Raw genomic sequence first — 48,782 nt, 5'->3', positions numbered from 1 at the left:
TCCTTTTCCGGTCTGGTGGCTTTAGCACGAGCAAAACACCCGATCCCATCCCGAACTCGGCCGTTAAGTGCCGTCGCGCCAATGGTACTGCGTCAAAAGACGTGGGAGAGTAGGTCACCGCCAGACCTGAAAAGAAGCGAGCCAGATCTCTCTAAACGAGAAAAACGACAGAGAAAGCCCTGCCGCGGGGTAGAGCAGCCCGGTAGCTCGTCAGGCTCATAACCTGAAGGCCGCAGGTTCAAATCCTGCCCCCGCAACCATCTTTACTTGCGCCCCCGTAGCAGACGCTGCGGGGTTTTTGCTTTGTGCGGAAATCGCAAGGATTCCAGCAAGATCGCCCTGAACGTCGATCTCCAGCCGGTCCCCCGCAGGCGTCAGGATGATCTGGTCCACGAGCGTCCGCAGGGTGTCCGCGGCCTCGACCCGCCGCGCCTCGTCGTCCCCCTGAAGCGCCTCATAGAGCTGCTGGACTCGCTTGCGATACTGCAGGGCCATGCTTGGGTGCAACATCGGGGGCGGTTCCTGTGCCTCTGCCAAGAACCGCTGCAACTCCCTTTTCCGGCTCTCCAAAGTGAGAAGCTTCGCATTGATCGCGTCAGCGGCATCGCCTTTCAGGATCATGTTCACGAGCGTGTCGATCTCACGATCGATCCTGGCAATCTCGGCTTCAGCTGTTGCTATTCCCGCACGTCCTTCAAACCGCAGCCGGTTCATCTCCTGTGTGAACACCTCGCAGAAGTGCGCGAAGAGTTCGGGATCGACGAGCTTCGTGCGCAGGGCCGTCAGCACACGGGCCTCCAGTTCATCCCGGCGAATGTTGAGGCGGTTGTCGCAGGTGCCCTTGTTGCGCGCGGTCGAGCAGCCAATGAGCGTGGCCGAGATCTGCGAAAAGCCACCGCCACAGCAGGAACACCTTGTCAGCCCCGAGAAGAGGTACTTGGGGCGCCGACGGGTGTGGACTTTGGGCAGGTCCGGGCGTCCCTTGGCGTCGGGCTCGATCTTGTGCCGCTCCTGGCGCGCCTTCACCGCCGCCCAGAGATTGTCGTCGAGGATGCGCAGTTCCGGGACCTCCTGGGTGACCCATTCGGATTCGGGATTAGGCCGGGCCTGGCGCTTTCCCGTGTCCGGATCCTTGATGAACCGCTGACGGTTCCAGACGATCTTGCCGATATACATCTCGTTGTTCAGGATCCCGTTGCCGCGCTTCGGGTTTCCATTGATCGTGCTGAAGCCCCAGTCACCGCCCGTCGGGCCAGGGATGCCCTCCTTGTTCAGGGCGAAGGCGATGGCCTTGGCGGACTGGCCTGCAGCATAGTCGCGGAAAATGCGCCTGATCACCTCGGCTTGTTGGGGATTGATCGTGCGGTCGCCCCGGATCGGCTCTCCCCGGGAGTCCAGCTTCTTGACGACGTCGTAGCCGTAGGCGTTCCCGCCGCCCGATTTGCCGGCCTCGACCCGACCGCGTTGGCCGCGGCGCGTCTTGTCCGCCAGATCCTTCAGAAAGATGGCGTTCATCGTGCCCTTGAGCCCGACATGGAGATGCGTCACCTCGCCTTCTGACAGGGTGACGATCTTCACGTCGGCATAGGACATGCGCTTGAAGATCCCGGCGATGTCTTCCTGATCGCGCGAGATGCGATCCATGGCCTCGGCAAGGATCAGGTCGAACCGCCCTCGCATGGCGTCGGCCATCAGCGCCTGAATGCCGGGACGGATCATCGAGGCACCGGATATCGCGTGGTCGCTGTATTCTTCGATCACGCGCCAGCCTTGCTTCTCGGCATGCAGGCGGCACAGGCGGAACTGGTCGGCGATGGACGCGTCACGCTGGTTGTCGGACGAGTAGCGGGCGTAGATCGCGACCTTCATTCAAGCGCTCCCTTCAGGCGCGGGGCGCGGTCGTCCGCCTTTCCCGGGCCTGCCTGACTTCCTCTTCGTAACACTCCCGGGCGGCCTGCCGTGCCAGGATCGCCACCAGACGCTTGAGCCGCGGGTCCGGCGAGCCGCGCGGCGTGAACGTAAGCTCTGGCCCCTCCAACAGCAGGGCTTCGAGCAGCGCTTCGCGGTCGCTCGGAGAAAAGGTGCCTGTTTTTGATGGGTCTCGCAAGGTCATGCTTGCGAGCATCAGGGCGATCCTCCGGATATGCAAAGAGATTCAGAGGTGTAGCCCCGGCGGCGTTTGGCCGGTGTTCGGCGCGCCGGTCGCAGACCAGCGTAGCGTGGCGCGCCCCAGCATATGGCAAAGACCGGGGGAGCTGTGCCCATAAGCTCCGCAGATATGTGTTCGCGACGGTCTCGCCCCGGCCGAATGCATCCCGAGAACAGAGCGGCTCGCAACCGTGGGTGACTTGGCGCAGTTCTTGATCGACGAACTCGAATGACGCAAAATCTTATGGCATCAGATCAATTTCATTGACGTCGCACTGGCGACGGGTGGTGCCATCCATGTTCATGTCTCAGCGAACCCAGGTCGTTTACAGCCTTCTGGCCGAGTATGTGCGCAGCCCCTCCCTGCGGCACATGCGGGAGGAGCGCTCCCTCGCCAAGCTGGCCCTCGAGATCGTCACGAAGCTAGATCAGGACAGTTCGGTCTGGAAGAAATGGGAAGGACCGCGTGACAAGGTCCTCGGTGCGGCCATCGAGTGCTGGATACCGAAGGCGGACATGCTCGATTTCCTCAACAGCCTTCCAGGTCCAGCCCTGACGATGACGGATCTCGAGCAGCGCATGAAATCGATGATCGAGGAGGAGTATCTCGGCGATCCCGAACCGAAGCTCGAAGCCGAGTGCCTCGCGATCTATCAGGCCGAGAAGGCGGCGGGCACGGAGATGCCCGCGATTATTGGGCGGTTGTTGGATTACACCAGCGCGCAATGGCAGCGGCTGCGCGATGAAAAGCGGGCGGAGGACGAGCGCCGTTCGGAAGAGGCGCGGCTGGAGCGGGAGCGACGGCTCCTCTCCTATGCCGATTGTCCCTGGACCCAGATCAAGGGCTCGAAATTCGTCTATTGCCGGAAGAACGGTCGGGTCTTCCAACTCAAGCCCAACAGCGACAAGAGCCTGACCCTTTACCGGGTGCAGGCGGTCGATGATGCCGCCATCGGTGAACTGATCGGCCGCTACCGGTCGCGTGGGGATGCCAGCAAGGTCGTGGCCAAGGCCGCCTACGAGCCGGAGCCCTGGCGGTAGATATCACCGAAAAGAACAATCCGCTGAATTGTTGACCTCGTTCCGCATCAAGCTGATTGGCGGCTAGGAAACCAACTCACGTTACGGGCGCGCTTGGACCGGCGGCACCACGCGGGCTCGCACTTCGTCGTAGATGCCGATCTCACCCGGCATGCAGATCGTCACGGCCACGCCGAAGGGGATGGCGTCGTCAATCGCCGTGCCTTGATCGGGATCGCGTTGTATGACCAATGGTACTGTCATGTTCGGTGTGACGACCGGTGCATTCGCTCCGCTCCAGCGTCGCGAACTCACCGTCCCGCGATTGCTCTGATTTTCGTCCGGATGCCAACGCTCCGTCGAAACGGCAAGCGCGTCGAGTTCTGCCGGTGTGACGATTTTCAGCCGAGAACTTCGATACGTCTTGCGACCCGGCAGGACCGGGGAAAACCACGCCACGGTCGCCGACAGACTGTGCGGTCTTGCCTTGCCGCCGATTGCCACCGGAACCGGCACGTCGATCGTTGCGAGGCGATTGGACTCGAGGACTCCCGTGGCAAAGAAGGTGGCCCGATCGGCGGCACAGGCCAGTGCGTCCTCCGCATCAACATAGCCGTAGCCGAGGAAGCGCCGAATATTGTCCCGCTGTTTCGACGCCTGGCCGCGACCGGTAGGACCGAGTGTGGTCTTGATGACTTCGGCGATCTCCTGTGGCCATTGAGCAGGATGGACCAGAAGGGCCTTCAGCAGCACGGCACGTTGCACAGCCGGGATCTGCAGAAACGCCGCGCCGTAGGCCGCTTCAAGGGCGTCGTGAATGCGGTGACAGGTCCGCGATGCCAGCGCTGCCGCTGCGCTGGTCCCGTTCGAATAGCCGTCAAGATTTTCACGACCTGCCCGCGGTGGGGCTGCGACCTTGAGACCGGCGCCGCGCGACGCCATGGCCGGGCGAACGTCTATGTGTCGGTGATTGCCGACACAGGCCATGTGTTCCCGGGCGCCAGGCATCAGGATGTCCGGCTTGACCGATCTGGCGAAGCCAGGACCCAGACTGCTCGAGGGGTTCGCTGCGACATGTGCCGGGAAGGGATCGATCAAGGCTCGCGCCATTGCGCGATCCGCAGGCCCGACGGCATCGATGTTCGCTGCGCCAACGGTTATGCCGTTTATGGTCTCCGCCGGCGAAAGCAGGCGGCGATCGGCCATGACGCCATGCAGTGCTTCAACCATCGACCTCGCGCGGCTTGCTGCATCTGCAGCCTCATAGTCCCGGCTGGTGGCATAGCCCGGCATGCCGAAAGGGAATACCTGATTGCCGGCACTCACCACAAAGAGCAGGCCGAAGCGATAGGCGAGGCGATCGAGAAGGCGGGCCCAAGGCGAAAGGTGGTTCTGGAAAGGCCGATAGCGATTCCCGAGCGAGAGATTGACGATCACGATCCCAGGGCGCTGATCGCGCAGTCGGGTCACCGCCAGGTAGATCATGTCGACAATGAGCCGGTTGGGCGGGAAGTCGTCATTGTTCCCGAGGACTGGGATCATGTGGATTTTGCGCGGCAGGGGTGTTTCGCCGCGGTTGAGGTCGCCATGAATGACAAGGGATGCCATGGCCGTTCCATGCGCCCGCGTCACGACGAGCGCATCCGGCTCAAGATTGAAGGGGTCGTCGAGGTCGATATGGCGGGCCAGCCGCCTATGAGCGCTGACCGGGACACCATCGAGAATGGCAAGGATCGGCTCACCGAGTTCAGCGATTTGGTCCGCGGCCTCGGGAGCGTCTTCAGCATCACCGATTTCGACCGCCGTGGCCTCGGATTGCGGACGGATGTGCATGACGGCGTCGAGACCGGCAATGCCTCCGATCTCCCGCGCGATGATTTCGCGCACAGCCCAGGCCGGGATATCAGCAAGCAGGGCATGGTAGGAGATCTCGGGCAATCGGCAGCGTGACAGAACCTGGCCCCCGCGCGCGATCAGCGCACGTGTCGTCTCCTCTTCACTCTGCCGAGCGGAGGCCTCATTGGCCCTGAAGACGAGTTCGATCTCCAGTCGGATCAGGTCGTTGTCGTGATGGCCCTCGAGAATAGAAGACAGAAAGGTCCTGTCTGCCGACTGAACGCGGTCGTCTGGTCCCCAGGCGCGCAGGTCCCTGAGATGATCGAAGACCTTGGCCCAAGGTGTTTCTCCTCGGCCCAGCTGTCCGGCCTGCCAACGCCGCCACAGCGACTCAAGGCTGCGCAGGGCCACCATGTCGGGAACGAGCAGGTAGGCGACAGGTTGCTTGTCCTCCTCGTCGCTCTCGAGCTCTTCTTCATCCACCAGTTCAAGCCCGGCAACCTGGCGGATGGCCTCGGCAAACCTGCTTATTGAGCCGCGAACTTCGAAGACCAAAAGCCGTTCCGGAGCGAGCCCTGCAGGGTCGGCGCGCAGTTCAAGCACCCCATCGCCGCGTGCAAGAATTTCGGCGAGACGCGTGAATTTCGGACCGAAGGTGCCTGTCTGACGGTCGCGCGGAAACGCGGCTGGCGGCGGAGTGTATTTCGGCTTGCCCTTTGGGCGGGGCTGATCAGCGCTCGGCGTCAGTTTCAGGAGGGGTTTTGTCGGATCGCTCGGCATTTATGAACTCTGGCGTGACGCGCGAAGTCCAAAGATCCAGTTCCGCGCGCAATGCCTCATCAACCGAAACCTCCCCTAAACCAAGAATTTGTCGCCGCCTGACATTCTGACAAAAATCCAGCGCCTCTGCATAGCTGACATCGCCAAGTCTACCGGCCAAGCGGCTGAGCGACAATTTGGGGGCGTCCGGCCAGCCCGAAATGATCCGGTCCAGAAACACCGTGACATCAGTCTTCTTCGGCGCCGGAAAGGACAGGCGCATCTGGAAGCGACGCCAGACCGCGCGGTCGAGCAGTTCTCCATGGTTGGTCGCTGCGACCACAATGACATAGCTGGGAAGCTGGTCGAGCTGCATGAGCAGGAAGGAGACAACCCGTTTGATCTCTCCCGTTTCATGTGTATCGCCGCGTTCCTTGCCGATGGCGTCGAACTCGTCGAAAAACAATACGCTCGGGGTCGTTCGAACATAGTCGAAGAGTTTCCGGAGCCGGGCGTTTGTTTCACCAAGATAGCTGCCGATCAGGGCGTCATACCTGACGACGAAAAAGGGCAGTCCTAGTCCCTCTGCAATGGCTTCGGCGAACGAGGTCTTGCCGTTGCCAGGAGGCCCTGAAAGCAAGACGCGGTGCCGAGGTTCATAGCCATTTGCGCGCAAGACGTCCGCCCTGCGATGCTCCTCAAGCAGCTGTCGTCCGCTCTCCCGCGCTGGCAGGGGGAGGAGCAGGTCTTCCAGCTGAAGCTGCGGCGTGATCTCCAGGATTGCCTCACGACCGTTGGGTCCGGCCAGGTGAGGAGAGCTTGCTGTCAGCGAAGGCGGTGTGATCGGAACAGCCGCCAAAGCGCGTTGCATGCGGTCGGCCACGATGAAATGCTTCTTTGCACGTTCTTCGGCGACCATCGCCTCGGTGGTGGAGCGCAGCATCTCTCTGTCGCCGGTCGCACCCGCGCGAATCAAGGATACAAGAAGATCGCTCCGCGCCATGTGTGACCTTACGCACCCGTTGGGTTGTTCTCGCCCCCTGATCCGTCAATTGATCAAGGGAGACAATTGCTTGGCTCCCGAAACGGATCGGTCGTCAGAAGCAGCCCAAGTCAGACTCCACCGGGTCGGAAGCCCGCTGAGCCTAGCATCTCTTGATCAAACAAGGAATCCCCGTTGACATCCGCCGAGCCGCCAATCGGCGCGGTTTGCCTATAGCACGGCGTTGCGAGGTCAGATCATTCAGGTCCGGATGCTGGGGGAAAGCCTTCCCCCTGGTCGGCACTGGCGTTGCCGACACACCCCCTTCGAGCGGGGGGACCCCGCAACGCCCCCTCAGAGGGAGAGTGCAGACGGGGTTTCCGTGACGGGTTGAGGGTCGGGGGAAAGGCCCCCGGCGCCCGTCTTGGAGATCACCCCGATGGCCAGACAGGACCGCGCGCGCCGCGACGGCGGCGCCCGCAGCAGCATCTATGACGACATCACCTCCCGGATCATCGCTGAGCTGGAGGCGGGGCGGCTGCCTTGGGTCCAGCCCTGGGGCACGGCCTCTGCCAAGGTGCCCCTTGCCCTGCCGCGGAACGCGGCCACGGAGCGTCCGTATTCCGGGATCAACATTCTGATCCTCTGGGGCGCCGTGGTCCAGCAGGGCTATCCGACGCAAGCTTGGCTGACCTTCCGCCAGGCGCTGGCGCTCGGCGGCAATGTCCGCAAGGGCGAGCGCGGCACGACCGTCGTCTATGCCGATCGCTTCACCCCCGAGGACGAAAAGCGCCGCGCCCGGGAAACAGGGGAAGCGCCCGGACAGATCCCCTTCCTCAAGCGCTTCACCGTCTTCAACGCCGCCCAATGCGAGGGCCTGCCGGAGGAGATCGCCGTTGTGGCACCCCCGCCGCCGCCCGGCATGATCGAGCCGCAGGTGGAGGCGCTGATCCGCGCCACCGGCATCGACTTCCGGATCGGCGGTGACCGGGCCTTCTACGTCCCGGCGCTGGACTACGTCCAGGTGCCCCCTCCGCAGGCCTATTTCGAGCCGATCAACTGGCACCGGACCGCGCTGCATGAACTCGGCCACGCCACGGGCCATGCCTCGCGACTGGGGCGGGACTTCTCTGGGAGTTTCGGGACCAAGGCCTATGCCTTCGAGGAACTGGTGGCCGAGATGAACGCGGCCTTCTGCTGCGCCGCGCTGGGGATCGTGCCCACCGTGCGCCATGCCGACTACATCGGCTCCTGGCTCGAGGTGCTGCGCGAAGACAACCGCGCCATCGTCCGCGCCGCCTCGCAGGCGAGCAAGGCCGCGGACTGGCTTCTGGCCCATCTGCCGGAGCCTGCCGCGGCCGAGGCGACCGGAAAGGGGAGGGCAGCGGCATGATCCTCCTGACCCCCAGCATGCGCGCGCGGCTTCTTGACAACGGTCGGACACCGGACGCCGATCACATCCCCGTCGTGAAGTTCTTCAACCCCTTCGGCCAGGGCACCTGGCTGGCCACCGAGCTCGATGAAGACGGCGACATCCTCTTCGGCCTCGCCGACCTCGGCTACCCGGAACTGGGCTCCTGGTCGCTGAGCGAGATGGCGGCGATCCGGCTGCCCTTTGGCATGGGCATCGAGCGGGACCTGCACTTCGAGGGGCTGTTCCCGATCTCGGTCTGGGCCGAGGCTGCGCGAACCGAGGGCAGCATCAGCGCGGCGGAGCGGGAGCTGCATGCGCGAGCGCAGAGGGAAGGGCGCGCGGGTTTCGGACGCACGGGGTCGGGCGGGCTGTAGTTGGCCGCGGCAGCCTTGCATCAGAGGATCGCGCCGCTCTCTTGGATAAGGGGGCGGGGCGGTCCAGCGTATACATGCATCCCATAGGCTGGCAGAAAGGACAGCGTGTTTCAGCGTCAGCCGCTGGTCATTCCAGAAAAGTTTTGATCGCGTCGACGTTTGACCGAATGCTTGCCGAATCCAACCCGCCGCGATCATCGTCTTGCGATGTGAAGAGCGTTCGACCCAAGCTGAAGCCGTTAGCTTCGTACCACGCTTTCTTCCACTGCCAACCCTTTCGGTAGTCCTCGCGAGCCATCATGCCGAGGTGCTCCCAAAGGATCAGATCGCCGTCAGCCGTGACGAATGAGAAATCCGGGCGAAGACGGCCAGGCTCGACCTCTCCGTCAAGCACGCGCTCGTATTCGTACTCGACGCCGGATTGAAACAGCATATTGGCGATCACAAGCTCCGACTTGCTCCGAACCAAGTGACCCTTCTCGGTTCGATGTATCAGGTTCTCGGCATATGGAACCTCGGACTCGACACGTCGGAGCACGCCCTGGAACAAGTTTGTGTTTCGTCGTGCGGTCTCCGACCTCTCAGGACGAGTGTAGTCGAAGAGGACCGAAGGATTATCGCCCTCGATGAGCAAGACGAGCTGGCGGCGCGAACGGGTGAGTGCCGTGTAGAGCAACTCGCGCGAAAGCGGCCGGCAGTTCTTGGGCAACACGACGAACACCTTCTGGAACTCGCTGCCCTGCGATTTGTGTACGGTGATCGCGTAGGCGAGTTCCAGCGGCCCGGATCCGCCTGGAAAGTCGCGGCCGCTGTACCCAAACCGAAGGTTGGGACGGCCGGCAAAGATCACGTTCAGCCAAGGAGACTTGCCGTTGCCGACGAGCCCGACCTCCCCATTGGCGACATAATGGTCACCCGACTGCTGCCCGTCAAAGGCGTTACGCCATTGGTTCGAAGCCTGGATAACCTTGTCGCGAATGACGATGTTCTCGTCACCGAGGCTTACCACCCATGGGTCAGTCGCCGCCTTGAGCTCGCGCGCACGATAGCGACGTTGGGTCCAGCGGTTGAGATCGCGCACCCCATGTGGATGCATGCGGACCGGTGAGAGGATCTGCCACTGCTCGGAGCCGCCGGGCAGGTCGAAAGAGACCCAGCCGCGCTCGTCGATGCCGAGCGAGGCATTAAAGCCTGAGATATCGCCAGCTTGCGCAAGCCCAAGATGCTTCTGGAACGCCTCGCTAAGCCGGCTCCGCAACTCGTCGGGCGTTGTCCAGAAGAACAGATCGAGGTCGTTGAACGGTCGCCCCGTTTCCAAATCGCTGAGCACTCGATCAGCATCGACGGGTTGAGTCTCCCTTGTAAACCAAGAGGCGAGCCGGAGCGTGTCCGACGCTTGTTCTGCGCCTGCAACGGCGCGGACCTCGACCGTCAGCCTCGCCAGCGCGTCACCAAGCGGCAGGCCGGCGTCGCTCTGCGCCTCCGTAGTCTGTAGATATGACGTGAGGTCGGCAAATGGACGTCCGACTCCGATGGGCGGCAGCTGGTTGGGGTCGCCGACCAAGATCAGCCGCTGAACATGTGCGAGGTCGAGCGCTTCGAGCACCGCCGCAAGGTCATCCATTGTGAGCATCGAACATTCGTCAATGACGACTGTCTTCTCTTTGCGGTACTTCTCCCTACCTTGGAACCGTGGACGCTGGCGGACGCCGTCGTATCTTCCGAGTTCGTTCAAGAACTGAGCAACCGTCATCGCCTCGGCATTAGCGGCCTTCCCTAGCCGGACCCGCGCCTTACCTGTCGGGGCAAGTAGCAGGATGCCGTCGCGAGCGAGCGCCGAATTCAGCAAGAGCGCTCCCATCACCGACGTCTTGCCGGTGCCGGCGCGCCCAACAAGCGCAGTTAGGCGCCGGGAGGTCACACGCGCGAGTGCGGCAGCCTGTTCGTCGATGGCGAGGACGTGACGGGCGTTGTTTGGATCATACGCGCCCCCTGCCGCCTCGATCGCTTCCACCAGAAGCTTCTTCCAATCGGAAGAGACCTCAGGGGCCGCCTTGCCTGCCCGTTTCGACAGGACGCTCCGAAGCCGTTCCTCACGCAACTTCAGCTCGGTGAGTTGCAGCGCGGAGATCCCGGCGTGCTGGCCCTGGGGCGCGGGCAGGTCGATGAGTTCGACAACACCAGTCAGTGCCGCCGCGTTAGTAGCTGGCCAATCAACCCCGATCAGACAGGGATGGGCTAGCTGGAGCGCGGCCACTTTTTCCACAGCTTCGGTAACGCTGAGTAACGAGTCACCGTTTTCCGATGCGCGGCGCAGCACACTAACAAGCGCAGCACGTAGGCGGCGCGGGTCCGCTGCGGACTGAACAAGTGATGGACTGGGCACCGGGTGTAAGGTGGCGATTGTCGCGTCCGGCAGGAGGCCGCGGTCGATCGTTCCAACCGAGACCGCCGACTCTTTCGCGTCGCCGAGGTCGACCTCGCTGATCCGATAGGGGTTTTCGATGATTTCGGCGTCGGTAGTGAGAGCCGTGCAGGCCGCGGCGCGCTTGGTGGAATCAAACCAGCGGCTCGCTTGAGCCGGGGTGAGCGCGAAACGCGAGAGCAGCTTCAGGAGCGCTCGACGCTCGTCCGCCAAGTTGAGCCAGGTGTCGCGTACCGCCTTGACATCAGCGTCATAGGTGGGCTGCGGCGGCCTCGTCTGGCCACGCAGCAAAGCATCAATGTGAGGCCAGGGGTCCTCATCCCTCCCGACCGCGCCCGACGCGAGCAGTTCGAGTGTGAGCGCCGTGCCCAGTCGCATGCCCAACGCCTCCAGGGCCGAACCGAGCCCTGGGAACGCGCCCCGATCCTTCCAAGCTAGGCCGATCTGCGTGTTGAGCCATTCCTCACGACGCTCCCATGGTCCCGCAGCGATCCCATGGGAGCGGATCTTCCGCACTGACTCTAGGCATCGGATCAGCGTCGAAAGCGCAATATCCGCAGGAGCCAACTCTGCGGCATAAGAAAAAACCCGCATGTGGGCCGGATCGGCTGGGACGGCGATCTCTGCAAGAAGCTCAGCTCGACGGGCGTCCTCGGCCGTGTCGCCTGTTGGCTCGAGATAGTCGTGATATGGCAGCAGGAACCCGTCGAAGCCGTCCGGCCGGATCGAGTGTCGGAGAAGACGATCCCACATCGGATAAGCGCTCTTGCCCGCAGGGGCGTCGTAGTACTTCACCGGGGCGATAGATTGGATGCGACCGACACCGACAACCAGACGTGGCACCGTGTCGCCAAGTGGCTGGCCCTCCTTACAATAAAAGAAGACGAGCGAGCGCTCGGGGGTAAGGTGATTGAATACATGGTCAACTATCGCCGTCTGTCGGGCGCGGCCAAACACCCAGGGGCTCGCGAACGGCGACTCCTCGTCAGATGGCAACGGGCTAGGCAGCTTTGCGTCGATGGCGGCTTGCTCACTCCGCAACATCCAGCCGAACGGGACCGCGAATGTTGCGAAGGGCGGCACCTTCACATCTGTGGGCTCTAAGTGTCCGTGTGTCGCCGCCGCCTTCTTGATCGTCGCATAGGGGTGATTGAAGCGACGAGTCCACTCCGTCTCGTTCATGAAGGCACCGGATTCCGCTTTGCAGGGCGGCAGCTCTCCCTGAGTCAGTTCATGCCACGGCCTGCCAGCGAGGGCATCTTCCGCAACGTCGTCCTTCTCTTCCCGGATACGATCGAGCGCCACACAGAACGCGTTGGACGAAGGAGCCGGGCACACCCGCCCATTCCAGCGCGAACCATGCCAGGCGACCCGCATTGTGAGATGAAACATACTCCCCCTCGGTCAACTTAATCTGCGCAGTCTTTCCTCAAACTACCGAGTTCATGGACGCGAGGATTGTCATCCCAACGATGTGCCATGTCCGTCGCAACAGCGCAAGAACACCGTGATAGCGATCAAGGGTCGAACACATGGGCAAATTCCTGTTTCGCTCCGCTGCGGTGTGGTCAATGTTAAGCGCCGGACTGATCTAGGAGCAACAGATGCGCAGCCGCGGTTACGTTGACATCGGAGCCCCAAGCTGGGGGCGTGCGCGCCCTCCGACAGGATCGTACGGACCTGACGCCAGCCGCTATGTACGGACCGGCGAAGGGAATCTGATTGATATATGTGAGGTCAACTCGGATGACCGCTATGCACAAGGACCTTATACCTGCCTAGCATGTGGCCATCTGATGGTCCCTGCCCTGGGACGCACCCGAAAGCATCATTTCAAACACAAAGCGGGCCGTCCGGCTGACTGCCACAACGAGACTTACCTGCATCAACTTGCCAAGATGACGCTTTTTTCGGTCCTGAGTGAGGCCATCCGGACCGGTCAGCCATACTGGTTAACTCGGGACCGTCCGGTCGTCTGTTCCTACTATGAGGAAGCATTTGGATTTTCATGCACGGCGAAACGCGCGCCCTATGGGACAGACCTTACGACGATGTTTGATCAGGTCGCTGTGGAGGCAGGGGTGGATGGCTTCATAGCCGACATTCTGCTGTCCTCGAGCAAGTCCGACGCTCGCATGCTCCTTGAGATCGCCGTGACCCATCCCTGCGATGAGACCAAAATATCAAGCGGCCTTCCGATCATCGAAATTGAAATTCAAAACGAGGATGCGGCCAACCGCCTGCGGGATGGCATCGATACTAGTTTTAGATGTACTCGGTGCCACAATCTTCCAAACCCAGATACAGCGCCGCATCTGTGCAAGACTCCCTGCTCGGCGAATGGACTTGCGCTTCTGCTCTATAAAAGCGGGAAAGTCTGGTATTCGGAATTGGGGGTGGGAACCCGGGACGAGGAGCAGATCCTCTCTGATCCGCACCTCCTCGCTCATGCTATTGTCGATGTTAAGCTTGGGCATCCGACAAGGTCGTGGAACACGGTTCTGGATCATCTGCGTGCTTTCATAATCCAGCAAGCTTTTGAGAATAGTCGGGCTATCAGGTCCTGCTTGGTTTGCCGGAACAACGGTGGACGAGTGAACAATCACGACGCCTTTTGCGTGGCCAAAGGCCGCAAGGTCTGGATGTCGTCCAGTGCGATCGGGTGTACAGATTATGATCCGGCAGGGGATCGCGACGAAGCAATACACATACTTGGCAGCTTGGGCGGTCCTTGATTGGGCTAGCATCTGGGTGACCAGGACACACGCTGCAAAGCATGTGTCTTGATGCGGGCAATCGTGCTTTTCAGGGCAAAGATTGCGTCCGCCTACGACTTGGAAAAAACCTCCTTTGGTTTCTTGTAACAATAGCCAGTGTTGAACTTGTCTGACGACTGCCCCGACATGCACAAAGCTGCAGCCACCCCGATGAGAGGGAGAGGTGAGGTTCAGGTTTCGTGACGGGTTGGAGGCCGGAGAGAGAGGCTCCCCGGCGCCCGTCATGGAGTTGCGACCATGGCCTCTGCCATTCACAAGATCACGCTGTCGTCCTCGCGCGACATTCCCTTCAACAAGCTGGTGCTGAGCCAGGCGAATGTCCGGCGCGTCAAGGCCGGGGTCTCGGTCGAGGAACTGGCCGAGTCGATCGCCCGGCGCGGGCTAATCCAGTCCCTGCATGTCCGGCCTCTCCTTGACGCCGATGGTCAGGAAACCGGCCTCTTCGAGGTCCCGGCGGGCGGGCGCCGCTTCCGGGCGCTGGAGCTTCTGGTGAAGCAGAAGCGTCTGGCCAAGACCGCGCCCGTGCCCTGCGTCCTGTCCGAGGCGCAGACCGGCATCGTGATCGACGAGCTGTCGCTCGCCGAGAACATCGAGCGTGCACCGCTGCATCCGCTCGATCAGTTCCGCGCCTTCCAGGCCATGCGCGACAAGGGCATGACCGAAGACGCTATCGCCGCGGCCTTCTTCGTGGACGCGAAGGTCGTCAAGCAGCGCCTCCGCCTCGCGTCGGTCGCACCCGCGCTTCTGGAGGTCTATGCCGAGGACGCCATGACGCTCGAGCAGCTGATGGCCTTCACGGTCTCGGAGGATCACGCCCGGCAGGAACAGGTCTGGGAGGCGATCCGGAACGGCTGGCAGAAGGAGCCCTATCACATCCGCCGCCTTCTGACCGAAACCACGGTGCGCGCCTCGGACAAGCGGGCCTTGTTCGTCGGCATCGACGCCTATGAGGCTGCGGGCGGCTCTGTCCTGCGCGATCTGTTCCAGCAGGACGATGGCGGCTGGCTGCAGGATCCGGTCCTGCTCGACCGTCTGGTCGGCGAGAAGCTGAAGGCCGAAGCCGAGACCATCGCCGCCGAGGGCTGGAAGTGGATCGAGGTCGCCGTGAACTTCCCCTATGGCCACCTGCAGGGGCTTCGGCAACTGGCGGGCACGACCGTGGACCTGACCGATGATGAGCGCGCGACGCGCGAAGCGCTGCGGGACGAATACGACCGGCTGGAAGCCGAGCATGCCGAGGCGGAGGAGCTGCCCGATGAGGTCGACCAGCGGCTCGGCGAGATCGAGGCGACGCTCGAGGCCTTCGACAGTCGCCCGATGGTCTATACCCCCGGTCAGATGGCAAAGGCCGGTGCCTTCGTCAGCATCGACTCCGACGGTCGGCTGCGGGTCGAGCGGGGGTATGTCCGGCCCGAGGACGAGGCAGTCGCGGAACCCGAGGGTGAGGGTGCCGATGGGGCAGATGGGTCTATGCCCGCAGGGGCTGAACCGGGCCAGCCGCCCCGGGCTGTCATCACCATCGGCGGCGCGGCCGTGGAGGGCGACGACGAAGAGGATGGGGCGGACGCGATCCGGCCCTTGCCGGACCGCCTTGTCACCGAACTGACCGCCCATCGCACGCTGGCCTTGCGGGATGCCGTGGCGAAATCCCCGCATGTCGCGCTGACCGCGCTTCTGCATCGACTGGTGTCGGACAGCTTCCTGCGGCAGTCGGGAAGGGGATGCCTCGAGGCGCAGGTCCGCGAGGTGCATTTCCCGGCGCAGGCCGAGGATCTGCGCGACAGCGCCTCGGCCATCTCGATCGCCGAGCGGCATGAGCATTGGGGCGATCACGTGCCGACCGATGACACGGCGCTGTGGGACTGGCTCGACGCCCTCGACCACGCGTCGCGCATGGAGCTTCTGGCGCATTGCGTGAGCTTCGGGGTCAACGCGCTCTACGAGAAGCCGAACCCCTATGGCGGCATGGGGGTGAGCCAGCACGGGCTGGCGCAGCGCCTTGCGCAGGCTGATCGTCTGGCGCAGGCGACGGGCCTCGACATGGTCGCGGCGGGCTGGCGGCCGACGGTCGAGAACTACCTCGGCCGGGTGACCAAGCCGCGCATCATCGAGGCGGTGCGGGAGGGTGCCGGCGACCGCGCGGCCGATCTGATCGGACACCTGAAGAAGGGCGAGATGGCCAAGGAGGCCGAGCGCCTGCTGGCGGATACCGGCTGGCTGCCGGAACCGCTGCGCCGGGCCCTTCCGGACGTGGGCGCAGATGTCGACACGGCGTCTGGGTCCGAGAGCGAAGACCTGCCCGACTTTCTCGCGGGTGAGGACGATGCACCGGCCGAAGATGAGGATGAGACGCTGCCCCCCGTTGCTGCCGAGTGATCACCCTGGGGCGGCGAAGGTCGCCCCATCTTGCCCGATCATCATTTCCTGGCCCGGCCACTTGCCGGGCCTTTCCGCTTTTGGAGACACCATGCCCCCTGTCATCGATATCGACGAGATCTTCCGCGAGGACCGCACCAACCCGGTGGCCGAGCGGTCGCTTCCCTGGGAAGAGACATCCAACGGGATCACCGTCGTCGTGGAACCGAAGCCCCACTGGGCCGAAGACCTGCGCGCCTTCCGTCTGGAGGCGCGCGCGTATTGCCGTTACGCCGACTGGATTCAGCTTGGTGCCAGGGCCCGGTTCTTTGGCCATGCCGACCTGTCCGGCGACGAGGTCATGCTAAAGGCGCGTGCCATGGTCGCGCGCGAGATCGCGGAGGGGCTCTGGGACTGAAGCCCCGGCGACGCTGTCCGTCGATGCAGGGCGTGGCTGCATGCCCGTGCGTGGATCAAGTGCCAGTTTCACCCGGCCTCTCGACCCGCATTCTGGCGTCGGGATCGGGTGCGAAATCACCGGCACCCAGTTCCGTTTGGATCGAGACGCGGAGCGTCAAGGCTGGCACGGCAGGGAATCTGTGACGGGAGTCCGGCAGCCGATCTGCGGCAAAGACCATCTCCCGCTTCCATTCGCTGACCTTGGTCTGATCCGTCTCTTTGGCATTCAACCCCACAGGGGTCGGCTTACGCGCGCGTGCCGCCCTCGGCGTTCAGGGGCCTGAACACGCGAGGGTGAGTGCAGTTCCGGTCAGACACTTCGGGCGCCTGTCGCGCGGGGGATGGTCCCTCGCCTCCAAGACAGGAGCCGGAACCCATGTCCTATGCAGATGCCATCGCCTTCGCCGCCAGCCTCGCCGCCACATTGCTCGTGTCGATCGTCGTGTTCGAGGCCGGTGACGGCACCCATGGCGCCATGCCCGCCGATGAATTCGACGGCGAGGAGAGCATGGTGAAACTGGAGCTCGATCCCTGGGCCTGAGGCGCGGCAGCGCCTCAAGCCTGCACGGCCCGGACCCGCGCGCGGGTTCCGGGCTTTTCCGCCGCGGTTGCAGCGCGAAGGCACGCGCCAGGCCCGGGCCGCAGCCCCCAGCGGAGAGGAAGAGGGCGGGCCTTTGGGCCGTGACGGATGCGAGGTGGAGGAGAGGCCTCCGCCGCCCGTCGCGGAGTGTTCCCGATGATCCTTTCCCGACAGGGCGGCTTCCGCCCCATCGGCCAGATCCTGGCCCATGACGTCCTTCCCGCGCTGCAGGGCGCGCGGAGGTTGCCGCTGCGTGTCTCCTGCCTCGGTCGCATCAGCCTGAACGATGCTGCTGCGCCGCAGGAGCACAGTCTTCCCCTCGGCGAGGTCACCTGTGCCGAAGAGGCCATGCGCCTTGCTGCGCGGGTCGTGCTGAACGGCGACTATCCGGGCGCGGTCGCTCGTCCCGGCTTTCTGCCGCGTTTGGCGTTCATCGAGGATCGCGCGCAGGGTCTCGTTCTCGCTGGAGCGATCCGCGCCGGGGTCATCCTATGGCAACCGCCCGTCGCCTCGGACGCCGAGGCGCGCCGGATCGTGACCGAGGCGAGCCGGCTGCGCGGCAAGGCCTTCGCCGCAGACGGGCGCGGTGATGGAAAAACCGCAAGAACCCTGCGGGACCAGGCCAGCCTTCTCGAGGCGCGGCTGGTCGATCCCGTCTGGCGGGAAGAAGCGGCGGCGCTGCTCAGCCTGCCGCAAGCCGCCTGATGTCCTCGTCCTTTCCCCGAAACCGGCCCGGTCGCGCACCGGGCCTTCGCTTGTCCAGAGGCTGTCATGGCTGATTACTACACGCAGTTTTCCTGCCTGCTTGACGTGGGTACGCCCGAGAATGCCGCCCGCGCGCTCGAGCTCTATACCGCCTTGTCGCAACAGAACGCGACGGAGGACCCGCCCTCGGACGGGTTCGCGCTGTCGATCCAGCCCGAGCACGGCGGCACGATGCTCTGGATGCGCGACGAGGGCACGGGCGATCCCGCGCAGGTCATCGCCTTCGTGAAACGCTGCGCCGCCGCCTTTGGCCTGACGGGCCGGTGGGGCCTGCAATATGCCTCGACCTGCTCGAAGCCTCGGGTCGAAGGGTTCGGCGGCGGGGCGCATGTGATCGACCTTGCGACCGGCGAGACGGTCGACTGGATCTCCACCGATGCATGGCTGTCGGACCTGCTGACGGAGGGTGCGAGCCATGCCTGAAGTGATCGAAACCACGGTCTACCGCCTCGATGAACTGTCCGAGGCGGCGAAGGAAAAGGCCCGCGCCTGGTATCGTGAGGGGGGCTTCGATTACGACTGGTACGATGCCGTCTACGAGGATTTCCAGAGCATCGCAGAAATTCTCGGCATCCACTTCCGGACCAGGACCGTCCGTCTGATGGGCGGCGGCACGCGTCAGGACCCCTGCATCTGGTTCCGGGGCTTCTGGTCGCAGGGCGACGGCGCTTGCTACGAAGGGGTCTGGCGACATGCCAGAGGGGCAGCGGCCCGACTGCGTGCCTATGCTCCGCAGGACGCCGTGCTGCACGGGATCGCGGACCGGCTCCAGGCGATCCAGCGGCGCAACTTCTTCCAGCTGCGCGCCGAGATCACCCATTACGGGCATTACTCGCATGAATACAGCATGCGCATCAGTGTCGAACGCGACAGCCCGACCGGGCAGGACATGACACCCGATGCCGAGGACATCGTCACCGAGGCGCTGCGCGACCTCGCCCGTTGGCTCTATCGGCAGCTCGAGCGGGAATACGAGTATCTCACCTCCGACGAGGCGGTCGACGAGAGCCTGCGCGCCAACGATTACACCTTCACCGAAGCCGGTCGCCGCTTCGGGTGACCTGAAGCGCCCCACCGCGAGGTCGGGGCGCTTCCTTTTTGCGGCGCGTGCGAGAGGGAGAGGGGGGCCGCGACAGGGCGGGTCCGGGCGGGGGAGAGAGCGCCGTCCGGAACCTTGCCCGTCCCGCTCTCCCGAGGTCCTCCGACATGAACAGCCTTTCCCCCGCGGCCGCTCCGGCCGCATCGATTTCGCCTGCTACGGCCATCCTGGCCGCGGCCCGGCTTCTGCTTCCGCATCTCGAGCGCGGCGCGCGCATCGACGCTGCGATCCTGCGCGCGGCCATGGAAACCGCCTTCGGCGCCTCGGACGCTGCCGGCGTCTGGGATTGGAAATCCGCCTATGAGGCCTGCGAGGTCGCCACGGTCCTGTTCCTGCGCAAGTATGGCCCTGCGCTGTTCCGCAAGGCCGTCAGCATGGACGCCCGGTTGGCGCAGCTCACGAAAATCGCGGCCCTGATGCCGAGCCAGACCCGCCGCTCGGAGGACAGCCAGAATTTTCAGCAGTTCAGCACACCGATCCCGCTCGGCCTTGCGGCTCTGGCTGCGGCTCGGATCACCCCTGAGGATGTCGTGCTCGAACCCTCGGCCGGAACCGGCCTGATGGCCATTCTCGCCGAAACGCTGGGCGGCGGGCTGATCCTCAACGAATTCGCGGCGACGCGCGCCGATCTCCTTTCCGCCCTCTTTCCGGCCGCGATCCTGTCGCGGGTCGACGCGGCACAGATTGATGACCATCTGGATGCGGGGCTCGTGCCGTCCGTCGTCGTGATGAACCCGCCGTTCTCGGCCCTGGCCCATGTCGCGGGGCGCCACACGGAGGCCGCCTTTCGACACATCGCCTCGGCGCTCGCGCGTCTTGCGCCCGGCGGGCGGCTGGTCGCTATCACGGGGGCGGGTTTCGCGCCCGAGGCACCGGCCTGGCGGGACGCCTTCATCTGGCTTCAGGCGCGCGGTCGGGTGGTCTTCTCCGCTGCGATCGACGGATCGGTCTATGCGCGGCATGGCACGACGATCGAGACGCGGCTGACCGTGATCGACAAGCAGCCCGCCGAGGATCCTGCCGCCTTTCCGGCCTCGCCGGACGTTGCGCCGGATGTGCAGACGCTGCTCGGATGGATCGCGGCGCAAGTGCCCGGGCGCCTTCCGGAGTCCTTGCCGCAGCTGACCGCTCCGGTCGGCCGTTCCTTGTCGCCGCCAGTCCGTAGTACGCGTGGTCGGCCAATCCGCCCGGCACGTCCCGTGCCGACGCAAGGCAGAAATCCCGAAGCTGTCGAACTCGGGTATGACGCCATCGACTGGACGCCGCCCGAAGGCGGACGCCTGTCCGATGCCATCTACGAGCCCTATGCGCTGCAGGCGATCCGCATCCCCGGCGCCCAACCGCATCCGACCCGGTTGGTGCAATCGGCGGCCATGGCCTCGGTCGCGCCGCCGCGTCCGACCTATCGGCCCCTGTTGCCCTCCGACATCCGCGCCCGCCTGTCCGAGGCGCAGCTTGAGACCGTGATCTATGCGGGCGAGGCGCATGCAGGTCACCTGGCCGGGTCCTGGACGGTCGATGCCACCTTCGACACGGTAAGCGCCGCGCACGATGATGCCGAGGGGGCCGTCCGCTTCCGGCGCGGTTTCATGCTGGGTGACGGCACCGGGGCGGGGAAGGGGCGGCAATCGGCGGGCATCCTTCTCGACAACTGGCTCCGCGGGCGGCGCAAGGCCCTCTGGATCAGCAAATCCGACAAGCTGATCGAGGATGCGCAGCGCGACTGGCAAGCGCTCGGGCAGGAGCGGCTTCTGATCACCCCGCTCGCGCGCTTTGCCCAGGGCAAGCCGATCACGCTGGCCGAAGGCATCCTGTTCACAACCTATGCCACGCTGCGCTCCGACGACCGTGGGGAGAAGGTTTCGCGGGTCCGCCAGATCGTCGATTGGTTGGGCCGCGACTTCGACGGGGTCATCATCTTCGACGAGAGCCATGCCATGCAGAATGCCGGGGGCGGGAAGGGCGAACGCGGCGATGTCGCCGCATCACAGCAAGGCCGGGCCGGGCTGCGGCTTCAGCATGCGCTGCCCGAGGCGCGCATCGTCTATGTCTCGGCCACTGGGGCGACCACCGTGCACAACCTGGCCTATGCGCAGCGCCTCGGGCTCTGGGGCGGCGAGGATTTCCCCTTCGCCACCCGTGCCGAATTCGTCGAAGCGATCGAGGCGGGCGGCGTGGCCGCCATGGAGGTGCTGGCCCGTGATCTGCGGGCGCTCGGCCTCTATACCGCCCGGTCCCTGTCGTATGAGGGCGTGGAGTACGACCTTCTGGAACACCGCCTGAGCGCGGAGCAACGTCGCATCTATGATGCCTATGCCGGGGCCTTCGCCGTCATCCACAACAACCTCGACGCGGCGATGGAGGCGGCCAACATCACCGGGCGCGAGGGCACGTTGAACCGGCAGGCGAAATCCGCCGCGCGCTCGGCCTTCGAGAGCACCAAGCAGCGCTTCTTCGGCCATCTCCTGACCTCGATGAAGACCCCGACGCTCCTGCGGGCGATCGAAGGGGACCTTGCGGCGGGCCATGCCAGCGTCGTGCAGATCGTCTCCACCGGCGAGGCCCTGATGGAACGGCGTCTGGCGGAGATCCCGACCGAGGAGTGGAATGATCTGAATACGGACCTGTCGCCGCGTGAATACGTCCTGTCCTACCTGCAGCATTCCTTCCCGGTTCAGCTGCATGAGCCCTTTACCGATGGGGAGGGCAACCTCTCGTCGCGCCCCGTGTTCCGCGATGGCCACCCCGTGGAATGCCGCGAGGCTGTTGCCCGGCGCGACGCCCTGATCGAACAGCTTGCCGGCCTCCCGGCCGTCCCGGGCGCGCTCGACCAGATCGTCCAGCATTTCGGGAAGGATCAGGTCGCCGAAGTGACAGGCCGATCCCGCCGGATCGTCCGCAAGGGCGAGGGGCGCGAGGCGCGCCTTGCCGTAGAAAACCGCGCCGCTTCCGCCAACCTTGCCGAGACCTCGGCCTTCATGGAGGACCTCAAGCGGATCCTCGTTTTCAGCGACGCGGGCGGCACGGGGCGGAGCTACCACGCCGATCTTGGCGCAAGGAACCAGCGGCTGCGGGTCCATTATCTGCTGGAACCGGGCTGGAAGGCGGATGCGGCGATCCAGGGCCTTGGCCGTACGAACCGCACCAATCAGGCCCAGCCGCCGCTCTTCCGGCCCATCGCGACCGATGTGAAGGCCGAGAAGCGCTTCCTTTCGACCATCGCCCGCCGCCTCGACACGCTGGGCGCAATCACCCGCGGCCAGCGCCAGACCGGCGGACAGGGCCTGTTCCGGCCTGAGGACAATCTGGAATCGGCCTATGCCCGCGATGCGCTGCGCCAGCTCTATCAGCTGATCGCGAAAGGCAAGGTGGACGGCTGCTCGCTCGAGGCCTTTGAAGCAGCGACCGGCCTGAAGCTGATGGATGCGACAGGCCTGAAGGACGATCTGCCGCCGATCACCACCTTCCTCAACCGTCTCTTGGCTCTCCCCATCGCGTTGCAGGGCATTCTCTTCGCAGCCTTCGAGCAGCTCCTCGAGGCGCGGATTGCCGGGGCCATGGCCTCGGGCAGCTACGACATGGGGCTTGAGACCCTCCGCGCCGAAAGCTTCCGGGTCATCGACCGCCAGGTGATCCACACCCATCCCGGCACCGGTGCCGAAACCCGGCTTCTGACCATCGCGGAACGCCGTCGAAACCAGCCTGTCACCCGCGAGGCGGCGCTGGCCGAACTCTCCGATCCGCGGGCGCGGCTCCTGATCAACGAACGCTCGGGCCGGGCCGCGGTGCAGATCCCCACGACCAGCATCATGCTCGATGATGGCGAGATCGAGCGGCGGGTGCGGCTGATCCGGCCCATGGAGGGGCAGGCGGTGCCGTTGCGGCTGATGGGCGAGACCCATTGGGTCGAGGCCGATGTCGCCCGCTTCTCTTCGGCATGGGATGCGGAATGCGCGGGCGTGCCGGAGTTCACTGAGAGCACGCTCCATATGGTGACGGGGCTTCTCTTGCCGATCTGGAAGCGCCTGCCACCGGACTCGACCCGCGTCTATCGCCTGCAGGCCGATGACGGCGAACGGATCATCGGTCGCCGTGTCTCGCCCGCCTGGGCCGCGACGGCCTCGGTCACCGGGACGATGACTACCCTGACCCCGGAGGCCGCCCATGCCGCGCTGATAGAGGGGCGCACCATCCTTGATCTCGCCGAAGGGCTGCAACTCCGCCGCGCGCGGGTCATGGGCGTGCAGCGCATCGAGCTTATGGGCTTCACCGAGGCGATGCGCGAGCGGCTGCGGGCCTATGGTCTCTTCACCGAAATCATCGCCTGGAAGCTGCGCTTCTTCGTGCCCGTCGACGCCACCGGCATCGAGGTGCTCGGAAAGCTCTTCGCGCGGTTTCCGATCGAGCGGATCGGCGAGCGGGAGGCGGCGTGATGACCCGGCTCACGGCCACCGATCTGGCGGAGCGTCTCGGCCGACAGGCCGAGGCGGTCTGTCGGCATTACCTGTCGAACGGGCGCAAGCAGGGCAACTACTGGCTGGTCGGCGACGTGCGCAACAGGCCAGGTCGGTCTATGTTCGTCCGGCTGACGGGTCGCGCATCGGGCAAGGGGGCAGCGGGGAAATGGGTCGATGCGGCCAGTTCCGAACATGGCGACCTTCTCGACGTCATCCGCGAAAGTCTCGGGCTGGTGGAGTTCGCCGAGATCGCCGAGGAAGCCCGCCGGTTTCTCAGCCTGCCGCAGGAGGCGCCAGCCGCACCGGACCACCCTTCGCGGCACATCGCGGGACCATCCGGCTCGACCGGCGCGGCGCAACGGCTCTGGCGCATGGCCCGGCCCATCGCGGGCAGCCTTGCCGAAACCTATCTGCGCGGGCGTGGTATCGCGGATCTGCAGGACGCCGATCCGTTGCGCTTTCTGCCGGACTGCTATTGGCGGCCCGAGGGCGGGGGGGCGACCGAGACCTGGCCTGCGCTGATTGCCGCCGTCACCGAACTCGAGGGGACGTTCACCGGCGCGCATCGTACCTGGCTTGCACGGGACGGCAGACAGAAGGCACCTCTCGATCCACCGCGAAAAGCGATGGGCGCGCTTCTCGGGCACGGCGCCCGCTTCGGCCGCGCGCAGGATATACTGGCCGCGGGCGAGGGCATTGAGACGATCCTGTCGCTGCGCCAGGTCTTGCCCGGTCTGCCGATGGTCGCCGCCCTGTCTGCGGGTCACCTCTCAGCCCTCCTGTTCCCTGCGCAGCTGCGCAGGCTCTATATCGTCTGCGACAACGATCCGGCAGGACGGATCGCGCGGGAGGCGCTGGTCGCCCGGGCCAGCGAGGCCGGGGTCGAGGCGCTGGCACTCTCGCCGATGCTGGGGGATTTCAACGACGATCTCGTGGCGCGCGGGCGGGATGCGCTTCGGGCCTGGGTCCGGCCACAACTTGCCCCGGAGGACGTGAGCCGCTTCATGGGTCCGATACTGGCGCCGTGACGGAGCAGGTGATCGGCCTGTGGCGAACGGATCATGGGCGCGGGAGTGCAGCGTCATCGGGCAGAAAGACCGCGCCTCGGCCTTCGGGAGGGCGAGCGGCCCACAAGCGGCCCGGCCCGGCAATGGCGGCGCCCGACTGATTTCCGTCGGCGGGCATCCACCCCACGCGACAGGTCGCGCGGGGACCCCGGAAGGCCCGCCTTTACAGCGCGATCCAAATCAGCCGGGCTTGGCCATCAAGGCCCTCGCAAAGGGCTCGGGCTGCCTGAACGGTCCGCCCGTGGGCTTTCGTCGCCACGAAGGCCGCGACGGTCGCGGTCCAGCCCAAGGACGCCTCCCATGTACGCCCATGACGATTTCGACGCCGATCACAGCACCTCGCCCACCGGCCATGTCATCGAAGCCCTCGAACTCTACGGCTATCATCCCGCCGAGGACGAGGCCGACCCCCGGATCACGCCCGAGGATGACATCATCCGCACTGCGGTCGCCGACATCTTCGACGCCCTGATCACCACTATGGCGGACACCAGCCTCGACTTCGACCTCGACGAGATCCTCTGGTCGACCGTCAACACCTTCCACCGCGCGGTCCTGCGGATCGAGGGCAAGCTCGACGACAACGAGCAGGCCCAGAAGCGGCTTCAGCGCGAACAGGACGGCTCCGAGGTCAAGTCCGTCCAGCTCGAGACGCTGATCGCCATCGGGCAGAGCCTGCTCGATCGCCGCGACAGCCTCGAGCTCTTCTGCGAAACCGCCGCAGACATCTATCTGCGCACGCTCGGCACCCCCTGGTCGCCGCGCAGCGGCTCCCGCGTCAACCATCGCCAGATGACGGCGGCCATGATCGACAGCCGCGATTTCCTCGCCGCCAAACGCCGGGCCGATGCCGAGGTGCTGTTGCCCGCAGGGCCCAAGATCGCCTTCTCGGGCGGCGAGACCACCGACCATCGCCTGATCTGGGACAAGCTCGATCAGGTCCATGCCAAGCACCCCGACATGGTCCTGCTGCACGGCGGATCGCCGAAAGGCGCCGAACGGATCGCCGCCACCTGGGCCAGCAACCGCAAGGTCCCGCAGGTCGCCTTCAAGCCCGACTGGACGAAGCACGCCAAGGCCGCGCCCTTCAAGCGCAACGACCAGATGCTCGCGACGCTGCCGATCGGCGTCATCGTCTTCCCGGGCACCGGCATCCAGGACAACCTGGCCGACAAGGCCCGCAAGATGGGCATCCCGGTCATCCGCCTCGGGGCGGGCAGCGCGTAAGCGCTGCCAACGCCGTGACGTCCGACACTGCGGTTCGATTGACCCGCATCGGTGGGGTGCTCTCTCCGATGCTCGGGCCTGCCGGACTGAAACCCCGGTATTTGGCTTCACGGCACAGGTTGAGGTGATGAGCTCGGATGCCACCGCTGCATGGGTCGGCCGCCGCCGATGAAGTTACCTGAGGCTCGCTGCCGACCTAAATCAATGCTATCTTTCTGCTCGCGCCGTGGTGGCGGTGGAGGCGCAACCGTCCAACATTTTGCACGGAGCCACTGTCATGATCTTTCTTGGAATCCTCGTCTCTCTGACGGCCATCGGCACGATGTGCTGGCTGCTGTTCAATCTCGCCGTCTTCGCGCTGCCGTTCTTTGCAGGCCTCACCATTGGCACCTGGGCCTATGGGACCGGTGCCGGGTGGCTGGGTGCGACCGTCATCGGCCTGGCAGGCGCCGGGCTTGTTCTGGCGCTTGGTCAGGGCCTTCTGATGGTCGTCCGTCCGCTCTGGGCGCGGTTCCTGATTGCGCTGGCCTTTGTCGCACCTGCTGGCGTGGCAGGGTTCCACGCCACGCTGGGGATCACCCGGCTCCTGATGCCGTCGGAGGCCTGGCAGGTCGTCTTTGCCATCATCGGCGCGGTCGCGGTGGGCATCACGGCCTTTCTGCGGGTCTCAGGCATGGCGGCCCCCGGCGATGCGGGCGGGCGCCTGGTCCGCGGCTGAAGGCTGGGCAGGCAGGTGGGGCGACCAGAGCAAGGAGGCCCTGCCTGCCTGTCTCGACGGGTTGCGGGGCTTGATCGGGTGCGTTCCTTTGGATCGGCGTGACGCCCTGTTCTTGTCCTGTCCAGAGCGCGGGGCGGGCAAGGCCGTATCGGCGGGCTGTCATCGATCCCGTCAGGGGGGGCGCTGCCGGTGGCATGGTTCGGGTTGGAGAATGCGCAAGGCCTGGAAGGGGGAGGCGGATCGCCTGTGCGGTCCCGTCCTGCCTGCCTTGGCGGGGCCTGTCGCCAGTGTCTCCGTCTGCTCCCCGTGTCCAAACCGCTCCATACGGCCTCTTCAATGGCCTGATCTGGCCGAAGACCGGCTTCGCCTCGACCGCTTCGGCGCAACAGCGTCGTCACAACTTTCTTCCCCTGTCGGCCTGAAGGCCGCCATTCCTCGCGGGAGCAAGAAAGTTCTTCCTGTGCTGTCAGGCCCCCGCTTGGCGGGGGTGCGCCAGCGGTCGTCTCCGTCCTGTCGATCGCCATCGAGGCCGCAATGGTGCGGGCTCGGGAACCGAAAACGGAGACTTACCATGGCGACCATCGGCACCTTCAAGAAGACCGGCACGAACGAATTCACCGGCGACATCGTCACCCTCAGCGTCCAGGCCAAGGGCGTGCGCATCGTCCCCGACCAGCGCGCCACCGGCGAGAACGCCCCCAGCCACCGGGTTCTGGTCGGCCGCGCCGAGATCGGCGCCGCTTGGTCCAAGCGCTCGAACGAGGGCCGCGACTACCTGGGCCTCAAGCTCGACGATCCGAGCTTCACCGCCCCGATCTACGCCAACCTCTTCGACGACGAGGACGGCGAGGGCTTCTCGCTGATCTGGTCCCGCCCCAACGGCCGCCGCGCCGACTGACGCGGACCACAAGGCCCCGGTCGCAAGGCCGGGGCCCTTTCCATGCCTGCCGCGAAAGGCGATGCCCACCGCGACCGCGCCGGGGCCACTGCGTGACCTGCAGGGACCGGCGCGGCCGGGCGACGCCCATAGTAGGGCCGGCGCTGGCGGCGAATCACGGGATTTCACAACGGCATAGGCCGCGCTGCGAAACCGCAGTTTCCAGTGGCGGATTGGACGAGAGCGACTAAAATAGTCGTAGTTCTGGAATGCGCGCCGGTCGCGATGGGAGGTGATCATGCATGATCACCGCTCGACAGTCGCGGGCCGCACGCGCGTTGCTGGGTTGGACGCAGGAGACGCTCGCTGACAAGGCCCGAATATCCCTGACTGCCCTGAAACGCCTCGAGTCCGAAAACCGGCTTGAGGTGTACGAATCAACACGGGATCAGGTTCGCCGGGCACTCGAGGCCGCAGGGATCGTCATCCTGTCTGACAAGCGCGGGCAGGGGGTGATGCTGGAGCATGGCAGAGACGAGAAGACCCACTGACGCAACAGGGCGGCGTGATAGACAACTGGCTGCGCCGATGCACCCGGGGAGCGCGCCATGAAGCCCACAACCCCGGCCTTCGACGAGCTTGCCCCCACCAGCGCGGACATCACCGACTACGACCGCAGGCACATCAAGCTCTACATGCGTCTTCTCGATGCGACAGCCGATGGTGCGGACTGGACCGAGGCCGTCGAGGTTCTGTTCGGGATCGACCCTGTTCGCGAGCCCGATCGCGCGCGGCGGGTCCATGACAGCCATCTGGCGCGGGCGCGCTGGATGACGCAGAGTGGATATCGGCAGCTTCTGGGTCCGGGTTCCGGCACCCCGTGACCTCCTGCGCGAGGTGATGCTGCAACGGCATCAGCTGCTGCATCCTTCCGTGCCTTTTCCCAGCTTCCCTGCGCTGGAATCTTTTCACCCCATACGTGTGTTGACTCTGTCGAGGGTTGAGAGATGGGGCCGGATACATCGAAGTGGCGAAACCAGGACACCTATGACTTCTACGATGAGCTTTCGGTTGAAGGCATCGCCTGGGAATGCCTGCGCCGTGATCTCGACTATCAGGCGAGCTTCGCGGATATCGTGACGAAAAGGGCCGAGCGCGCCCCGTTCGAGGAGGAAGCCCAGCATCGCTGGGGCCTGCGATTTTCCGGCCGACCCGGGGCTCTCCATTCTCGATCAACCGGTGATCTGGTCACAGCACGCCAATCCGGGCACCGTGCTTGTCGGCGAGGTCCGCGGCTTCCAGCCACCCTTGCCGCGGCCCATTGCGCTTGATCTGCCGTCGCAAGCGGACGCAGAGGAGGGGCGCTATGGCGCCCTCGGCACGGACGGCTCCGTTCCTTTTCTGAACATGGCGGGGCGCACCGACGCCGGGTCCATGGCCATCCTTCTGCCCCTCGATGCCGACCTGCCGGGCCGAATCGAAGCCATCCAGCGGTTCTGGCAGATGCTGAACGCGCGCCCGGTCCCGCGCGACACCCGAATGACCCCATACCAGCGTCAGCGGTTTCGCCTGATGATGCAGGCCGCCGACGGGCGTGCCGCGGGCGCGAGCTACCGCGAGATCGGTATCGCGCTCTACGGTGAACGGCGCGTCCTGGATGAACCATGGAAGACATCCCCGCTGCGGGCAGCCGTCATCGCGCTCGCCCGCAATGCCTCCGCGCTGATCGGCGGTGGGTATCTGGGCCTCCTTCGGCACCGCCGTAAGCCGTAGGGTGCACCTTGCCCAGTCTAGGGGTGCATACGACCGTAGGGAGCCCAAACCGACCGAGACGGAACAGACGGTATTCGCGCGTGCAGCGCGGAGCGCCTCGTCGTGGACGGCCCTTAGCCGACGGTCACTCACCTTGATCGTCAATCACCACTAAAGGGTTGCTAGCAATGCATCCACAAACTCTGACCTGACCGCAAGGAAGGGGATTGTCCGGTCGTCGTCGTTTGGACCTCTGACAATTACACCGACAACTCTTCCAGAAAACAGCACAGGACCACCACTCATTCCCTCGTAAGTTCCCGACAACAAGGCGATCACGTTATCGGATGTGGCGGGCGTGCCGTCAAAGGTTTGCCGCGAGAAACCTGTCACCTCGGTGTTGCGGATAGTCAGAGATGTGCTGTCGAGATTCGAAGGATAGCCCGCAGTCTGCACCGCAGAGCGGATGACGAGCGCGCTAGCTTCGGCTGTCGAGGCCATTTGCAGCGTGGCTGCGGGATTGAACGCGAATAACGGAGCTCGTAACCGAATCAGCGCAAGGTCGTTGTGAGCGTCGCGAGCTACTTCGTCCGCTTCCATCGCGAATGCCGGGCTTTGTCTCGGGAAGATGCGCAGATTTGGTCCGAGGCAATGCGCGCAGGTCACAAACAGGTTATCGGCGATGGCAAAGCAAGTGCCAACTGATCCTCCATCTGTGTCATTCTCGAGATACCAAACGGCTGCGTTCAGAACGTCGCTATCCTCGACCAACGGAATCGACAACTGTTGGCCCGAACACAATGCGTTGAATCTCGCGGCGAGGCTACGAAATATCTGATCAGTGGATCCCTTTACCTGCCGAATGAACTCGATCTTCCCTCGGACTACCCATTCGAAGTTCGTGGCCTCCTGTTCCGGTAACCGGCCTCTATCTGGGCGCTTCTCGCTAAAGTGGCGCTCCGATGCCGCCGCATAGCCATTGAACTCCCAGTCATGAAGCATCGCCCTGACATCGCGAACAAACTTGCGCTTGACGTTGACTTTCTCATTCACAACTAAACCGGTGACTTCCTGTTGGAAGGCGAGGCCTAGCAGCCGAGTCTTTGCGTGGTTGATTCTAAATCCGTTATCCTCAATCATCTGTTGAAAGGTGTCGGAGATAATGAATTCATCGTGGCTATCGGAGGTTGCAAAACGTCCGATTGGCGCGGGAAAGGTCCTGCGATTGGAGGAAATAGTTATGTCATCGGCATATCGCGTGTAGGTGCACCCAAGTTGCCTACAAAATCGAGCCAACTCAGCATCGAGTTTGTCTGAAACAATGTTTGCCAGTATTGGCGACAGCGCGGCGCCTGGCATCAGCACATGTGTTGTTCGAAGACTGCCGCCGACTTCCTTCTCGGTTTGAAAACAAGCGATGTGCGCGATGAACTGGGCAATCTCTTCTGGGTAGCCATAGGGCGGGGCCATCAAACGCCCGCGAACGCGCCCGAAGTGAATGGTCTCGAAGTAGTCTTCAAGATCTATGTTTAGCACCCAGCGCTTACCGACATGTTGTCTGGCATTGCTCACAATACCGCGTTGGTGCCCGCCGACAAAACCGTGGACGTGGGCACGGGGTCGATAGTCACCTTCCAGAAGGCGCAAGATGTCACGCTGCAGCTCGAGAAGCGCAATGCGCGGTGCGCAAATACGTCGTGTTCCACCGCTTTTCTTCGGTATCGTGAACTCTTTGTCCGGCCTTTCTCATTTCCAAGGGGCGACAAATCAGATCAACCCACCCCCGTTGGGGTCGGCCACATATGCCTGCGGTCTTAGAATGAAAACGTCACGTATCAGCCCTCCATTAGCGGCTCCGCCATGCGGCTTGCATGGGAGCCCCCTCTGTCATCGGCCTGAGAGTTTCGCTGCGAATCAAGGGAAGCCTGTCGCAACTTACACCGTCGGCGGGAGCGGCCGCTCCGCTTTCCAGAGTGTTGATCGACAAGCGGTCCGGGTGCCTGAGAGTTTCCGGGGCGGTTGCTCCTTCGGCGGCCGGCCTGAACCGGCGCTCTCCCGCTTGACGCGGACATCAGGACGCCAGGTTGAGGCGAAAGTGGGGCCGAATTCGAAACGCGGCGTGACACTCCGTTCACAAATGAGAAACAGCGGATGTGTCGCCGCCTTCGTAAAACCTGCCTAATCTTAGCGGTAGAGCCGGAGACCTTTGATGAGGTCTCCGGCTTTTCGGTCGCTGATTGTTTCCTTAGCGATACTGCCAAGGTGCGAGACGTTCAACCTTCGCCCATGCCTTCGGCGGGCTTTGCTGCGCCGCCCTTGCGCACCTTCTCCTCGATCCGGGCTCCGACTCCGGCGTCGATGCTCTTCCAGTAGTCGAGGGCGCGGCTCAGCACCGGCTCGCGGACGCCGCCCAGCAGGCTGCCGGCGACCTGGTCGACCAGCGCCGCGCGCTCCTCGTCGTTGAAGACGTCGCGGACGAGGATGCCCGGCTGGCTGAAATCGTCGTCGTCCTTGCGCAGCGTATAGGCGCTGCGCACCATCGTGCCGTCGGCTTCCCAGCCATCCGCGACCGGACCGGTCTCGTCCGCCCATTTGCGGTCGTGGCTGTTCGGCGCATAAACCGGCGCGTTGCCGCTGTGGTGATAGGCCATGTGGCCGTCGAACATGTAGGTGTTCACCGGCACCTTGGGCTGGTTCACCGGCAACTGGTGGAAGTTGGTGCCGATGCGGTTGCGCTGCGCGTCGTTGTAGGCGAAGGCGCGGCCGAGCAGCATCTTGTCCGGCGACAGCCCGATGCCGGGAACCGTGTTGCCGGGCGAGAACGCCGCCTGCTCGATCTGGGCGAAGAAGTTCTCCGGATTGCGGTTGAGCGTCATCTTGCCGACCCTCACCAACGGATAGTCGGCATGCGGCCATGTCTTTGTCAGGTCGAACGGGTTGAGACGGTAGGTCTTCGCCTCGTCGTAGGGCATGACCTGCACCGAAAGGATCCAGCTCGGATGCTCGCCGCGCGCGATGGCGTCAAACAGGTCGCGGCGGTGGAAGTCCGCGTCCGCGCCGGCCATGTCGGCGGCTTCCTGATTGCTGAAGAACTCCATGCCCTGCTCGGTGTGGAAGTGGTACTTGACCCAGAACTTCTCGCCCTTGGCGTTGACCCACATATAGGTGTGCGAGCCGTAGCCGTTCATGTGGCGCCAGGTGCGCGGCAGGCCGCGCACGCCCATCAGATAGGTCACCTGATGCGCGGTCTCGGGGTTGTTAGTCCAGAAGTCCCACTGCATGTGGTTGTCGCGCAGGCCCGAATCCGGCAGCCGCTTCTGGCTGCGGATGAAATGCGGGAACTTCATCGGGTCGCGCACGAAGAAAACCGGCGTGTTGTTTCCGACGAGATCGTAATTGCCCTCGCTCGTGTAGAACTTCAGCGAGAATCCGCGCACGTCGCGCCAGGTGTCGGGACTGCCCATCTCGCCGGCGACGGTGGAGAAGCGGGCCAGCATCTCGGTCGAGGCGCCCTTCTGGAACAGGGCGGCTTTCGTGTAGGTAGAGACGTCCTCGGTGGTCTCGAATACGCCGAACGCGCCGGCTCCCTTGGCGTGCGGCTGGCGCTCGGGTACCTTCTCGCGGTTGAAATGCGCCATCTGCTCGAGGAAATGCACATCGTGTAGCAGGACCGGGCCATCGGGGCCGATGCTCAACGAATTGCGGTCGCTCACCGCCGGCGCTCCGGTGCTCATCGTCGAGCCGGTGGCGCGGGTATCGTTGCGGTTGTCTTGATCTGACATGGCTGTCTCCTAACAGGAATGGGAAAGAACGCTGTAGCGATCCGACTGGTGTGCACAGGTGTCGCTTGCAGCTTGTATCTGCCTTGCTGATTTTACCCTGCATTCCCCAGGTGGCGTGTCGTTTGAGGTGAAGATCGCCTGTATCCGATCGCTAGACAAGGATTTTCTGCCGCAAGCGGCACCTGCGGTCGCGCAGACTGCTGGATCTGGACGGATCAGACCGCGAAGCCGCTGTTTCCTTGCCCAGGGGCGGCGTTTTTCAGCGCAGCGGACAGATCTGTCCAGCCGCTTTCGTTCAGTTTGAGCGTGGATCGCGATCATGCGCATAGCGGTGGCGCTCGCAATCGGCGGATAGCGGCGAGGATGGCGCGTACCATCGTGCCGGTGACAGCGACCTCGGCCAGCTGGAAGGTGATGGTGCGGGCGTGACGGACCACACGTGCCCCGATCTTGATCAGCTTCAGTTGCAGGCTGGTCAACGACCAGTCGGCCATGGCTTCGGGCAGCTCGATGCAGCGCAAGAAGGTGGCCAGGTTGTACGCCAGGGCGTGCAGTTGCAGCCGCACCTCATTGTCGCGGAACTTCCGGCACGACAGCCGCGTCCAGCGAAAGGCGTATTTGCCCTCTTTGATGTGCTGCTCGGCGGTGCCGCGCTGGTTGTAGAACCGCACCACCCAGTCCGGCTCCATCGGCAGGTTGGTGACGATGAAGCCGACACGCGGGAACAGTTCGCCCGGATGCCATTCGATCTTGGCGATCACCCGGCGTTCCTTGTCCCAGGACGCCGCCTGATACTCGAATTCCTCGAAGAACCGCTTGACCTTGGTCAGTGACGGCCGCCCGACAGGGCGCGTTAGCCGATGCGCGATCTTGTCCTTGAGGACCGCGTTTGCGGGCAGCCGGATGGCGTAGAAGAACCGCGCTTCTTCCAATCGCTCATAGATCGCCGGGATCGCGTAGGCAGCATCGGCCCGGAAGAACCTGCCACCAAGGTCGCGCTCCGCGTAGCGCGCAATGACGGGGTCGAGAACATCACGCCAGCCATCGGCGCTGTGGACGTTGCCATGGCGCAGGGCGCAGCGTTCCAGCATCCCGAACTGGTTGAACAGAAAGTTGGGGTGATAGCAGCTACAGTCGAAATGGCCATTCCAGGCGGACCCTTCCTGGTCGCCATGGGTCGGGCTGACCGAGCTGTCCATGTCCAGAACGATGTACTTCAGCCCGTTACGGTCATGGAACCGGTCGATCCATTGCCCGTTCAGGTCGGCCAGCGCGGCACGGTTCCCGGCCAGAGCCAGCGTCTCGGTCTCGAACCGTCCCATCTGCGATGCCGAGGCCGCTTGTGCATCGACCGCTCTGCCGCCGACAACTTGGCGCATGACCGGATCGCAGGCGAGACGGTTGGCGTCGTTGACATCCTCGTATCCGGCCAGCCGCCCAAAGACTGATTGCCGGAACAGGCCGTCGAGCCGATGGACCGTGTTCTTGCCAGAGCGAGTATCGCGCAGCGCCGCTGACGCCAAATCGGACAACCCGAGCGCGTCATCAAGCTCGCGCATCACCAGAAGGCCGCCGTCGGAACTGAGCTGCGTGCCGCGAAATTCCAGCCGCACGCGAGGGTCGAAATCCACCCGATCTGCCCGTTGCAAGCCCGCACCCTCTGGGTGATCCATGAAACGCGCCCCTCGCAGCCTTCAACACCATGTTTTATATAGGAAATATAATGGTCAGGACAGCGAAATCAGCGCCTTACTTGGGAAATGTGGGTTTGTATCGCGCAGCCGGGCCAAGCCCGTATGCGATGTAAACAAATCTCCTCCTATAACTCCGGCGAAGAGCAAAGGCGATTTGCCTTAGGTTGGAAAAGGGCTTTAACGACATGGGTGCATCAACGGCCTACAATCTCGCATTCCCAACGTCGCGGGATTTCGCAATTCCGTAACAGCATGTGGCGGGGCGAGTTGAAAGTAACCTTCTCGCAGGTGTCGCAGGTAACACAACACTTGGTTGATTGCAGGCCGCTAATGCTGGGTCACTTCTATCTTGATCTTTGAGTGGAGGCAACGGTGGCAGCGTGTCGATTGCTTCCTTTGCAGTCACTGACTCGGACTGCAGCGAACGGCGGCTTCCCGCCCTTCCTCCCGAGTGCCTTCGCGAATGCAGCGGAGATTGGGCCCTGCAGCGACGGTCCCGAGGGTCCGAAAAGCTGTTTATCGCAACCAAGCAGCCCGGGTAGTCGGAACCTCTCGCCTGATGTTGAACCCCAGCCCCCGAAGCTAACCGCCCAGGGGGGTAGGATAGTTCCACCCCCAACCTTCCTCATCCCCCTTTCCGGTCCTTCTTCGCCAGCCTGCGCGGGACAGGCCGTGCTTTGCCGACGGCCTTCCACAGACCCACGGAGGCCCCATCCATGCGACCCGATCTCGCCGTTCTGCCGCCACGCTACCTGCGCACCAAGGAGGCGGCCACGTTCCTCAGCCTGTCGGCGCGAACGCTGGAAAAGCACCGCACCTACGGAACTGGCCCCGCCTATCACAAGCTCGGCGGGCGCGTCGTCTATTCGGTCGATGACCTGACGGCTTGGGTCGCCCGCGGTTCGGTCACCTCGACTTCCGATCCGCGCGGCCAGGTCCTGCCGGCCAAACGCATGACGGCGTCGCCGCATGCTGTGCCAGCGCGCGCGACGCGCTGACGGTCCTACCGGTTCCTCATGCCCCCGACGCCCCGCAGCGCCTCCGAGCGCGGCCAACTCGACCTCTTTCGGGCGTTGCCGGGGGAGTTTGCCCCACGTGACGCACAGGATCTCATGGCCTATCCGTTCTTCTCCCTCTCCAAGTCGCCGCGTATCCGCCCCATCGATTTCGTCGCGGGCAATGTCGCGATCCGGGTCGAGGCCGTGCCCGACCACGGCATGGCCACGATCTGGGATGCCGACATCCTGATCTGGGCGGCGAGCCAGATCGTCGAAGCGCGCGATGCAGGCCTGCGCACATCGCGTCTGATGGCGGCCACACCCTACGAGATCCTCAATTTCACGGGGCGCGGGACGTCGCTCCGGGACTATCAGCGCTTGAAGGCTGCGCTGGACCGGCTGCAATCGACCACGGTGGCGACGACGATCCGCCAGCCCGCCGAGGGGCGGCGTCATCGCTTCTCCTGGATCAACGAATGGCATGAACGCAGCGACGCGAGGGGGCGACCTGACGGCATCGAGCTGATCGTCCCGGACTGGTTCTACCGCGCCGTCCTCGACGACGCCCTGATCCTCACCATCGACCGGGCCTATTTCGACCTGACCGGCGGCCTCGACCGCTGGCTTTATCGGCTTGTGCGCAAGCATGGTGGGCGGCAGGCGGGCGGCTGGCGTTTCGATTTCCGTCACCTGCACCAGAAATCGGGAAGCCTATCACCCTTCAAGCGCTTCGCTTTCGAGCTGCGCGACATCATCCGCCGACAGCCGCTGCCCGGCTATGTCCTCTTCGCCGAGATCGAAACCGGCGGCCGCATGCTGCTCGCCTTCGAGCCTGCCGCGCCCTGTGGACAAGCTGTGAATGGCCTCGTGCCATCAGGAACCCGGGGTATCGTGCCATCAGGAACCGGGGGCTCGTGCTATCGGGAACCGAAACCGGGCTTAACCACATGCACCACAACAGAAAATCGCGCCCTTAACTTAGAGTCTAACAAAGATTCTAACCTTGAAGAGCGCAGGACCGCTGTCGAAACCCTGATCGCAAGGACCGGTGCCGCGCTGAAGGCCGGGTATCGGCGCCGGGGAAGGGGGCCCGACGAGCCCGTTCCACGAGAACCAGAACTGCCCCTCGGCAAGCCGGGGGAACGGCAATGACCCGTGCGCTCCTCAGGCTGAAAAGCAGGACCGGCATGACCACCTGTGCCATTGATGGAACGTTCGAGCTGCGCCGGCGCGTCCAGGCTGCGGCCTGCCTGCAAGGCCAGACCGACGCCGCCAAGCTGCGCGATCTGATCGGCCAACCTCTTTCCGCGGAAAAGGGGGCCCCGACATGACTGGCAAGCTTCCGCCGCAACTCGACGCACAGACGACGCACGACCGACCCATTGCGTCGATCACCTGGGTTGATCTGACGTTCCAGCGACGCCGCGTCGAGCAATGGATTCGCTTCGGCCACCCGTGCCGGGCACAGGTGATCGACCGGCAAAGACGGAGGGTCGGCTTTGCCTCCGGTGCGATCTTCGCCTGCGTTCATTGGGCCGGAAATGAGCATGGAACCGTCGCGGCACGGCTCGTCATCCTGCGCGCGGTCTTCCGCACCGAGCCCTTCCAGACCCTCGGTTTCGTGCATCCCGGTGCCGAAATCCTGCTGCAGCTGGATGGCTGGCCGAGGGTCAAGCGCACCCTGGAAATCATCGACGCCATCGAAGCCCTCGGGATCGATCCGACCGCCGTCGCGCCGGATCATTGGCGTCATGTCCACAATCGCCTGGCGGCCGGACAGTCCCCGTTGGTCTATTCCTCCGCGCGGCATGCGGCCTGGCTTGCGCGGCGCAGGATCTGGTCATGAAGCGCCACGTGATCCTCCTCTTGGCCGCGATGGGTCTCGCAGGTCTTGCAGCTCCGTCCGTCGCAGTTCTGCCCGCTTGGCTGATCTGGAACGCGTCTGCCAGCGTGCCGCTCGGACTCTACTGGGTCGAACGCTCGACCGGGCTTGAAATCGGCGACCTCGTCGCGGTCATGCCGCCTGCGCCTCTTGCCGCGTTCATGGTCACGCGGGGCTACATCGGCGCGGATGTCCCGCTGTTGAAGCATGTCGCGGGCCTGCCGGGACAGCGCATTTGCCGCAGCGGCGCGACCATTACCGTCGATGACGTCGTCCTCGGCCAGGCGCTGCCGCGGGATCGGCTCGGTCGCGATCTGCCCGTCTGGCAGGGCTGCAGCCTGCTTCGGGACGGCGAAGTCTTCCTCATGAATCGCGAGGTCCGGGATAGCCTCGATGGCCGCTATTTCGGGCCTCTCCCGGCTGACGCCGTCATCGGTATGGCGCGCCCGATCTGGGTGACTTCCGAGCCAGCCGAGCCCCGAGACGGGCGCTTCATCCACCCCTGACAGCCCACCCAACCCAAAACAGAGGAGACCTGACATGTCACAGATCGGACAGTTCACCCGCGAAGAAACGGGCTTCACCGGACAGCTCCGGACGCTCACACTCGACCTCTCGCTTGCCCTCGTCCCGGTGGAAAACAGCGAGGCCGAGAACGCACCGGCCTATCGCGTGCATGCCGGTGATGCAGAGGGTCCGGAGGTCGGGGCCGCCTGGAAGCGCAGCGGCGAGAAGGCCGGTGAATACCTATCTGTCCTGCTCGACGATCCGGCCCTGCCGCAGCCGATCCGCGCCAATCTCTTTCGCGACGATGACGCCGGTGCCGCCTGGTCGTTGCACTGGAATCGTCCGAAACCCCGCGAAGACCGGGACTGATGGCCATGCGGCACGGTCACATCGCGGCGCTCGTTTGCGCCCTGTCTTCGTTCAACCATGGCCCCGCCATCGCGCGTGCGGAGCCCGTTCCGGCGCAGATCGAGGCGCATCCTCATGGCGCTTTCATTGCCGAGGCTGCGCAGCGTTTCGGGATCCCGGCACCCTGGATCGTCGAAGTGATGCGCGCCGAAAGCGCCAATGATCCGCGCGCCGTCAGCCACGCCGGCGCCATGGGGCTGATGCAGGTCATGCCTGGCACCTGGGCCGCCTTGCGCGCGCGCCACGGGCTCGGGGATGACCCCCATGATCCGCGCGACAACATCCTCGCCGGGACCGCCTATCTGCGCGAAATGTGGGACCGCTACGGCAATGTCGCAGCCATGCTCGCCGCCTACAATGCCGGTCCCGGTCGCTACGACGCCTATCTCGAAACGGGGAGTGCCTTGCCAGCTGAGACGCGCGCCTATGTGGCGGCACTCGCCCCTCTTCTCGGCAGTGGGACTGCATCAGAATCGCAGAGGGTTGTGCAAGCTATGCCGCCGGACTGGCGCGATGCGGCGCTATTCGTTGCGCGGTCCGACCAGCAAATGGCGCGTGGCATGCCGGGGAGCGAGCCGGGCTTCGAGCGCCCGGCGGACGGTATCTTCGTAACTCTGGGCGCGGGGTCGGGCGAACCATGAGCACATTCGCGGCATCGGCATGCCACCAGGATTTGACCGGTTCGGGGAAGGCACGCCTGGCTGCGATCCCGGCGGCAGAAGCGGAAAAGGGCAGGGAAGGCGGAGGGCAAGATAAAGGAAACCGGCACCCCGAGGGCCCGATTTCTGGGCAAGCCCTTGTCTGCACACTGTTTTCGGGGCGCGGATGTGGCACCCTGTTTTCCGGGCCGTGGTGCCGCGCTGTGCGGCAAGTCACTGAATTCGCGCTACTATTTGCGGCACTGTGCCCCGTTTTTCGCCCGCAAGCGCCCCTTGATCCCCGGACGGTTCCATGAGCGGCGATGACGAGAACCGGTTCGAACCGAGGCCGGGGGCCATCCGCTCGGACAGTCCGAAGGCAGGCAAGGCCAAGAGCTTTCTGACCCGCGCGAGGAAGCTCGCCCGCCAGCACAGCAACCGACCCGTGCGCGGCGCGGCGCGCGCTGCACCGGGCCTCTCGCGTGACTCAGCCAGTCCCGCCGGGAAGGGCGCAAAGGCGGCGGGACGGCGTGCGGAAGGGGCTGGCGTCCGGCGCGGGCGGGGCGCGGCCTTCGTCCGTGCCCGTGGCCTTTCCGGCGGCTGGCGGCACAGCGCGCCGGGCATGCGCCGGGTCGTGGTGAAGACCCGCTATGTCCGGCAGGCGGGCCGGAGCGGGAAGGGGGCCGCCCATCTGCGCTACATCCAGCGCGACGGCACATCCCGCGATGGCGCGCCGGGACAGCTCTATTCCGCGACCGAGGATCAAGCCGATGGCGAGGCTTTCCTCGCGCGGGGACGCGACGATCGCCATCAGTTCCGGTTCATCATTGCGCCGGAGGATGCCGCCGAGCTTTCCGACCTGACAGGGCATACCCGCGACCTCATGCGCAGCGTCGAAGCCGACCTCGGCACAAAGCTCGACTGGGTCGCCGTGAACCACCACAATACGGGCCATCCCCACGTGCATGTCATCGTGCGTGGTTGCGATGAGAGCGGCGAAACCCTCGTCATCAATGGCGACTACCTCGCCCATGGCATCCGGGAGCGGGCAAGCGCGCTTGCGACGCTGGAACTTGGCCCGGTTTCTGAACGTGAGCAGGCCCGCAAGCTCGCGGCCGAGGTCGACCAGGACCGGTTCACCCGGATCGATCGCGTAATGATCGCGGAGGCCGAGGACGGTCTGCTCGACCTGCGTCCCGAACCACAGGAGGCGCGGCGGCAGTTTGACCGGACCCTCCGTCTACGTCGCCTGGGTCGCCTGCAGAAGATGGGCCTTGCCACGGAACACGCTCCGGGCGTCTGGGAGTTGAGCCCGAGGCTGGAGCCGACGCTGCGCGCCATGGGGGAGCGTGGCGACATCATTCGCGGCATCCAGCGCGCCCTGAAGGCCGATGGCCTGACCCGCGATCCCATGACCTTCGAGGTCCATGACGCTGCCCCCCAGGTTTCGATCACCGGGCGGATTGTGGACAAGTTTCTGACCGACGAGATGGGCGAGAGCCTGACCCTTGTGGTGGATGGCATCGACGGCCGGATCCATCATCTCTCGGGGCTAGATGCCGACCGCCTTGAGGAGGCGAAGGTCGGCAGCATCGTCGAGGTCGGGCCCGCCGATGCCGCGGCCCGGCCTTCGGACCGCGCCATTGCCGCCATGGCCGAGGACGGGATCTATCGGCCGAGCCGTCATCTGGAAAAGGCCCGCTTCGAGGGCCGGGTGCCGGCCGGCGATCACAAGGGCTTCGTCGACGCCCATGTCCGCAGGCTCGAGGCATTGCGCCGCGCCGGGATTGTCGAGCGGATCGACGCGGATCGATGGCGGATCCCCGAAGACTATGCGCGCCGTGCAGCCGCCCATGACGCGGGTCGCAACCTGCAAGCGACAGTCCGGGTTCTGTCGGCCATGGGGCTCGACAAACAGATCGGGGCCGATGGCGCAACCTGGCTCGACCAGAGGCTCCTCCGCGGCGATCGGTCGGACATCGCGTCTTCGGGCTTCGGGCGGGAGGTGCGCGATGCCCTCGACCAGCGCCGCGACCATCACCTCGCAAGTAGCGATGCGACGCGGCAGGGGGCGCGCGTCCTCTACCGCCGCAATCTGCTGGCGACCCTGCGCGACCGCGAACTCGCCCGGGTCGGGGCATCCTTGTCCGAGTGCAAGGGTCTCGCCTTCCGCCCAGCGGCTGACGGCGCACGGGTCAGCGGCACCTTCACGGGCACCTTGCACCTTGCAAGCGGCAAGTTCGCCCTGGTCGAACAGAGCCAGGAATTCACGCTGGTCCCATGGCGACGCGTCATCGATCCCCAGCTGGGGCGCGAGGTGACGGGTCTTGTGAAGGGCGGGTCGATCGCGTGGCAACTGGGGCGGGGGAAGGACCTTGGGGTCTGACCAGCCTTGCCTAGAAGGGTCCGTGTGCCGCGCGGGGGATCCGGACAGGATTGTCCCATGTTCCGCCCCTCCTATCCGGCTCTTCCCCGCGCACGACTTCTCAGTTGCCATCATCGCGCTTCTCCAGCCCCAGATGGGTTTCACGCAAGTTCTTGCAGGAGCGCGCATGCGGGGAGGCCGGATCCTCTGGGGCCAGATCATCACGGTGTTCACGATCGTCCTCGTGATGGTCTGGGCGGCGACGCAGTGGGTGGCCTTCCGGCTCGGCTTCCAGCCCCAGCTTGGCGCGCCCTGGTTCGAGGCAGCGGGATGGCCCGTCTACCATCCGCCCGCGTTCTTCTGGTGGTGGTTCTCCTTTGATGCCTATGCCCCGGGCATCTTCATGGAAGGGGCCGCCATCGCCGTCACTGGCGCAGCACTCGCCATCGCCGCTGCCTTCCTCATGTCGATCATCCGGGCCCGCGAGGCGCGCAACGTCGCCACCTATGGTTCGGCCCGATGGGCGGAGCCGCAGGAGATCCATGCGGCCGGTCTGCTCGGCCCCGATGGTGTGGTCCTCGGGCGTCACGACCGGGCCTATCTGCGCCATGACGGACCAGAGCATGTCCTGTGTTTTGCGCCCACCCGCAGCGGCAAGGGCGTGGGGCTTGTGGTGCCGACCCTGCTGACCTGGCCGGGCAGCTGCATCGTGCATGACATCAAGGGTGAAAACTGGGGGCTGACGGCAGGGTTCCGGTCGCGCCATGGGCGGGTGCTGCTCTTCGACCCGACCAATGCCGCATCCTCGGCCTACAATCCGCTGCTCGAAGTACGGCGGGGAGAATGGGAGGTCCGCGATGTCCAGAACATCGCCGATATCCTAGTCGATCCCGAAGGCAGTCTCGACAAGCGAAACCATTGGGAAAAGACGAGCCACTCGCTCTTGGTCGGCGCAATCCTCCATGTCCTCTATGCCGAGCGCGACAAGACCCTCGCAGGGGTTGCGAACTTCCTGTCGGACCCGCGTCGGCCGATCGAGGCGACGCTGCGCGTCATGATGGAAACTGCCCATCTAGGATCAGGCGGCGTACATCCGGTGATCGCCTCCTCGGCCCGAGAGCTTCTGAACAAATCCGAGAATGAACGCTCCGGCGTCCTCTCGACCGCCATGTCCTTCCTCGGGCTCTACCGTGATCCGGTCGTCGCCAGGGTCACGGCGCGCTGCGACTGGCGGATCACCGATCTCGTGGAGGGGCCCGGTCCGACCAGTCTCTACCTGGTCGTGCCGCCATCGGACATCAACCGCACCAAGCCCCTCATCCGCTTGATCCTGAACCAGATCGGGCGGCGGCTGACGGAAGAGCTGAAGACCTCGGGCAAGCGCCATCGGCTCCTGCTGATGCTGGACGAATTCCCCGCGCTCGGTCGCCTCGACTTCTTCGAAAGCGCGCTGGCCTTCATGGCTGGCTATGGCCTGAAATCCTTCCTGATCGCGCAGAGCCTCAACCAGATCGAGCGCGCCTATGGTCCGAACAACGCCATCCTCGACAACTGCCATGTGCGCGTGGCCTTCGCGACCAATGACGAGCGGACTGCGAAACGGATCAGCGATGCCCTGGGCACGGCGACCGAGATGCGCGACTCCACCAACTATGCCGGGCACCGTCTTGCGCCCTGGCTCGGGCATCTGATGGTCTCGCGTCAGGAAACCGCGCGGCCACTGCTGACGCCGGGCGAGGTCATGCAACTGCCGCCCACCGACGAGATCGTCATGGTGGCAGGCGTGCCACCGATCCGAGCGACCAAGGCCCGCTACTTCGAGGACCCGCGCTTTCGGGAGCGGGTGCTGCCGCCGCCCGATCAGCTTAACCGCTCCGTCGCGGTCGGGGGGCTGCGGCCGTCCGACGATTGGTCTGATCTGACACCTGCTGCGACCTCTGTGCAGTCCGACGCGTCCGACAACCACGCCGGCGACCCGGCAAATGCGGGCATCCGGCGGGAACCGGAACTGCCCGAGCAGGAGGAGATCGTTCCGCCCCCGTCGGCCCCTGTGCAGGAGTTCGACCTCCTCGATGACGAGCCCGATGTCGATGCGGCACAGGCCCGTGCGATCCGGCAACGCATGCGCATGGTGGCGCGCCAGGTCGCGATGAACCCCGATGACGGCATCGAGCTGTGAGGCAGCCATCATGACCCGTCGCACCCGAATGAATGTCTATTTCGACCCGGCGCTGATGGGCCAGGTCGAGGCGTTGGCGCTGCGTCGGAACGTCTCGAAATCCGCTGTCATCGAGGCGGCGGTCGCGTCCTTCCTCTCGGGTGACACGAGCGAGCGCATGGAGGCCGCGCTCTCACGGCGGCTCGACAGGCTCGGTCGCCAGGTCGAGGGTCTCGACGAAGATCTCGCAGTCCTTGGGGAAACCCTGTCGCTCTTCATCCGCTTCTGGATGACCGTCACGCCGCCCTTGCCCGAAGCCGCGCGGGACGCCGCCCGTGCGAAAGGCGCTGAGCGCTTCGAGGGGTTCCTGCAAAGTCTCGGCCGAAAGCTTGCCACCGGCGACAGATTTCTGCGTGAGGTTTCCCGCGACCTGCCCGGGGAAGGCGGTGCCCATGTTGTTCCGGGAGCTGATGAAGGCGTTTGACCCCGCAGCTGGATCGCAGAACGAGGCGGGCCTCGGACTTGCGGGATGTCCGGCCGTCATGCAGACTTGTCCTGTTGGATGTGCAAGCGGCTCCGAAACCTGAACCTGTTGCGCGGACAGACGGCACGACGACCGTTTCGCGGGATCAGGTGGGGTCAGCATGGGGCGGAAGCGCAGTTCGAGCGGACGATCGGTATCGATTACTCGGGTGCCGAGACGGCTGAAGCGAGCCTGAAAGGACTGCGCGTATATCAGACCGTCGGCGACGCCCCGCCAGAGGAAGTCCTGCCGCCCGCTGGACCCAAGAAGTACTGGACGCGCCGCGGCATAGCGGAATGGCTGGTCGGAACGCTCGATGGCCAGGTGCCGACTGTTGTCGGCATAGATCACGGGTTTTCCTTCCCGATGCGCTATTTCGAGCGACACGGCCTGCCGCCCGACTGGCCCGCGCTTCTCGAGGATTTCTGCGCCCATTGGCCGACCGACGGCAAACACACCTATGTCGACTTCGTGCGCGACGGCTCTGTCGGCAACGGCGCGGCGCGGTGGGGCGAACGACACTGGCGTCGCCTGACTGAAGAGGCGACTGGGTCAGCGAAGTCCGTCTTCCATTTCGACGTGCAAGGCTCAGTCGCGAAATCGACCCATGCCGGCATCCCCTGGCTGCGATACATCCGACGCGCGCGGCGCGAGCTGCACTTCTGGCCCTTCGATGGATGGAACCCCGCTCCGGGGGAGTCGGTGATCACCGAGGCCTATCCGCGCCTCTGGAGCGCCACCTACCCCCAAGACGACCGAACTGCCGATCAACATGACGCCTATTCGATCGCCCGATGGTTGCAAGGCGCCAGTATCACCGGGGAGATCGAACAGGCTTTCGCTGCGCCCGAGCCTGAAAGCGTCGCCATGACAGGACAGGTGGAAGGGTGGATCCTCGGCAGTAGCTGGCCTCCGGTCACGAAGCAGCGGGGGAGGATGACGTCAACCAAGGCGCAGGCATCGACGACAACACCAGGCTACATCAACCGGAACCGTCAGGAGGTGGTTGCCAGAACAGGACTGCAGGGCAACGACCACAATCAAGTCGTCTATCTGCTGAGGTGCCACGCATGCGGAGCACGATATGGCGCCAACGGCTCGGACATCTTCCAACGACGGTGCCCGGAGTGCGACGGCGGGCGACCTGTGCTATCGGTGCGGTGAAGTAGGTGGGTGGCGTCCTCCGTGCAAAGGTGCCGGCTAAAGGTGGCCTAGACTTTCGAGAGCGGCTCGCAGAAGCGGTCTGGTTCACCAAATGGACCGAGGCCGCATTCCCCAAGCCATCGTTCAGTCAAGTCGTCGAAGTGTTCTTGGTTTTGGCGAACTAGTTGTCGGAGTGTCGCCGTCCTGTGAAAAACGAGAAACTAGCTCTACCTTCGATGGAGGGGGATCTGAAAACTCACGATCCCCAGACACAAACAATCAGATGAGTTTTGCGATCAGACGTGCTAGGACGCCCTTATGCAGGCATTGCAGGCGCACTTCTCTGTCGTGGACGATCTGGTGGCGGAAGCTGAGCGTGGTAGGCTCAGAAGCCGCGGAGAGTTTCTTATCACGAATTCAGGCCGCATAGGTCCACTGGTTGAGTTACTATCTGCTAAGCTGAGTCATCCAAGTGAGTTTCAAGCCGTTTCATTTGCAGGCAGCTTTGCCAATCGGCTTGAAGAGTCTTGGGAATGTGGCCAGTTTTTCGGTGGTAGTTTTGGAGATGCGGCGGGGGGGGTTCCCGCTGCCATCTGATAATCCAGTTCTCACCCGCGATCCGCACTGGGAGCAATGGCTGCTGCATGCAGAGAATATCGCGAAGGCTAAAGGTGTGCCCGCCCCTCTAGTTGCATCGTTGATTGGAGCAATTGGTGAGATGCAGGATAATGTCTATGAGCATAGCGGCGCTGCCAGGACTGGGCTGGTAGCTTACGCAGTTACGGATCGGACTTTCGAATTTGTGGTGGCTGATCGTGGAATGGGTGTTCTGAAGACGCTGCACCAAAACCCCGAGTACGCTTACCTGCCCGATGCAGGGGTGGCGCTAACGCATGCTATCAGGCCAGGGGTATCTAGGTTCCCGACGGCGAGCGGACGGGGTCAGGGGTTTGTGCAGTTGTGCAAGTCGCTGGTAACGCACAGAGTGGAGCTTCGCTTCCGAAGCGGTGATCACGCGTTGACGCTATGGCCTACTGATGACGCTCTCGATGGACACCAGCGACTTTCTCATACCTCAACCCTTGCGGGCTTGACGGTCAGCGCGATCTGGCGCGCGGAACCCATGACGTAGCTTCATGCCGCCGCTCAGCTTGCTTCCGCTCCATAATGATATGGTGGCTATGAAGCGCAGCTACATTCTGTTGCAGCAAGGCATCAATCGGTTCGCCGGGCGCCGTCGGACGCTTGCGCCACACAAGTTTGCCGTCAGGGAGAAAGTGGGCTTCTTGGCGACAACGGGCTTTGGTGAATGCATCAGTGTCGATCAGCGTTACCGACGAAAATGCCGTCCGAAGCGTTTCCAGCGCGCGCATGCCACCTCGCACCACCAAGCGGAGCGAATGCGGTACACGCGTTGCAAGTTTTGTAGGCTCAGGACCCATTAATCGGCTTGAGATCGCATTGGTCGCATGATTCAAATCCCCAAACTTTCAGGGGGTATCATGAGCAATCTATTTTGGCTGACCGACGAACAGATGGCGCGGCTGCGACCGTTCTTTCCGAAGAGCCATGGCAAGCCGAGGGTTGATGATCGGCGGGTGTTGAGTGGGATAATCTTCATCAATCGCAATGGCTTACGGTGGTGCGATGCGCCGAAGGAGTACGGCCCACCGAAGACGCTCTATCGGGGATCTCCCGATCAAGGGAAGAGACAATGCCCGTGGTCAGTGTCCAGTCGAGACCAAAAGGATTGCCGATGGCGAAGACGCCTTGCCCGACTTGCAGGTCCTCGCTGCTCCCGACTGCGAGGGGTAGGGGCCGCTCGGATCCCGCCTCGATGTGAAGCACTGCCAGGTCATGTTCGGGAGCCGTCCCCACGAGGCGGGCAGGATAAGCGCGGCCATCGGCAAGCCGCACCAATGCTGCCGTTGCCCCCTCGATGACGTGGTTGTTGGTCACGACATGGCCCTGCGCATCCCAGATGAACCCCGAACCGCTGCCGCGCGGAACGTCATAGGCGTTCCGAGTCCAGAAATCGACCACGCGGCTTTCAGTCGTGATCGAGACAACGCTATCCTTGGCACCCTCGAAGATGGCGATGGTGGTCTGCTCGTCTGCGGCCAGATCGCCGCGGGGATCAACGACCCTCGGCTCCCCGGCTGGCTCACGCAGAGCCAGTTCCAGGAGAGGAACGCCGCGCCAGACCAGCACGACGAGGATCGCGGCAAGTGTCACAAGCACGAGCCTTGGCAAAAATCCGTCTGCTTTCATAGGACATCCACCGACGCGAGCCCAAGCGTTCGGGCCCGGTTGGCCGACAGCAAGGCACCCGGCTCGTCCGAGGGGGCCCGCGTGCTGGTGATGAAGATGCGGTGGCGTGTGCTGAGCGCCTCCGCCTCGGCCCGAAGCTCTGGATTGTCGATGCCAATGATCTCCGGCGGGCGGCTGCAGCCTACCAGAACCAGCAGGGCCAGGGTCACAAGGATAAACGTGAAACGACTGAAATCGACCGAAACGCGCATGATCATGATCTGGGTTCGCACGATCTCTTCCATGGTGACGGGTTTACATCTGAAGCACCACAGTCGGACGAGTTGCGCAGGTTGTCCAGAGAATGCTTGCTCGGCGAAAGGCCGATGCCCGGATTGCATCGGCCTGACGATCCTTGCGCCGAAGCGCCGTGTTGCAGCCCGACGCGCCTCAGCCCGCCGCAGACACGTCCCCCGAAAGCGCGGGCCCGGCAAGAAGAGCGCGCAACTTGTCTTCCTGTTCCTTCGACAGCGATGTCTTGAGAATGCGCGGCTCGTACTGTTTGATCTCGGCGACGACCTTGTCGGTCGTTGCCTTTGCCACAAGCACGAAAAGTGCCGATGTTCCGGGCTTGATGGTCTCGCCAAGATCCTTGATGAACTGGTCGTTTATTCCGTAATCCGACAGCCGACCGCTCAATGCACCCATCGCGGCGCCCGCCATGCCGCCAATCGCGAAACCCGCCATCGGATTGAGGACAAGCAGACCGGCAAGAGTGCCGACCAGCGCCCCCGTGCTCAGCCCGCTGCTCGCGCCGATCGCGGTCAGATTGACGGATTGCTTGATCTGTATGTCCCCTTCCTCGGGGCGGATGACAACCACGGCATCGAGCATGTCGATCAGATGCTCCTTGCGCAGTTCGCGCAATTTGCCGAGCACGATGTCAGCCGTGTCAGTTCCGTCAAAATCAAGTACTACGAGGTCGGCCATACTGGGCACTCCTATTCATCCGACATTCTCCAAGTGGCCTGCCGCTTGACTTCAAGATCGCCTGATTTTGCTCGCTGGGCAAGCGTTTTTCGCCCCGAGCGGTGTCTGTCGTCGCGCAAACGGCCGAAGTCGGGTGGATCAAGCCTCGAACCCGCAGCATTCTGGCCCGGCAGAGCCGCTTTTCCGCGCGGCAGACGGACCTGTCCTGCCGCTTTCGTTCAGCTTGGGCATGGATCGTGGTCATGCGCATGACGGAGGCGTTCGAAGACGGCGGATGGCGGCAAGGACGGCCCGCACCATCGGGCCGGTGACGGCGACCTCGGCCAACTGGAAGGTAATGGCGCGGGCGTGGC

General features: G+C 64.2%; 43 protein-coding genes, 1 tRNA gene, 1 rRNA gene, 1 pseudogene and 1 riboswitch. Of the genes and pseudogenes, 34 read left to right on the top strand and 12 right to left on the bottom strand.

The features are described from left to right. The first annotated feature begins 11 nt into the window (after positions 1–11). Together rrf and AQY21_RS01190 are read left to right on the top strand one after the other, a co-directional pair. Positions 12–126 (top strand): 5S ribosomal RNA (gene rrf, locus AQY21_RS01195). 57 nt (positions 127–183) lie between these two features. Beyond that, a tRNA-Met gene (locus tag AQY21_RS01190) sits at positions 184–260 on the top strand. Here AQY21_RS01190 and AQY21_RS27155 read toward each other — a convergent pair. Both AQY21_RS27155 and AQY21_RS29140 read right to left on the bottom strand, forming a co-directional pair. Further along, complete coding sequence (locus AQY21_RS27155) at positions 217–1,869, bottom strand: recombinase family protein (RefSeq protein WP_082657892.1); 1,653 nt, start codon at positions 1,867–1,869, stop codon at positions 217–219. The genes AQY21_RS01190 and AQY21_RS27155 overlap by 44 nt on opposite strands. Positions 1,870–1,882: 13 nt before the next feature. Further along, positions 1,883–2,125: a hypothetical protein gene (locus AQY21_RS29140; protein WP_152988041.1), complete on the bottom strand. Its 243-nt coding sequence runs from the start codon at positions 2,123–2,125 to the stop codon at positions 1,883–1,885. 320 nt (positions 2,126–2,445) lie between these two features. On the opposite strand from AQY21_RS29140, the gene AQY21_RS01180 reads away from it, so the two are divergent. Further along, entirely contained in the window at positions 2,446–3,189 is a 744-nt protein-coding gene (locus AQY21_RS01180; protein WP_058096076.1) for a hypothetical protein, read from the top strand. A gap of 81 nt (positions 3,190–3,270) precedes the next feature. On the opposite strand, the gene AQY21_RS01175 is transcribed toward AQY21_RS01180, so the two are convergent. Next, positions 3,271–5,784 carry a S8 family peptidase gene (locus tag AQY21_RS01175; protein WP_082657886.1) on the bottom strand — a complete coding sequence of 838 codons (2,514 nt, stop codon included), beginning with the start codon at positions 5,782–5,784 and terminating at the stop codon, positions 3,271–3,273. Then, the gene (locus AQY21_RS01170; RefSeq protein WP_058096075.1) at positions 5,735–6,766 is read right to left on the bottom strand and encodes an AAA family ATPase; all 1,032 of its coding nucleotides are present in this window, start codon (positions 6,764–6,766) and stop codon (positions 5,735–5,737) included. The genes AQY21_RS01175 and AQY21_RS01170 overlap by 50 nt, the downstream gene beginning before the upstream one ends. Positions 6,767–7,184: 418 nt before the next feature. Between AQY21_RS01170 and AQY21_RS01165 the strand changes: the two genes are divergently transcribed. Both AQY21_RS01165 and AQY21_RS01160 read left to right on the top strand, forming a co-directional pair. Beyond that, the gene (locus tag AQY21_RS01165; RefSeq protein WP_058096078.1) at positions 7,185–8,138 is read left to right on the top strand and encodes an ArdC family protein; all 954 of its coding nucleotides are present in this window, start codon (positions 7,185–7,187) and stop codon (positions 8,136–8,138) included. Then, complete coding sequence (locus AQY21_RS01160) at positions 8,135–8,533, top strand: DUF2958 domain-containing protein (RefSeq protein ID WP_058096074.1); 399 nt, start codon at positions 8,135–8,137, stop codon at positions 8,531–8,533. The genes AQY21_RS01165 and AQY21_RS01160 overlap by 4 nt, the downstream gene beginning before the upstream one ends. 127 nt (positions 8,534–8,660) lie before the next feature. On the opposite strand, the gene AQY21_RS01155 is transcribed toward AQY21_RS01160, so the two are convergent. Then, on the bottom strand, positions 8,661–12,350 hold the full coding sequence (locus AQY21_RS01155) for an AAA family ATPase (RefSeq protein ID WP_058096073.1): 3,690 nt from the start codon (positions 12,348–12,350) through the stop codon (positions 8,661–8,663). Positions 12,351–12,754: 404 nt separating this feature from the next. Here AQY21_RS01155 and AQY21_RS28320 point away from each other — a divergent pair, with 404 nt between their 5' ends. The 16 genes from AQY21_RS28320 (at position 12,755) to AQY21_RS01085 (ending at position 29,112) form a co-directional block, all read left to right on the top strand. Next, a complete protein-coding gene (locus tag AQY21_RS28320; protein ID WP_152988040.1) occupies positions 12,755–13,693 on the top strand; it encodes a hypothetical protein in 939 nt (312 codons plus the stop codon). 279 nt (positions 13,694–13,972) lie between these two features. Further along, the gene (locus AQY21_RS01145) at positions 13,973–16,111 is read left to right on the top strand and encodes a ParB/RepB/Spo0J family partition protein (protein ID WP_058096071.1); all 2,139 of its coding nucleotides are present in this window, start codon (positions 13,973–13,975) and stop codon (positions 16,109–16,111) included. A gap of 91 nt (positions 16,112–16,202) precedes the next feature. After that, positions 16,203–16,508 (top strand): hypothetical protein, encoded by a 306-nt coding sequence (locus tag AQY21_RS01140; protein WP_058096070.1) that lies wholly within the window; start codon positions 16,203–16,205, stop codon positions 16,506–16,508. Between the two features lie 417 nt (positions 16,509–16,925). Continuing rightward, positions 16,926–17,090, top strand: a complete 165-nt coding sequence (locus AQY21_RS29240; protein WP_107325957.1) for a hypothetical protein — start codon at positions 16,926–16,928, stop codon at positions 17,088–17,090. Between the two features lie 195 nt (positions 17,091–17,285). Next, entirely contained in the window at positions 17,286–17,834 is a 549-nt protein-coding gene (locus AQY21_RS01135) for a hypothetical protein (protein ID WP_058096069.1), read from the top strand. A 66-nt stretch (positions 17,835–17,900) separates the two neighbouring features. After that, the gene (locus AQY21_RS01130; protein ID WP_058096068.1) at positions 17,901–18,317 is read left to right on the top strand and encodes a hypothetical protein; all 417 of its coding nucleotides are present in this window, start codon (positions 17,901–17,903) and stop codon (positions 18,315–18,317) included. Next, entirely contained in the window at positions 18,310–18,954 is a 645-nt protein-coding gene (locus AQY21_RS01125) for a hypothetical protein (RefSeq protein ID WP_058096067.1), read from the top strand. Before AQY21_RS01130 ends, AQY21_RS01125 begins: the two co-directional genes overlap by 8 nt. Positions 18,955–19,100: 146 nt before the next feature. Beyond that, a complete protein-coding gene (locus AQY21_RS01120) occupies positions 19,101–23,426 on the top strand; it encodes a strawberry notch family protein (protein ID WP_058096066.1) in 4,326 nt (1,441 codons plus the stop codon). After that, entirely contained in the window at positions 23,426–24,478 is a 1,053-nt protein-coding gene (locus AQY21_RS01115; protein WP_058096065.1) for a toprim domain-containing protein, read from the top strand. Before AQY21_RS01120 ends, AQY21_RS01115 begins: the two co-directional genes overlap by 1 nt. 339 nt (positions 24,479–24,817) lie before the next feature. After that, positions 24,818–25,744 carry a DUF2493 domain-containing protein gene (locus tag AQY21_RS01110; protein WP_058096064.1) on the top strand — a complete coding sequence of 309 codons (927 nt, stop codon included), beginning with the start codon at positions 24,818–24,820 and terminating at the stop codon, positions 25,742–25,744. A gap of 277 nt (positions 25,745–26,021) precedes the next feature. Next, positions 26,022–26,462, top strand: coding sequence for a hypothetical protein (locus tag AQY21_RS01105; RefSeq protein ID WP_058096063.1), 441 nt, complete (start codon positions 26,022–26,024; stop codon positions 26,460–26,462). 571 nt (positions 26,463–27,033) lie between these two features. Beyond that, positions 27,034–27,360, top strand: coding sequence for a DUF736 domain-containing protein (locus AQY21_RS01100; protein ID WP_058096062.1), 327 nt, complete (start codon positions 27,034–27,036; stop codon positions 27,358–27,360). Positions 27,361–27,641: 281 nt separating this feature from the next. Then, positions 27,642–27,890: a helix-turn-helix transcriptional regulator gene (locus AQY21_RS01095; protein ID WP_058096061.1), complete on the top strand. Its 249-nt coding sequence runs from the start codon at positions 27,642–27,644 to the stop codon at positions 27,888–27,890. A gap of 57 nt (positions 27,891–27,947) precedes the next feature. Then, positions 27,948–28,223: a DNA -binding domain-containing protein gene (locus AQY21_RS01090; protein ID WP_058096060.1), complete on the top strand. Its 276-nt coding sequence runs from the start codon at positions 27,948–27,950 to the stop codon at positions 28,221–28,223. 123 nt (positions 28,224–28,346) lie between these two features. Further along, positions 28,347–28,670, top strand: coding sequence for a transcriptional regulator domain-containing protein (locus tag AQY21_RS30110; protein WP_369807741.1), 324 nt, complete (start codon positions 28,347–28,349; stop codon positions 28,668–28,670). Then, complete coding sequence (locus AQY21_RS01085; RefSeq protein WP_238986659.1) at positions 28,579–29,112, top strand: DUF2285 domain-containing protein; 534 nt, start codon at positions 28,579–28,581, stop codon at positions 29,110–29,112. Before AQY21_RS30110 ends, AQY21_RS01085 begins: the two co-directional genes overlap by 92 nt. A 150-nt stretch (positions 29,113–29,262) precedes the next feature. Here AQY21_RS01085 and AQY21_RS01080 read toward each other — a convergent pair whose 3' ends face one another. The 3 genes from AQY21_RS01080 to AQY21_RS01070 form a co-directional block, all read right to left on the bottom strand. Then, positions 29,263–30,813, bottom strand: coding sequence for a reverse transcriptase domain-containing protein (locus tag AQY21_RS01080; RefSeq protein WP_255374785.1), 1,551 nt, complete (start codon positions 30,811–30,813; stop codon positions 29,263–29,265). Between the two features lie 256 nt (positions 30,814–31,069). After that, positions 31,070–31,159: riboswitch (glycine riboswitch) on the bottom strand. A 205-nt stretch (positions 31,160–31,364) separates the two neighbouring features. Beyond that, complete coding sequence (locus AQY21_RS01075) at positions 31,365–32,873, bottom strand: catalase (protein ID WP_058096057.1); 1,509 nt, start codon at positions 32,871–32,873, stop codon at positions 31,365–31,367. Positions 32,874–33,190: 317 nt separating this feature from the next. Next, positions 33,191–34,546, bottom strand: a complete 1,356-nt coding sequence (locus AQY21_RS01070) for an IS1380-like element IS1247 family transposase (protein ID WP_006473457.1) — start codon at positions 34,544–34,546, stop codon at positions 33,191–33,193. A 737-nt stretch (positions 34,547–35,283) separates the two neighbouring features. Between AQY21_RS01070 and AQY21_RS01065 the strand changes: the two genes are divergently transcribed. The 12 genes from AQY21_RS01065 to AQY21_RS28305 all read left to right on the top strand — a co-directional run bounded on the left by AQY21_RS01065 (position 35,284) and on the right by AQY21_RS28305 (position 45,786). Beyond that, entirely contained in the window at positions 35,284–35,565 is a 282-nt protein-coding gene (locus tag AQY21_RS01065; RefSeq protein WP_058096056.1) for an AlpA family transcriptional regulator, read from the top strand. Positions 35,566–35,679: 114 nt separating this feature from the next. Then, positions 35,680–36,717: a replication initiator protein A gene (locus AQY21_RS01060; protein WP_058096055.1), complete on the top strand. Its 1,038-nt coding sequence runs from the start codon at positions 35,680–35,682 to the stop codon at positions 36,715–36,717. Continuing rightward, positions 36,714–36,896, top strand: a complete 183-nt coding sequence (locus AQY21_RS01055) for a hypothetical protein (protein WP_058096054.1) — start codon at positions 36,714–36,716, stop codon at positions 36,894–36,896. The genes AQY21_RS01060 and AQY21_RS01055 overlap by 4 nt, the downstream gene beginning before the upstream one ends. Then, entirely contained in the window at positions 36,893–37,411 is a 519-nt protein-coding gene (locus AQY21_RS01050; protein ID WP_058096053.1) for a DUF2840 domain-containing protein, read from the top strand. Before AQY21_RS01055 ends, AQY21_RS01050 begins: the two co-directional genes overlap by 4 nt. Continuing rightward, positions 37,408–37,953 (top strand): S26 family signal peptidase, encoded by a 546-nt coding sequence (locus AQY21_RS01045; RefSeq protein ID WP_058096052.1) that lies wholly within the window; start codon positions 37,408–37,410, stop codon positions 37,951–37,953. The genes AQY21_RS01050 and AQY21_RS01045 overlap by 4 nt, the downstream gene beginning before the upstream one ends. A gap of 34 nt (positions 37,954–37,987) precedes the next feature. Beyond that, positions 37,988–38,323 carry a DUF736 domain-containing protein gene (locus AQY21_RS01040; protein ID WP_058096051.1) on the top strand — a complete coding sequence of 112 codons (336 nt, stop codon included), beginning with the start codon at positions 37,988–37,990 and terminating at the stop codon, positions 38,321–38,323. 5 nt (positions 38,324–38,328) lie between these two features. Beyond that, entirely contained in the window at positions 38,329–39,003 is a 675-nt protein-coding gene (locus tag AQY21_RS01035) for a lytic transglycosylase domain-containing protein (RefSeq protein ID WP_152988042.1), read from the top strand. A gap of 310 nt (positions 39,004–39,313) precedes the next feature. Continuing rightward, positions 39,314–41,386 carry a DUF3363 domain-containing protein gene (locus AQY21_RS01030; protein WP_058096050.1) on the top strand — a complete coding sequence of 691 codons (2,073 nt, stop codon included), beginning with the start codon at positions 39,314–39,316 and terminating at the stop codon, positions 41,384–41,386. A 166-nt stretch (positions 41,387–41,552) separates the two neighbouring features. After that, on the top strand, positions 41,553–43,544 hold the full coding sequence (locus AQY21_RS01025; protein ID WP_058096049.1) for a conjugal transfer protein TraG: 1,992 nt from the start codon (positions 41,553–41,555) through the stop codon (positions 43,542–43,544). A gap of 10 nt (positions 43,545–43,554) precedes the next feature. Next, positions 43,555–44,007, top strand: coding sequence for a CopG family transcriptional regulator (locus AQY21_RS01020; protein ID WP_058096077.1), 453 nt, complete (start codon positions 43,555–43,557; stop codon positions 44,005–44,007). Positions 44,008–44,052: 45 nt separating this feature from the next. Beyond that, positions 44,053–45,210 carry a hypothetical protein gene (locus tag AQY21_RS01015; protein ID WP_203416313.1) on the top strand — a complete coding sequence of 386 codons (1,158 nt, stop codon included), beginning with the start codon at positions 44,053–44,055 and terminating at the stop codon, positions 45,208–45,210. A gap of 297 nt (positions 45,211–45,507) precedes the next feature. Then, complete coding sequence (locus tag AQY21_RS28305; protein ID WP_152988039.1) at positions 45,508–45,786, top strand: hypothetical protein; 279 nt, start codon at positions 45,508–45,510, stop codon at positions 45,784–45,786. Between the two features lie 500 nt (positions 45,787–46,286). On the opposite strand, the gene AQY21_RS28300 is transcribed toward AQY21_RS28305, so the two are convergent. Further along, on the bottom strand, positions 46,287–46,562 hold the full coding sequence (locus AQY21_RS28300) for a hypothetical protein (protein ID WP_152988038.1): 276 nt from the start codon (positions 46,560–46,562) through the stop codon (positions 46,287–46,289). A 129-nt stretch (positions 46,563–46,691) separates the two neighbouring features. On the opposite strand from AQY21_RS28300, the pseudogene AQY21_RS27335 reads away from it, so the two are divergent. After that, positions 46,692–46,874: pseudogene (locus tag AQY21_RS27335) on the top strand (transposase); the annotation flags it as partial. Here the strand turns inward: AQY21_RS27335 and AQY21_RS01010 are convergent. The 3 genes from AQY21_RS01010 to AQY21_RS01000 form a co-directional block, all read right to left on the bottom strand. Then, positions 46,810–47,460: a S1C family serine protease gene (locus AQY21_RS01010; RefSeq protein ID WP_058096048.1), complete on the bottom strand. Its 651-nt coding sequence runs from the start codon at positions 47,458–47,460 to the stop codon at positions 46,810–46,812. The pseudogene AQY21_RS27335 and the gene AQY21_RS01010 sit on opposite strands and share 65 nt — an antisense overlap. Beyond that, positions 47,457–47,744, bottom strand: a complete 288-nt coding sequence (locus AQY21_RS01005) for a hypothetical protein (protein WP_176695156.1) — start codon at positions 47,742–47,744, stop codon at positions 47,457–47,459. Before AQY21_RS01005 ends, AQY21_RS01010 begins: the two co-directional genes overlap by 4 nt. 145 nt (positions 47,745–47,889) lie before the next feature. Beyond that, positions 47,890–48,429, bottom strand: a complete 540-nt coding sequence (locus AQY21_RS01000) for a DUF1269 domain-containing protein (protein ID WP_058096046.1) — start codon at positions 48,427–48,429, stop codon at positions 47,890–47,892. Positions 48,430–48,782 lie beyond the last annotated feature (353 nt).

It is taken from the genome of Paracoccus sp. MKU1 (assembly GCF_001447385.1).
Lineage (GTDB): Bacteria > Pseudomonadota > Alphaproteobacteria > Rhodobacterales > Rhodobacteraceae > Paracoccus.
Note: the sequence above shows the minus strand (reverse complement) of the source record. Positions and strands in the feature narration are given on the sequence as shown.

Excerpts from the sequence above, each read along its gene's own strand:
- AQY21_RS27155 (WP_082657892.1), bottom strand. The coding sequence starts at position 1,869 with ATGAAGGTCGCGATCTACGCCCGCTACTCGTCCGACAACCAGCGTGAC.
- AQY21_RS29140 (WP_152988041.1), bottom strand. The coding sequence starts at position 2,125 with ATGCTCGCAAGCATGACCTTGCGAGACCCATCAAAAACAGGCACCTTT.
- AQY21_RS01180 (WP_058096076.1), top strand. The coding sequence starts at position 2,446 with ATGTTCATGTCTCAGCGAACCCAGGTCGTTTACAGCCTTCTGGCCGAG.
- AQY21_RS01175 (WP_082657886.1), bottom strand. The coding sequence starts at position 5,784 with ATGCCGAGCGATCCGACAAAACCCCTCCTGAAACTGACGCCGAGCGCT.
- AQY21_RS01170 (WP_058096075.1), bottom strand. The coding sequence starts at position 6,766 with ATGGCGCGGAGCGATCTTCTTGTATCCTTGATTCGCGCGGGTGCGACC.
- AQY21_RS01165 (WP_058096078.1), top strand. The coding sequence starts at position 7,185 with ATGGCCAGACAGGACCGCGCGCGCCGCGACGGCGGCGCCCGCAGCAGC.
- AQY21_RS01160 (WP_058096074.1), top strand. The coding sequence starts at position 8,135 with ATGATCCTCCTGACCCCCAGCATGCGCGCGCGGCTTCTTGACAACGGT.
- AQY21_RS01155 (WP_058096073.1), bottom strand. The coding sequence starts at position 12,350 with ATGTTTCATCTCACAATGCGGGTCGCCTGGCATGGTTCGCGCTGGAAT.
- AQY21_RS28320 (WP_152988040.1), top strand. The coding sequence starts at position 12,755 with ATGGTCCCTGCCCTGGGACGCACCCGAAAGCATCATTTCAAACACAAA.
- AQY21_RS01145 (WP_058096071.1), top strand. The coding sequence starts at position 13,973 with ATGGCCTCTGCCATTCACAAGATCACGCTGTCGTCCTCGCGCGACATT.
- AQY21_RS01140 (WP_058096070.1), top strand. The coding sequence starts at position 16,203 with ATGCCCCCTGTCATCGATATCGACGAGATCTTCCGCGAGGACCGCACC.
- AQY21_RS29240 (WP_107325957.1), top strand. The coding sequence starts at position 16,926 with ATGTCCTATGCAGATGCCATCGCCTTCGCCGCCAGCCTCGCCGCCACA.
- AQY21_RS01135 (WP_058096069.1), top strand. The coding sequence starts at position 17,286 with ATGATCCTTTCCCGACAGGGCGGCTTCCGCCCCATCGGCCAGATCCTG.
- AQY21_RS01130 (WP_058096068.1), top strand. The coding sequence starts at position 17,901 with ATGGCTGATTACTACACGCAGTTTTCCTGCCTGCTTGACGTGGGTACG.
- AQY21_RS01125 (WP_058096067.1), top strand. The coding sequence starts at position 18,310 with ATGCCTGAAGTGATCGAAACCACGGTCTACCGCCTCGATGAACTGTCC.
- AQY21_RS01120 (WP_058096066.1), top strand. The coding sequence starts at position 19,101 with ATGAACAGCCTTTCCCCCGCGGCCGCTCCGGCCGCATCGATTTCGCCT.
- AQY21_RS01115 (WP_058096065.1), top strand. The coding sequence starts at position 23,426 with ATGACCCGGCTCACGGCCACCGATCTGGCGGAGCGTCTCGGCCGACAG.
- AQY21_RS01110 (WP_058096064.1), top strand. The coding sequence starts at position 24,818 with ATGTACGCCCATGACGATTTCGACGCCGATCACAGCACCTCGCCCACC.
- AQY21_RS01105 (WP_058096063.1), top strand. The coding sequence starts at position 26,022 with ATGATCTTTCTTGGAATCCTCGTCTCTCTGACGGCCATCGGCACGATG.
- AQY21_RS01100 (WP_058096062.1), top strand. The coding sequence starts at position 27,034 with ATGGCGACCATCGGCACCTTCAAGAAGACCGGCACGAACGAATTCACC.
- AQY21_RS01095 (WP_058096061.1), top strand. The coding sequence starts at position 27,642 with ATGATCACCGCTCGACAGTCGCGGGCCGCACGCGCGTTGCTGGGTTGG.
- AQY21_RS01090 (WP_058096060.1), top strand. The coding sequence starts at position 27,948 with ATGAAGCCCACAACCCCGGCCTTCGACGAGCTTGCCCCCACCAGCGCG.
- AQY21_RS30110 (WP_369807741.1), top strand. The coding sequence starts at position 28,347 with ATGGGGCCGGATACATCGAAGTGGCGAAACCAGGACACCTATGACTTC.
- AQY21_RS01075 (WP_058096057.1), bottom strand. The coding sequence starts at position 32,873 with ATGTCAGATCAAGACAACCGCAACGATACCCGCGCCACCGGCTCGACG.
- AQY21_RS01070 (WP_006473457.1), bottom strand. The coding sequence starts at position 34,546 with ATGGATCACCCAGAGGGTGCGGGCTTGCAACGGGCAGATCGGGTGGAT.
- AQY21_RS01065 (WP_058096056.1), top strand. The coding sequence starts at position 35,284 with ATGCGACCCGATCTCGCCGTTCTGCCGCCACGCTACCTGCGCACCAAG.
- AQY21_RS01060 (WP_058096055.1), top strand. The coding sequence starts at position 35,680 with ATGGCCTATCCGTTCTTCTCCCTCTCCAAGTCGCCGCGTATCCGCCCC.
- AQY21_RS01055 (WP_058096054.1), top strand. The coding sequence starts at position 36,714 with ATGACCCGTGCGCTCCTCAGGCTGAAAAGCAGGACCGGCATGACCACC.
- AQY21_RS01050 (WP_058096053.1), top strand. The coding sequence starts at position 36,893 with ATGACTGGCAAGCTTCCGCCGCAACTCGACGCACAGACGACGCACGAC.
- AQY21_RS01045 (WP_058096052.1), top strand. The coding sequence starts at position 37,408 with ATGAAGCGCCACGTGATCCTCCTCTTGGCCGCGATGGGTCTCGCAGGT.
- AQY21_RS01040 (WP_058096051.1), top strand. The coding sequence starts at position 37,988 with ATGTCACAGATCGGACAGTTCACCCGCGAAGAAACGGGCTTCACCGGA.
- AQY21_RS01035 (WP_152988042.1), top strand. The coding sequence starts at position 38,329 with ATGCGGCACGGTCACATCGCGGCGCTCGTTTGCGCCCTGTCTTCGTTC.
- AQY21_RS01030 (WP_058096050.1), top strand. The coding sequence starts at position 39,314 with ATGAGCGGCGATGACGAGAACCGGTTCGAACCGAGGCCGGGGGCCATC.
- AQY21_RS01025 (WP_058096049.1), top strand. The coding sequence starts at position 41,553 with ATGCGGGGAGGCCGGATCCTCTGGGGCCAGATCATCACGGTGTTCACG.
- AQY21_RS01020 (WP_058096077.1), top strand. The coding sequence starts at position 43,555 with ATGACCCGTCGCACCCGAATGAATGTCTATTTCGACCCGGCGCTGATG.
- AQY21_RS01015 (WP_203416313.1), top strand. The coding sequence starts at position 44,053 with ATGTCCGGCCGTCATGCAGACTTGTCCTGTTGGATGTGCAAGCGGCTC.
- AQY21_RS28305 (WP_152988039.1), top strand. The coding sequence starts at position 45,508 with ATGCAGGCATTGCAGGCGCACTTCTCTGTCGTGGACGATCTGGTGGCG.
- AQY21_RS28300 (WP_152988038.1), bottom strand. The coding sequence starts at position 46,562 with ATGCGCGCGCTGGAAACGCTTCGGACGGCATTTTCGTCGGTAACGCTG.
- AQY21_RS01010 (WP_058096048.1), bottom strand. The coding sequence starts at position 47,460 with ATGAAAGCAGACGGATTTTTGCCAAGGCTCGTGCTTGTGACACTTGCC.
- AQY21_RS01005 (WP_176695156.1), bottom strand. The coding sequence starts at position 47,744 with ATGGAAGAGATCGTGCGAACCCAGATCATGATCATGCGCGTTTCGGTC.
- AQY21_RS01000 (WP_058096046.1), bottom strand. The coding sequence starts at position 48,429 with ATGGCCGACCTCGTAGTACTTGATTTTGACGGAACTGACACGGCTGAC.